Source organism: Chryseobacterium sp. IT-36CA2 (assembly GCF_949767875.1).
Taxonomy (GTDB): domain Bacteria; phylum Bacteroidota; class Bacteroidia; order Flavobacteriales; family Weeksellaceae; genus Chryseobacterium.
The window spans coordinates 1-57,671 of record NZ_CATKPG010000023.1 but is presented as its reverse complement, the minus strand read 5'-3'; the positions used below and the strand labels follow the sequence as shown (position 1 = coordinate 57,671).

The window sequence follows — 57,671 nt, the reverse complement described above, 5'->3', positions numbered from 1 at the left end:
TCTTTGGGCCTTGGAACGAAATTCTTGCAGTACGAAATGTATGAAGGAACGAAGAAAGTTCATAAATTGGAAGATAATAAATAATAAACTCTGAGATTAAAAATGTCCTGGAATTTTTTTGACATATTTGATGTTATTTTTGATTTACTAGATATGTTTGGTTCTGGATCAAAATCGTCACGGTCATCACAGTCAAAACCTGAAAGAAAAGCATTAAATCATAATGTAATATCTCAAAAGAAGAAGCCAGAAGATTTAAATACTTTAAAGAAAAAATAACTTCAGGAGTTATTAAAATCATAAAACAAAAAAGGTTGTACACTCGTTGGTACAACCTTTTTTGTTTTATCGTGTCAGTGAAGGAGCAAAACCATACTGTTTCTTAAAGGCATGTGAAAAATGTGACAAATCCTCAAAACCTACCTCCAGAAAGACGTCTGAAGGCTTTTTATTCTTTTCTGATAAATGATAATAGGCCAGTTCAAGACGTTTTTGGGTAAGCCATCGCTGTGGAGTCGTTTGGAAAATTCTTCTGAAATCACGGTTGAAAGTTGATAAGCTCCTTCCCGTCAGGTATCCGAACCTTTCTAATGGCATATTGAACATATAATTTTTTTCCATAAAATGAATCAGATCCACTTTTCCGGGTTCATCAAAATCTGAGAGTAAAGTATCGATATCGGGATCAATCTCCCTTAAAATACTGATTGCTTCTGTGATCTTTAAGTGGGCGATGTTTTCAGGAAATGGACCTTCAATCTCAAAATAAGGAATAAGAGAAGCAAGGCAGCTGTTCAGAAGCGGATGACTGCTGAAACGATGAATGCTGGACTCCCTATGTCCGTTTTTTCTTTCATAATCGACAGAACTGTAAAAATCTTTTAGCCTCTCCGTGGTAAGATGCATCACTACTGCTTTGTGTGGAAGCCCATCTTTAGGATAATTGATAATCGTGGCAAGATGATTTCTTGGGATCAGAAAAATATCTCCTGTTTTGAACAGATAGGTTTTATCTGCCTGAATAATTTTCGTTTCTCCTGATATGAACCATACCAGCATGTGATATTCAAAAACAGTTTCCGTTTTGAACAGCTTGTCGTCATAACTGGAAATTTTGATATCCGGTGTGAGGTATTGTATCTGGAAATCCATTGTCAAAAGTTTTCGTTACAAATGTATTTAAAAAAACAGTTATTGAGCATCAAAGCTGAATCCCAGCATTTCTTCACTTAATTTCCATAAGCGCTCAGCATTGTTTTTGTCAATAGAATAGGGCTGTACTCCGTGGATGGTTGCGGGCTCATCAAATCTATGCTCAATTTGTCCTCTGTCTATTTCCGCAATATCACAGTTTTCACAATACACACCACCTATTTCATTAAGTTGCGGACTTACAGCACACCAGACTGTTGTTGCAGCTCCTTGTGGAATGGTTTTTAATCGTGCCTCCACTTCAGGCTTGATATTTCCGTTTTCATCGTGGGTTCCGAGTTGTTTGTAAAGCTCAATAGGCTCTTCTCTGCCCAGATCCGTTCCATAGACAGACCCTGGATGAAGGGAATAAGCTCTGATATTGAATTCTTTTCCTCTTTCATCAAGTTCTACGGCAAACAGATTGCAGGCTGTTTTGGATTGACCGTAACCGGAAAGGGTATCGTAATCTCTTTTTTCAAAATTAGGATCTTCAAAATTAAAAGGTGCCATCTGATGCCCGTAGGAAGAAACACTGATAACCCTTGCTCCATTTGCTTTTTTAAGGGCTAGCCATAATTTCGACGTAAGATGAAATTGTCCAAGATAGTTTGTTGCTAGTTGAGATTCAAAGCCCCTGTTGTCTCTTCGAAGAGGAACCCACATGATTCCTGCATTATTAATCAGAAGATCCAGACTTTTACCAGATGAGATAAATCTTTCAGCAAAAGCATCAATAGAAGCCGGATCCATCAAATCCATTTTTTCAAGTTCAAAATTTTCAAGTCCTGCAAGGTTCTTTCCTGCTTTTTCAATATCTCTTGCGGGAATAATAACGTGGGCTCCGGCTGAAGTAAGGATCTTTGTGGTTTCAAGACCGATTCCTGCGTAACCGCCGGTTATGATCACCGTTTTTCCGGTAAGATCGACTCCTTGAATAACTTCCTGAGCTGTTGAAGAAGCATTAAAGCCTGATTGAATAGGTTGCTGCAATGAGCTGATAATAGGTTCCATTTTTTGTTGGTTTAAATTTCTATAGCAAAATTAGGAGGGATTTTCGGTCTTCATTTTGTTTAAAATGTCAAATAACTTGGCTCAGAATTTCATTGGTAATTTCCTTTGATTAAGATGAATATCATTTCACATCGTTAATTTCTCCGAATAAGCTGTTAAACTGTTTGTAGGTTGTCCTGCGAATAAGTAATTTTGAAAAATTTTCAATTTGAAGCCTACTATTTCCATTGTTGTTGCCATTTACAACCGAAAAGATGAACTTTTTGAGTTGCTGACCTCCCTTACCCAGCAGACGGATAAGGAGTTTGAGATCATTATCGTAGATGATGGCTCCTTGATTGATTTGAAACCGACCATCAAAAATTTTGATGAAATTCTGGATATCAAATATTTCAGAAAAGATAATTCAGGACCGGGATTGACGAGAAATTATGGAGCAGCAAGAGCAGCTAATGAATGGCTGGTATTTGTAGACAGTGATGTCATTGTTGAAAAAGATTATATCGAACATATTAAAAATGATATCCTGACCATTCCTTGTGATGCGTTTGGAGGGGCGGATAAAGCTCACAAAGGATTCAATCTGATGCAGAAGGCTATTTCCTATTCCATGACTTCTGTTTTTACAACCGGAGGAATCAGGGGAAGCAAGAAAGCGGTTTCTAAATTTCAACCCAGAAGTTTTAATATGGGTGTGAAAAAGGCTGTTTTTGAAAAAGTAAGTGGGTTTTCCGAAATGAGAATAGGTGAGGATCCGGATCTTTCCATGACCCTTTGGGAAAACGGATTTATCACTGCTTTTTTTGATGATATTGCCGTATATCATAAACGTAGAGTTGACTTTGGAAAATTCTCCAAGCAGGTCTATCAGTTTGGCTGTGCAAGACCAATTCTTAATCAGAGACACCCGAATTATGTAAAAATTTCTTTTGCATTTCCTACCTTATTTATGTTAGGATACATTATGGGCTTTCTTGAGTATTTTATGATGGGAAGAGGAATTATCCTTTCTTTCTATGGATTGTATACCTTTTTAGTGCTGTTTCATGCTTTATTACTGACTAAAAATATCAGCATTGCCGGTATGGCGGTTATTTCCACTTATATTCAGATGTTTTCTTACGGATATGGTTTCTTAAAATCCTGGATTTTGCTGAATATTTTCAGAATGAAACCTGAAGAAGCTTTTCCGCATCATTATTATAAGAAGTAACACGGGTAATTATCTGTAAAAGATATTTCAATAAAATAAAAAAAAGGCTGTTTCAAACGAAACAGCCTTTTACAATAAATTTAGATGATAGAAATGTTTTCATGGTGGTTGAGAACTCCTACTTTCAGCATACACTCCTTCATTTTTTGGTAAGTTCTTTTAATATCGTGGTCAAGACCAATGGAGAATCTGATCAGCCCGTCGGAAATACCTATAGAAGCTCTTTCTTCTTCAGGGATTTCAGATGAGGTAGATTTTCCTGAGCATGAGAATAAGGTTTTATAGAACCCTAAGCTCACGGCAAGATAACCCAGATTTTCTGTCTGCATCAGTTCCATCAGTTCGTTTGCTTTTTCTGTTGTTCCGGCATCCAGAGTCAGTAATCCTCCGTATCCGTATTCTTCATGAATCATGCTTTTCATTAATTCATGGTTTTTATGAGATGGCAATCCGGGATAAGATACCTTTAATCCGTCTTTTTCAAATCTTTCTGCTAGATACATTGCATTGTGACTATGCTGTTTGATTCGAATATGTAATGTTCTCAGGTTTTTTAGAATGCTTGACGATCTTAGGCTGTCCATCGTTGGCCCAAGAAGCATGCATGCTCCGGAATTGACATTTTTGGTATCATCAATAAATGCCTGGCTGGCACAATATACACCGCCTACTGTATCACTGCTTCCGTTGATGAATTTTGTTAAACTGTGAATCACAACATCGGCCCCAAATGATATTGGAGAGATAGAAAGAGGAGAGAAAGTGTTATCTACGATCAGTTTCAGATTGTGTTTTTTACAGATTTCAGAAAGTTTTCTAAGGTCAGCTACTTCAAGAAGCGGATTGCTTACACTTTCACAATAGATCACTTTCGTATTAGGAGTGATGGCCTTTTCTATAGATTCAAAATTGTTGATATCAACAAAGCTAGTTGCTACATTGAACTGAGGTAAAAAGTTTTTAAGGAAAGCATAAGTTCCTCCATAGATCGTTCTGCTTGAAATAATATGGTCTCCACTTTTACACACCTGCATCAAAACAGAAGTGATCGCTCCCATTCCGGATGCTGTAACGTTGGCAGATTCTGTATTTTCCAGCTTGGCAAGAGCCTGAGCCAGATAAAGATTCATCGGGGATGAATGTCTGGAATACAGGTAGCATCCTTCCGCATTTCCTTCGAAAGTATCAAACATAGTCTTTGCAGAAAGAAAGGTATAGGTAGAGCTGTCTGAGATAGAGGGATTCACTCCTCCGAATTCACCAAAATACTGAAGATCCTGGATCTCGTTGGCTGCGTTAAAGTTTTCCATAAATATTGTTTTTATTTTATTGTCCCAATTTGCATTAATTTGCTAATTATTACAATAGAAATTTGAATTTATAGAATATAAAACTGTAAAATATTGTTTATTTAGAAAAAATAATTAGTATCTTCGAAAATATTAAATTTTTACCAAAAAAATATCTAATGGAACTTGACGAAACTGATAAGAAACTCCTGTTTTTTTTGCAGGAAGACTGTAAACAAACAACCAAAGAGCTGTCCGGTAAGCTTGGATTATCTGTTACAGCTGTTTATGAGCGTGTGAAAAAGCTTGAAAATGCAGGCGTGATTTCAAAATATGTAGCCTTGCTGGACAGGAGTAAAGTTAAGAAAAATTTTATTGTTCTGTGTCATGTAAAACTAAGTCAGCACAAGAAGGAATTTGTACTGCAGTTTGAAAAAGAAGTGATGGATCTTCAGGAAGTTACGGAATGCTTTCATGTAAGCGGAGACTATGATTATATCCTTAAAATAGGGGTGAAAGATATTGAAGACTACCGCAGTTTTATGTTGACGAAGCTTACAACGCTTCAGCACATCGCAAGTACACACAGCTCATTTATGATTTCCGAAGTGAAAAATACAACAGCCATTGTTTTATAAATCTTGAAAAATTTATGATAAAAAGAGATTGGTTCAGATCGTTTTTTCGTTCGTGAAAAAAGTAACTATTTCTGGTTTCTGTATCAGCTGTTCTACATAAGACTTCAGTGTTTCAGAGGTCAGATCTGTTGTATTATTAATTTGCATGCTTCGAAGACTGCCGTCTTTTTGTGGAGCGATCAGAATAATATTACCATATTTTAGATGATAGAGCTTCATGTTTACAACCGCAAAATCTTCCTTTTCAAGAGTAGTAAAGGCGGAGAAGTCAATTCTGTTATTGGAAGTTTTTACAAATCCCTGTCCAATTACATCCGGGAAGTTTCGTGAAATAATATTCATTTTACTGGATGTATATTCTTTGTCATCAATAAAATCTGTAAGAACCAGAATTGTAAAAAATACTCTGTCTTTATTTTTAATTTTATGTGAATTTAAAGATCCCCAATTGTTTTCTACAAAACTTGTATATACGATTCTTTTGCCCTGAAGTTTGAGTCCGAAAAAATTTCCCAATGTTCCCACTCCTTTAAAGCCATTTTTCTGGATGCTATCATAAATAGGATAGGGAAAAATGCCATAGGTAAAAGGCCCTGAATCTTTATTTTCTACTTTGAGCTCTTCTCCCATTCTTTTAAAATCTAAATCTTCTTTTTGATTCTGGGCTCTCAGCTGTTTTTCTCTTATTATTTTTATTTCTTTACCAGATTGAGCAAAAGAAAGGCTTGCAATAAAGATTAAAATGAGAGTTAAATAGGGTTTCATGTTCTTAAAATTGTTATTAGTTTTTATAGATCTCCTTTAGTCATTTTATCAATGAAATAGTGAAGTCTTTTGATTTCGGTTCTACCTTTGTTTTTGTCATTCAGAAAGCAGGTGGTTACGATAACCATTTTTAAATCTGGAATGATACAGATAAGCTGTCCGCCATAACCTGTTGCTACAAAAGCCTGGTGTCCGTTGGTTTTTCTTCGCCACCAGTAATAGCCATATCCGTTGGCATTCGGCATTACATCCCATGAATCCAGCTTTACCTGTTCAGAAGTAGATTCCTGAATCCATTTTGAAGAGACGATCTGTTTGCCGCTAAATTTTCCGTTATTCAGAATCATAGTACTGAATTTCAATAAATCTTCAGGTTTCATAAAAAGCTCTGAACCTGCAAAATTTCTATCCATTGAATCCGTATCCCATCTGGGAATATTCATTTTTAAAGGTCTAAAAAGATTTTCTGTAGCAAATTGTTTCAGATTCGTTTTTACAATTTTTGCCAACGCAGCCCCAAAAAGATGGCTTTCACCGCTGTTATAATTAAAAACTGTTCCCGGATATTCTTCAAAAGGCAGATCCAGTACAAATTTTACGGGATCACCGGAAAAAGACATGGCTGTTGAAATTTTTGAATTTTCAACCCAGTCAAAACCACCTTGCATAGTCAACAGATTTTTTAATGTTAATGTATTTCTGATTGAATCATGATGTACTTTTCCTTCAATGTTGGAAATATTTTTAAATCTGCTTCTTGAAATGTTGTATTCCGGAAGAATTTTTAAAACCGGAGTATTGAGGTTGGGGAGTATGTTTTTATCTTTTGCAATCCCCGCCAGCACAGAGACAATACTTTTGGTAACCGATTTTATATTGAAAATGGTTTCTTTGTTGGCTCCATGGAAATATTGCTCATACATTACCTTATTGTTTTGCGAAATAATGAAAGATCCCAGAGATGGAATGCTGTCATTAATTTCTTTTGTAAATTTCTCTGTAAATTCCTTCGGTAATTCTTTGTTGAAGGCTGCCTGTGACTTCACTTTGGTGCAGAATAGGGTAAGACAAAGCATTGTCAAAGCCTGCAGGAGTTGCTTAGATCTCATTGTTTAAAAAAGAAGGGATAAATGATTAGCTGATGAAAAAGTAAAAGCTAAATCAATCGGGATAGATTAACATAGCTTATGTTTTCAATGCCTCTAAATTATGAAAAACAATGAACTTTTAAAATATATTTTATCGGATATTTTAAATTTTTTTAATGATTCTTAAATTCATTTTTTGCTTAAAATGATATCTTAGGAATTACACCAATACTCCATGTTTAGAAGCAATAGGATCTGGAAGATCAGTTTCTCCGCTCATCTGAAGAAGATCTATTTCAATCGTTCTGCAGATAGAAAGCATGGGAACGTCAAACATCAATCCTGCGAAAGGATTTTCAGAATAATCTCCTACCAGTTCCATAATGATGTAAATCCATCCAATGATGATACAGAAAGGAATAGAGGTCCAGATTCCCCAGTCTCCCAATTTTGCAAATTCGTTGACTAATCCCAACGGAAGCAGCATAATAAACAGGATATTAAAAACAAAAGCTGTACTCGCAAACTGTCTTGGAGAAGGGAACTTTTTAATTCTTTCTGCCTGTCCCTGGAAATTGTAGAATTCATTCAGAGCGTTCTGAAGCTGAGTCTGGTTGAATTCTGTAATGGCTCCCATGTTTTTAAGCTCATTGATATCTTTTGCCTGTTGAGCAGTCAGGTAGGTGGCAAAATTTTTATAATCATTCTTAAGATCATATTCTTCCTCCGAAAGATATTTGTGCAGGAAAATAGGGGCTCTTCCGTAATCCGGAAAACCTGCCTTAATCAGTCTGTTTCTTCTCAGGTTGATATTCCCGAATTTATTATTTTCCGTACTGATATGCTCCCATTCCGTAGGAACCAAAAGCTGTTCACGGAAAGTATAGAGCCATGCAATATGGCGGTAAACGATTCTTCTTTTACGGTCTTCAAGATCAAAAACGCCAATTTTTTCATTTTTGGTATCAAAAGCATACACCATTGATGCAAACGAACGGCTGGAATTCACAATTCCGCCCCAAATTTTTCTGGCTTCCCAAAGTCTGTCATAAGCCTGGTTGTTTTTGAAACCCACAAGGAAAGCCTCTGCTGTACCAATCAGTGCAACAGGAACCCATGGAATTGTCATCCAGTGCCAGTTGAAGAAATAAAAGAAAACAGCAATCAAGGTACACCAGATCGAGATTAGGATAAGATGTACACCAGCTAGATTAAGAACCTGTTTATAATTGACGTATTTGGTTGTGATCATAAAAATGGATGTGTTTTGCGTGTATAGACAAAATAAATACCAAACTGTGATTAATTTTGTTTTGTAATACCTGTCAGAGAATCTATAATTAAGCTTTCTTGGTTTATAATGTTCTAGAATTGAGATGGTAATCTTAAATAAAAGTAGTGAAAAAATTGCATAAAAAAACCTCTAAAATTTTTAGAGGTTTTAATTTTATATAAAATTAATATTTCAGCATTTCTTCAATCTTACTGCTGAGTTTTTCAGCATTGGGAAGCATTTCTTTTTCCAGAACCAGATTGATAGGGACAGCAGGTACATCCAGAGATCCCATTGTTTCTACAGGTGCGTCAAGATACTTGAAGCAGTTTTTGGAAATACGGTGTGCGAAAGCTTCTGCAAAAGAGTTGTTAAGCTGTTCTTCGGTTAGAACGATGCACTTTCCGTGTGCTTTTACTCTTTCGAAAACAAGTTCTTCATCCAGAGGAATCAATGTTCTTAAGTCAATTACCTCAACTTTTCCATTGAAATTCTTGGCTGCTTCTTTAGCCCAGTAAACACCCATTCCGTAAGTTACCACCAATAAAGTTCTGCCTTTTTCAGTTTCATTCTTATCAGCTTCGATGATTACTTTCCCTTTTCCAAACGGAAGAACATAGTCTTCAGCCGGTTCTATCGTTTTAGCATCTTCAGTTCCCGGAACTTTACTCCAGTACAATCCTTTGTGTTCCAGCATTATTACCGGGTTCGGGTCATAATAAGCTGCTTTTAATAACCCTTTAAAGTCGGCAGCATTACTTGGATATGCTATTTTGATCCCTTTGATATTGGCTAAAATACTTTCAACACTTCCACTATGGTAAGGGCCACCTCCTCCGTAAGCTCCGATAGGAACACGAATGATATTGCTTACAGGGAATTTTCCGCCACTTAAATAATTTGATTTTGAAATCTCTGTAATTAACTGGTTGATTCCCGGATAAATATAGTCAGCAAACTGAACTTCAACGATTGGTTTTAATCCAACAGCACTCATTCCGGCCGTAGATCCGATGATATAAGCTTCCTGAATGGCTGTATTGAATACTCTTTTGCTTCCGAATTTTTTTCCTAAAGTAACGGTTTCACGAAAAACCCCACCAATTCTTTCTCCAACATCCTGTCCGTAAAGAAGGGCTTCAGGGTGCTTCCACATCAATTCCTGTATCGCGTGGATGGCAGCATCTACCATTACAATTTTTTCTCCGTTAGCAGGTTCACGTGTTCCTGTTTCCTCTGTAATAGGAGTAGGAGCAAAGATGTGCTGCATTACGGTTTCTGGCTTCGGGTCTTCTGCGTTTTTAGCTTTTTCGAAAGCTTCCTCAGCTTCAAGGCGTGCCTTTTTAGTAATTTGCTTTAAAAGATCTTCATCAACACCTGCTTCCAGCAAATATTTTCTAAGGATTTCTCCCGGGTCTTTAGCTCTATGTTTGGTTAAATCTTCTTCGTCTCTATAGAATTCTCTTCTTACCCCGGAAGTATGATGGCCGATCAATACAGTCTTTGCGCAAACAACTAAAGGTTTTCTCTCTGTTCTTACAAAATCTACAGCCTTTTTCATAGCTTCGAAACTCTCCACGAAATCAGTTCCGTCTACTCTCATTCTGCTTAATCCTGTGAATCCAGCTACAAAATCATAAGCATCACAGGTTCTTGCTTCATCCTTGGTTACGGAAATTCCCCATTCATTATCCTGAACCAGGAAAATAATAGGAAGCTGGTGTAATGCTGCAAACTGTAATGCCTCACTTACTTCACCTTCTGTAACAGAATTATCTCCAAGGCTGCACACGACAACAGGATTATTCTCAAAATTCTGAAGATTGAAATCCTGGATATATTTGATTCCCTGTGCTACCCCAGTAGTAGGGATAGTCTGCATTCCAGTTGCGGAACTTTGGTGAACAATTTTAGGTTTGTTTTCATCCCTGCTTGAAGGATGGGAATAATAAGATCTTCCTCCTGAAAAAGGATCATCAGCTTTAGCCAGTAACTGAAGCATTAATTGATAAGGCTCAAAACCAATTCCCAGAAGAATACTTTCGTCTCTGTAATAAGGAGAAACCCAGTCTTCTTTCTTTAGCTGGTAGGCTGTTGCAAGCTGAATAGCTTCGTGGCCTCTTGATGTGCTATGAACATATTTACAGACATTTCTGTTTTCTTCGTAAATATCGGCCATGGCTTTGGCCAGCATCATATGATTATACGCTTTGAGTAATATATCCTGAGAAACTTTTTCGTGAAGTGCATTTTCCATAGGAAGCAAATATACACAAAAAAACAAAATACTAACAACTGTTAGTATTTTGTATAAAATCTTTGTAGATATAGGTTATTCCTTGATCACTTTTTTAGAAATAACATCTTTGTCTGTTTTTACTTCAATGATGTAAATTCCTTTTGTGTAAGCGGATAAATCGATCTGTTCTTTGTCATTATTGATGATACCGCTTTGTAATTTTTTACCGGTAAGATCATATACATTGAAGGTAGATTTTTTAGGAGCTTTCAGAATGTTTGTAATGTCCTTTGTAATAGTAGGAGAAATAGCAAGATTATTAAGAGGGTTGGAAATATCTTTAGTTCCTAATAGCTCAGTAAATCCTGTTACGATAACAGAGTAGTTTTGAGGAGAAGTAACACTCGGGGAAGCGTTATTTTTTAAAGTTCCCTTATGAGAAATTTCAATTCTATAAACAGCTCCCGGTGTCGGGTTGTCAATAACTACTTGCTCTACATTATCTACTGTGTTGTCACCTTTTGTTGCAGGTAACATAGGGTTATTTGCATCCAGTTTCCACGGAAGATAAACAGTATTGTTTGTGGTATTAATGATCTTTACATCTAAATCATTAATTAATCTTGATACTCTGTAATTGTATAAATTATCCCATTGATTAGTAATATTTGTATATTCCGGATCAATCCAGGATATAGTTACTTTTAACGGCTCAGATCCGGATGCTTTAACTGTTTTAGTACTAATAGTACCGTTATTTAATGTTTCATTATTAAATATAACTGTATTGTTGGATTTTCCTACAAGAAGTTCAGCTCCTTTTTTTGCATTGATATATCCCCAGCCATACCATGGATCTGGACCTATCTGCCCAGCTTCAAGAGCTGAGTGTACCATTAAAGTTTTTGAAGCAGAAGCAACAAGCTCTGTATTGTTGAATAAAGATTTATAAATCTGCATCCAAAGTCCAATAATTCCGGCTACCTGAGGAGCTGCCATTGAGGTTCCGCTATTAATTTGCCAGGTAATACTTCCTGTTGTATTTTCTGCAGTAGATGCCATCCAGACATCGGTGCCTGGAGCGGAAATATCTGGTTTAATACCTCCATCATCTCTTGGTCCTGCGCTGCTATAACTAGATTTTATAACATCTGTAGCTGCATTATACCTTTGATTATTTGTTGTAATGGGGTCTGTTGCTCCAACTACAATAATGTTTTTAGCTAATGAACCATAACCTATACAGTCGTAACCTTGTGAACAATTAGCAGGTGGTTCTGTACCTACTGTATAAGTAGAATATCCTGATCCGTTATAATAATAAGCAGTTGTAGTAGTACCTGAATATCCTGGTCCGAATCCGAAATAATTTCCCGCGGATTTTACTATAGTATAAGTTGGGTTGTTATACACGATAGCATCGTAAGATTGGTCATTTGTATAATAAGTTCCCATTAGATCATAGTTAGTTCCAGAAATATAATTTCCTCCCCAATACCATCCGTTGGCAGGATACCCGTTTGCAGTAGTTTTATAATCCCAGGCAGCGTTTATACCATAAGAATGATTTGAGATTTTAGGTTGAGCTAGTAAGATTTTATCAAATAAAGTGCTGGTTGTTGAATTACCCGGTAGTGTCGTTGTTGCAAATCTATAAGAATTCATTGTTGAGTTTAATGCGATTCCCATTGCATTTCCTGTGATTGGTACTCCATTGCTTGTGGCTGACAAAGGGGAAGATTTTGCACCAATAATACTTGCTACACCTGTGGAGTGGGCACTATAAGCATTAGTAGCTGCTTCTTTATTGGAAATTCTACCCGCAGCATTGTTAAAAGCGGTATGAGTTTCATAAATTCTGCCTCCATCAAAAATTGTATATACGATTCCTTCACCTTTAAATGATCCAGCTAACCCATTGACACCTCCGGCAGTTGTTAAGGCATCTACATTATTATTTAAAATTTGAGTTTGATCTTCTGACTGATAAAAGTTAGGAACATCCCCACTAAATCCTGCCAGATTTTCTCTCATTTCCTGAATTATTTTTTGAGTTTCAGGACTTCTATCACTGCCAAATCTTTTAGAAACATAAGAGTTAAACTTTTCGTTATTCTCTTTGTTTTGTCTTTCGAATTCTCTCTTTAAACCATCGTTATTTTGTGCACTTGTTAATGTAATAATTAATGTGCTAATTAAAAGTAATTGTTTTTTCATTTTGAGTAATAAATTGTAAAAATTATAGATGATCGAATTTATAGTAAAAAACTGATATTTAGTCCGTTTTGATAAATAATTCTAATTTTTTTAATGATATTTTAATATTTTATTTCATGTTCGTTTTAAATGTTTAAATTTTTAATAAAATTTACTGATTTTGTTCTGGTGAATAGAGTGGATTTTTGTGTTTAGTGTAAACTAATTGGAAAAAATGAAGTAACTTTACATTCTCTTTTATAAAAAAGTTAGAACATTATATGTATTTAATTTTTGACACAGAAACAACCGGTTTACCAAAAAATTTCAACGCTCCGCTTTCAGACTCGGATAACTGGCCAAGAATGGTTCAGATTGCATGGCAAGTGCATGATGATGACGGAAACTTGATTGAAAACCAGGATTATATAATAAAACCTGAAGGGTATGATATTCCCTTCAACGCAGCACGTATTCATGGAATTACCACAAAGATTGCTAATGAAGAAGGGCAGGATCTACAGGAGATTCTTGAAGAATTTTCTAAAGTTCTTGAAAGGATAAGAGTAGTTTCCGGACATAATGTAGAATTCGACTATAATATTGTAGGAGCAGAATTTTACAGAAAAAACCTGAAAGATAACCTTCAGGAAAAACCCAAAGCAGATACCATGATTTTGGGAACCGACTTCTGTCAACTTGGCGGAGGACGTGGGGGAAGATTTAAACCTCCGAAACTTGAAGAACTTTATGAAAAGCTATATGGGAACAAATTTGATGAAGCCCATAATGCTGCTGCCGACGTAAATGCTACAGCCAGAGCTTTCTTTGAAATGGTGAGAATTGGAGTAGTACCCGCTGATACCTTAAAGATTTCAGAAGATCAGCTTGCTTATTTCAGAAGTTTGTATCCGGATCCAATAAAGCCTTTCAATATTGTTATCAGAAGGCAGGTTGCTGATTTTCATAATAAAAAGAAGCAGCAGGATTTTGGAAGTATTGATGAAATTGATTTAGGTAAATATTTCAATTTTGATAACCATAGTGTCTTCTCTACACTTACTGCTACTTCTAGCATCAATGATTTGATTAAAAAAGCTTCTGATGAAAACTTCCCGGCTGTCGGTATGGTGGATCTCGGGAACATGATGGGAGCTTTTAAGTTCGTTTCAGCAGTGGAAGGAGCTAATGGTGACAGAGCAAAGAAACATAAAGAATACTTAGCTAGAAAGCAGGAAGCAGAAGAAAATGGAACAGAATTTAATGAAGCTGAACCAGTTTCCGAACCGCTTATTCCGGTTGTGGGCTGCGAATTTTATATTTCAGATCGTTATGAGCAAAAGCAATTTACCAAAGATGATCCGGACAGAAGGACGCAGGTGGTACTTTTAGCGAAAGATTTTAATGGATATAAAAACCTGGCCAAACTTTCCAGTATCGGTTTCCTGAAAGGATTCTATTTTGGAGTTCCGAGGATAAGCCGTGAACTGATTGCTGAATATAAAGAAGGAGTTATAGCTTTGACTTCAGGAATTATGGGGGACATTCCCGATGCAATCCTAAATACCGGTGAACAGAAAGGGGAAGAGTTATTCAAATGGTGGAAAGATACATTTGAAGATGATTTTTATGTACAGATTCAGAATCATAAACTGCCGGAAGAAGAGCATTTGAATGAAGTTCTCTTGTATCTGGCAGATAAATATAATGTTAAAATTTTAGCTCAGAACGAAACCTTTTACACCAATAAGGATGATTCTAATATTCAGGATATTGTAAGCTGTATCAAGGATGGTGAAAAGCTGACAACTCCTGTTGGAAAAGGATTTGGTAAAAGAAGAGGATTGGCGACAGGTGAATATTATATCAAAAATTCAGATGAAATAAAAGAAACCTTTTTAGCATACCCTGATGCTTTTGATGCTTATGAAGAATTCACGGCTAAGTTTAAACCTTATACCTTAAAAAGAGATGTTCTCCTTCCGAAGTTTGATATTCCGGAAGAATTTATCCATGCAGAAGATGAGGTAGACGGAGGAAAAAGAGGAGAGATGGCTTATCTTACCTATCTTACCTATGAAGGAGCAAAAAGAAGATATGTTGATTCAGGGCTAATGAATGAAATTTCTGCTGAAATCAAAGAACGTCTGGACTTCGAGCTTGAAGTAATTGCCAATACCGGTTATCCCGGGTACTTCCTTATTGTACAGGATTTCTGTAATGAAGCCCGTAATATGGGGGTTTGGGTAGGTCCCGGAAGGGGGTCTGCTGCCGGATCTGCGGTTGCTTACTGTATCGGAATTACCAATGTAGACCCAATTAAGTATGATCTCCTTTTTGAGAGATTCCTGAATCCTGAAAGGGTTTCGATGCCCGATATTGATATCGACTTTGATGATGAAGGTCGAGATAAAATTATCAAATGGGTAGTTGAAAAATACGGAAAAACTCAGGTAGCACAGATTATCACGTACTCGGTTTTGGGTGGAAAATCTGCGATTAAAGATGCCGGAAGGGTTTTAGATGTTCCAATTCCTGATACCAATAATATTGCTAAACTGATTCCTCCCAGTCCGGGGATGAACATTGCAAAAGCTCTAGCAAAATATGATAAATTAAAACCGGAAGAACAAATGCTTGTTGATGAGATGAGATATGTTCTTGACAGTCCTGATGATGCCCGACACGGAGTTTTGGCAAGTGCTAAAAAGATGGAAGGCTGTATCAGAAATACCGGAATTCACGCCTGTGGTGTAATCATTACGCCGGAAGATGTGAGTAACCTGGTTCCGGTGACCATTGCAGCGAAAGATGCTGATATCTTGGTATCGCAATTTGATAACTCCGTTGCAGAAAGTGCAGGTCTTTTGAAAATGGACTTCCTGGGGTTGAGAACTTTGACCATCATTAAAGATGCGTTGAAGCTGGTAAAAGCAAGATATGGACTGGATATTGATCCGGATCTTATTCCGCTTGATGATGCTAAAACGTATCAGCTATTTAAAGAAGGAAGAACGGTGGGGATTTTCCAGTATGAAAGTCCCGGGATGCAAAAATATATGAGGGAGCTTAAGCCGACGGTTTTTGCCGATCTTATTGCTATGAACGCATTATACCGTCCGGGTCCTATTAAATATATTCCAAATTTCATCAACAGAAAACACGGAATTGAAGAGATTGTTTACGACTTACCGGAAACAGAAGAATATTTAAAAGAAACCTACGGGATTACCGTTTATCAGGAGCAGGTAATGCTTTTGTCTCAGAAATTGGCCAATTTTACGAAAGGTGAAGCCGATACTTTGAGAAAAGCAATGGGTAAAAAGCAGATTGACGTTCTGAATAAAATGTACCCTAAATTCATTGAAGGAGGTAGAAAAAATAACCTCAATGAAGAAAGGTTAGAGAAAATATGGAATGACTGGAAGGCCTTTGCTGAATATGCCTTCAACAAGTCTCACTCAACATGTTATGCATTCATTGCTTATCAGACCGCATATCTAAAGGCGAATTATCCTGCAGAATATATGGCGAGTGTAATGAGTAATAACATTAACAATACGGATTCAATTACCATGTTCATGGAGGATTGTAAAAGTATGGGAGTGGATGTATTAGGACCAGACGTGAATGAATCCCAATACAAATTCTCGGTAAACGAAAAAGGCCAGATCCGTTTCGGTTTGGGAGCAATCAAAGGAATTGGTGAAGGACCAAGTGAGGGGATTACAAGAGAAAGAGTAAACGGAAGATTCAAAAATATTTACGATTTCTTTGAAAGAATTCTGCCTTCGCAAATGAATAAAAGAGTAGCGGAAAGTTTGGTTTTGGCTGGAGGTTTTGATGAATTGGATTCTTTCCACAGAGGTCAGTATTTTGATATCGATATGGCTGGAAGAACAAATCTGGAAAGATTAATCAGGTACGGGCAAAGCTTTCAGGAGAGTAAAAACGAGATGGAACATTCTCTGTTTGCTGATTTTGCGGAAGAAGTTCAGATTGAGCAGCCGAAATTGGCTCCTTGCCCGGAATGGCCAAACATGCATAAACTTAATAAAGAAAAAGAAACGATAGGGTTTTACCTTTCTGCACATCCTCTGGATGAATTTAAATATCAATATCAGTTTATGCAGGGGCAGCTTTCCAAAAAGGCCGTCTTGGAGAAGGATGAGGAAAAAATAGTTACTGATGAAACACCTATTCTGGAAAAAGATTCCGTAGATGAGGTTGCAGATCTTGTAGAAATTGTTTCAGATGATGTGGTGGCTGGTGAAGAGGAAGAGGTTATAGAAGAAGTTACAAAAAAAGCTGAACCGAAAGGTGTTTTTCATTTTTTGAATCTCGATGAAGTTGATGCCTATAAAGAACAGGCTTTTGCAAATAAACAGGAAGAATTATTTGAAGAGAAGAAGAAAGACTGGAAAACGTTGCAAAAAGAAAGAGAAAATGGCGGCGGTGGGAAAGAGTATACGGTTGCAGGCTTGATTACGGAATATGTGGTGAAAGATGGTTTCAGAAGTGGGGAGAAAGTAGCTTTTGTTACTTTGGAAGATTATTCGGGATCCTATTCATTCAGGTTGGGAGATAGGGATTATATGAGATTGAAGGAGAAGTTGGAGGTTCAGAGATTTGTTATTTTCAAAATAAAATTTGCTCAGGTCAAGGATGGAAGAGTTTTCGTTAATGTAAATGATGTGATAGAGCTTCAGGAAGCATTTGAAAGGTTTGCGAAAAGTATATCTTTGGTAATGGATGTGATGGATGTAAGACCGGAAGATCTAGACTTTTTCAGAACGATCCTTGATAGAAATAAAGGAAGTCAAAAGCTGAAATTCTTTATTAAAAATCTGGAGGATGGTTCTGATATTGAAGTGCAATCGATGAAACATTCGGTAGATTTGAATGGAGATTTGATTAAGGAAATTCAACTTCTTAATAAATATGAGTTTTATTTAAACTAAGAAAAAGATAGGATAATGTAAAGAGTGGCTTTTAGTCGCTCTTTTTTTGTTTATATATTGTTGATATAGATGAAAAAATTTATATAATTTTTTATGTTAAATAGATAAATTTTCTGAAGTCTATTTTAATTGTGTAGTATTTAATTTGTTGATTTGTAAGTAGTTGTTGTTTTTAAATGGATTGCGAATTAAATGTTAAAACTAAATAAACGTTTGATTATATTATGTTTTAATGTGTTTTTATTGTTTTTATTCAATATTTTATGATGTTTTTTAATGTTATTGTTAAAATATCAATTAATATTTATACATTTACCGCCCTAACTTTTTATTATTACTATTTATGAAGAGATTATTACTATTAAGTCTATTTTTAATAGCTTCCATTATGAATGCCCAGGTAACCCTCGGCAGTGGGACGTCCCAGGGAGGGTATGTCCCGGTTGATGTCAATTACGGATATAATTACACACAGCAGATTTTTACGAAAAGTGAAATTAATGCCACTGCTGCAGGTAATATTACCGGTATGAAGTTTTATCTTCCAAACAATGCTGATATTTCAAAATCACTGGATTGGGTAGTGTATGTAGCGCATACTACTAAAACTTCTTTTTCTAGTACAACGGATTGGATTCCGGTATCTGGTATGACTCAGGTTTTTGCCGGAACTGTAAGTGCTTCCGGAGGTGAGGTTATTGTAAATTTTACTACTCCTTTTGCTTATAACAATACAGATAACCTTGTATTTGCTATAGATGAGAATACAGCTGATTATACAGCAAGTGCAAATAGATTCTATACTTATACAGGTCCTTCCAATTCCCTGTTGTATTATAGAAGTGATACTACGAATCCTGATCCTGCATCACCTCCAACAGGAACAAGAACAACAACAAAATCAGTTACCGGTCTGTTAGGGCTTACTCCGGCAGCAGCTCCGGCATGTCCGGCTGTTTCTGCACCTGCGGCCGCAGCAACAAATGTTTCTGTAATGCCTACGATTACTTGGGCAGCTTCCAGCTATGCTTCATCATATAAGATTAGTATAGGAACAACGCCTGGAGGAACTAATATTATGAATATGCAGGATGTAGGGATTACAAATTCTTATACTTTAACAAGTTCTTTGAGTTTCAATACTCAATATTACTACACAGTATATGCAGTAAATGCTGCGGGGACTTCTACAGGATGTACAGAAAGATCTTTTACTACAATGGCTACATTGGGATGTCCGTCTGTAAGTGCTCCTTCGTCTGCTCAGACCGGGTTGCCTGTATTAACTACTTTCTCTTGGTCTGCAGTAAGCGGAGCATTAGGATATAGATTAAATATCGGAACATCTGCTGGTACTTCAAATGTTTTGAGCAATTTTGATCTGGGAAATGTTACTACTTATACACTTACTCCTGCACAGCAGTTGAGCCCTAATACGCAGTATTATTATACAATTACATCTTATAACGGTAGTGTAGTGTCAACAGGTTGTACTGAAAGAAACTTCACAACAACTGTGGCGCCTCCTGCAAATGATAATTGTTCAGGTGCTGTGGATTTAACAGTAAATCCTTCTTTAACTTGTACTACTACAACTCCTGGTAATACTTTGGGGGCTACCGAATCTATGGCTGCGGGTACTTGTTTCGGAGGTCCGAATGATGATGTTTGGTATAAATTTACTGCAACAGCAGCAACTCATGTAGTGGCAATATCTAATATGGTTTCTACGGGAACTACAACAGGAATTACTGATATGTACTTTCAGGTATTGTCCGGAAGTTGTGGTACTTTAACAAGTATATTGTGTTCTGATCCTGAAACAAATATTGTTACAGGTCTTACACCGGGACAGACTTATTATGTAAGAGTATATACTTACTCTACTACTGTTACGGCTAACGCAAGCTTCAATATTTGTGTAAGTACACCGCCGCCGCCGCCAGCAAATGATGACTGTGCTAATGCAGTGGCAATTACGATCAACCCAGATACGAATTGTGGAAGTATAACATCTGGAACAACATTAGGAGGAACCAGTTCAGGAGTTGCTCTTGGATCTTGTTCAGGAACGGCTGATGATGATGTTTGGTATAAATTTACAGCTACAGCAACAGGTCATACTTTCCAGTTGAAGAATATAGTTTCTGTTGGGACTGCTTCTACAACGTCTTTGTATGCTCAGGTATTCAGTGGTGCTTGTGGTGCTTTGGTGAGTGCTACATGTATCAGCTCAAATACAAACTTTACAAACTTAACAGGTCTTACAGTGGGGCAGACTTATTATGTAAGAGTGTATACATATGATGCTAACTCAGGAGGAAGTTTCTATGCTAACTCTTTTGATGTCTGTATGGGAACACTTCCTGCTGCTCCCGCCAATGATGAGTGTTCAGCTGCTGTTTCTTTATCGGTAAGTCCTACATTGACATGTGCTTCACCTGTATCCGGAACAACTTTAAGTGCAACTAACTCAGGATTGGCAGTTACTCCATGTACTGGAACGGCTGATGATGATGTTTGGTATAAATTTACAGCTACAGGTACTGATCATGTGGTAATGCTTTCAAACGTTACGGCAGTTGGTACTTCTACATCTACAAGCGTTTATACTCAGGTGTTTAGTGGTGCTTGTGGTACTTTGACAAGTATTAAATGTGGTACTGCGGTAAATACGCCGCTTACAGGTCTTACGGCAGGTCAGACTTATTATGTAAGAGTTTATAACTCAAATACGAATGGTACAACACTGTATGCTAATAGTTTCAATATTTGTATTGGTACACCTCCGCCACCGCCAGTAAATGACGATTGTGCAGGCGCTGTATCTCTTTCTGTAAGCAGTACAGATGCTTTTGTAAACCCTGTGAATGCTTCTACGGTAAGTGCTACTCAGAGTTCGGGGGTTACGGCTCCTACCTGTAGTGCAACGGGTATCAATGATGACGTTTGGTATTCATTTACTGCCACTGCAGCAACACACCTTGTACATGTTTTATACACTGATAATGCAACAAGTACTCAGGTTTATTCTGGAACGTGTGGAGCACTAACAGCTATGACTTGTTTTGATGGTGCTTATGGAAATTCCAACATATTGTTACAGAATCTTATAGTAGGTCAGACATATTTTGTGAGAGTATACTCTTCTACAAGTACAGCAACTACAACATCTAATTTCCAGATTGCTGTGACTACTCCTTCACCTGTGGCTAATGATACCTGTGATACAGCTATTGCTATAGCTTGTAACGGAACAGCTCAGGGAGTGAATGCACTGGCTGCTGATGAAACACTTCCTTCTTCAACATGTGGTGGTACGACTACTACTGCATCTTATAAAGGAGTTTGGTATACAGTAAAAGCTACTGAAAATGGACCTATTACTATTGATGCTTGTGGTACACAGTATGATGCGTATCTAAGAGTATATACAGGTACTTGTGGTTCACTTACTTGCTTCAGTAATACTTCTGGTGTGGGATATGCTGATGCCGGATGTACGGTAGCTCTTTATAATGCTCCAACATTAACCTTTACAGGAGTTGCGGGTACTACTTATTATATCTTGCTTACAGGATACGCTGCAACCAGAGTTGGTAACTATAGTATTTCAGTAACGCAGGGTTGTTCAGGCCTTGCAACAGCTGAAGTTGAAAAGAAAAATAATGAGATTAAAGCTTATCCTAATCCGTTTGTAGATGTTCTGAATATCTCAGATGCTGCTAAAGTAAAATCTGTTTCTGTAGTTGATACTGCGGGAAGAATAGTGAAAACTATTGATAATCCTTCTTCAGCTCTTCACTTAGGGGATATGAAACAAGGAATGTATTTAGTGGTACTGAATATGAAAGATGGATCTAAACAAACCATTAAAGCTATCAAAAGATAAAAAAATCTTTTAAAAGTATGAAAGAGAGACTACTCAAACTGAGTAGTCTCTTTTTTTTAATAAAAATTATCTATTATTAAAGGAAAAGATTGATATGTTGTCATATGTTGATAAAAATATTTTTTTTATTGTTGATTTTCACTAGATTTGAGTTACTAATAATATATTGCATGAAAAATATTTTACTTGTTGGTTTCTTAATGACTGGCTTTTTATCCTCCGCACAAACTTATTGTACGCCTGCATTTGCTAGTGGGTGTAGTGGAGGGGATGTGATTGATACTTTTAAAATTCCGGGTGCCGGATTTGATCATCAGAATACAGGCTGTTCTGTTGATGCGTATGGAGATTTTACTGCTATGACAATCAACCTGAATGCAGGGTTAAACTATGATTTTACTGTTAAACATGGCTACAGTGATCAGAATGTACGCATTTGGATCGATTTTAATAATGACGGAACCTTTGATGATACTGCACCGGAACTTGTAGCTTCTGCAAGCAGTGATTTCATTGGGGGTGCCAATATTACTGCAGGGCAGATAACCATTCCTTCCACTGTTACTCCGGGTACCTATAGAATGAGAGTAGGAGACAGGTTCTCCAGTGAGCCTATTCCTTGTAATATTGATGGGTATGGAGAAGCTCATGATTATACAGTAGTAATTGGAGCCGTTCCAACCTGTTTTGCTCCAACTGCTTTAACGGTGTCTGGAATTACTACCAATACAGCTCAGATTTCATGGACAGCTCCGGCTTCTGCTCCAGCTAGCGGTTATGAGTATTATTATTCAACTTCCAGTACATTTCCTACAGCTGCTACAGTAGTTTCTGGAACAAGTACTACGCTGAATGCCAACCTGCCTTCTACACTTACACCGGCTACCGTTTATTATGTTTGGGTACGTTCTGCATGTAGTGCATCTGACAAGAGTGCATGGTCTCCGGCAGCAACATTTATGACATCTTGCGTTTCAGTAGGGGTGCCATATGCATTGGATTTTGAATCTGTAACTACTCCAGATCTTCCGGGTTGTACTTCGGTAGTTAATGACGGATCAGGAAATATGTGGCAGACAGGTGATCTTGATGCCCAAGGATTTACGGGTAATGTTCTTCAATATTCATACGATTATGCCAATAATGCCAATACCTGGTTCTTTACTAATGGAATTAACCTTACCGCAGGTGTTGCCTACAGAATTAAATATAAATATGCAAATGCAGAAGGATTTGTATATGAAGAAAAATTAAAAGTAGCATATGGAACGTCAGCAACTGGTGCAGGAATGACTAATACTTTAGCAGACCATCCAAGTGTTGTTACAAGTACGGCAACAAGTGCTTTTGTGAACTTTACACCATCTACTACAGGAGTATATTATTTTGGATTCCAGGCATACTCTGATGCTAATATGAATCAATTATACGTTGATGATATTAATATAGATGTAGCCCCTTCTTGTAGTGAGCCTACAGCTGTCGTTGCTTCCAATGTTACAGCAAGTGGAGCTACAGTTTCATGGACAGCTGCAACGCCAGTACCGGCAAACGGATATGATATTTATTACAGTACAACCAATACAGCTCCTACAGCAACAAGTACTCCTAATTTTACAGGAGTTACGGCAACTACCTATAATATTCCTAGTTTAGCACCTGCTACTGCTTATTACGTTTGGGTAAGGTCAGCGTGTAGTGCTTCCAGTACAAGTGCGTGGAGTACTAATACTACGTTTACCACTCTTTGTACAAGTGCTGGTTTACCTTATACTGTTGACTTTGAAAATGTTTCTACACCGGATCTTCCTGGTTGTACAGCAGCCGTGAATGCAGGATCTGGAAATAATTGGGAAACAGCGGATCCGCCTTCAGATAGCCAAGGATTTACTACTAATGTATTGAGATATCATTATAATTCTTCTAGCGCTGCCGATGCATGGTTCTTTACTCAAGGGTTGAACCTGACAGCAGGAGTACAGTATACAATCAGCTATAAGTATGGAAATAACTCATCTACTTATGCAGAAAAATTAAAAGTAGCGTACGGAACCTCACCAGTTGCATCAGCTATGACTAGTTCAGTGGCAGATTATCCAGCAATCAACGATGAAATGGCACATACAGAAACGATCACCTTTACAGTTCCTACAACAGGAGTGTATTACTTTGGATTTAATGCCTATTCAGATGCGGATCAATACAATCTGTATGTTGATGATATTAGTGTTAACAATGCGAACCTTGCCGTATCTGAAGTTTCTGCAACGAAGAGCGGTATCAAAGTATATCCTAATCCATTCACTGATGTATTGAATATTTCTGATGTTAAAAACGTTAAAAATGTATCTGTAACAGATGCTTCAGGAAGGCTAGTGAAGACTATTGCAAACCCTGAATCTGTGATCCATTTAAGAGATTTAATGCAGGGTGTTTATTTAGTGACTTTAGAGATGAAAGATGGTTCTAAACAGACTATCAAAGCCATTAAGAAATAATTTATCATTTAAATAAAAAGAAAAGGCGGGTCATTGATGATCCGTCTTTTTTATTAAAATAGATTTTTACCTTGAAATTTAAGAGATCAAAAAAAGATGAACGATATATGTCGCTCATCTTTTTTATTTTATTATCATTACTTATCATTTATTGGGCACTGGTTGTATTTCTCCTTTGTTCATGAGGTCAAAAACGGTAGGGAAGAACATAGCTAATATAAAATAAACAATGATCATCAGTACGATGAGTGCAAAAAGAATGATCACTAAATTATTTGGTCTGTTTTTCTTTTGTGGTTCCATGATTTTGAGGTATTTGGTGAATAAATTTTACTTATACTCAATATCAAGCTAATTTCTTGCCACATTTCTTGCAGTACCTGGCATCGTCATCAATATCATCATTCCCACAGCGCTCACATATTAATTCCATGTTTTGTCTCTTATTTCTCATTTCTGCAGTTACAATACCTGTAGGAACCGCAATAATTGAATAACCGGCAAGCATCAGAACAACTGCAAAAAACTTTCCTAAAGGTGTAATAGGAGAGACATCACCGTATCCTACAGTGGTTACAGTAACTACCGCCCAATAGATAGATTGTGGGATAGTCTCAAACCCAGGACGCCCACCTTCCACCATAAACATAAGTGATCCTACAATAACCGAGAAAATAATCAGGAACAGAAGGAAAATATAAATTTTTCTTGAACTGTTCTTTAAAGCCCTTACAATAAGATAACCGTCATTCATAAAATCCAGCAAATTGAAAATTCTGAAGATTCTCAACATTCTCAGCATTCTGAAAATCAGGAAATATTTAGTGATAGGGAAGAAAAAGCTCAGGAAAAAAGGAACCAAAGCAAGAAAGTCTATAACCCCGAAAAAGCTAAAAATATAACTTTTTTTATTTTTTACCACGGCGATACGCATAGAATATTCCAGGGTAAAGAAAATGGAAATGATCCATTCCAGGATTAAAAATGTATAATGAAATCTTTTGTCAAGCTGAGGTACACTTTCCATCATAATGATAGCAGTACTTGCAAGAATTAACGATAATAATATAATATCGAACAGTTTTCCGAGTCTGGTATCAGAACGGTAAATGATTCGGTAAAGAAATCTTTTCCAAAGGGTGTCTTCAGGAATAAGATTGTGTTCTCTTTCCATTTGTATAGGATTATTTCAAGCTGAAATTAGCGTTTTTTATAAAGTAAAAGGTAAATATATGACTGTTAAAAGAATTGTACAACTATTAAAATATTCTTTAGATTTTTAACAAAATTAATATCTTCGCTGTAACCGTAAAATATAAATAAATGAAGCTAAAAACTGTAATTGGAAAGATTGAAGAGGAAATAAGTATCAGACAGGCAGAAGATTTTGATAATGTAGGGTTGTTGTGTGGTGTTTATGACCGTGATGTATCCGGGATTCTGGTGTGCCATGATGCGTTGGAAAATGTCGTAGATGAAGCAATTGAGAGAAATTGTAATCTGATTGTATGTTTTCATCCTATTATATTTTCCGGATTAAAATCTTTAACAGGGAAAAACTATGTAGAAAGGGCGGTTTTAAAGGCTATTGAAAATAAAGTAGCTATTTATGCTATTCACACAGCATTTGATAATGATTTCTTTGGAGTAAATCATGGAATATGCAGTCAGTTAGGATTAAAAAATATGAAAATTCTTCAGCCGAAAGAAAATAATTTAAAACAACTTACAGTTTTTGTACCCAAAGAATACTCAGAAAAAGTAAAAGAAGCCATGTTTTCAGCAGGAGCAGGAAATATAGGATTTTATGATGAATGTAGTTTTACGGTGAACGGAAACGGAACATTCAGACCTGTAGAAGGCTCAAATCCATTTTCAGGACAGCAGGGAACTCGTGAAAATGCGGATGAAGATATGATCTCTGTAATTTTTGAAGGCTTTAAACAGGGGCAGATTGTAGGAGCTATGAAAGCCGCTCATCCTTATGAAGAAGTGGCTCATCAGGTTTATAATCTAGATAATAAAAACCATCACGCCGGATTAGGAATGTACGGTGATCTGGAAGAGGAGATGGATGAAAAAGATTTCCTTGGTTTTGTAAAGGAAAAATTTGGCCTTGAAGTGATAAAACATTCTTCCTTTAATAATAAAAAAATCAAAAGAGTGGGGGTTCTTGGTGGTTCCGGAGCCAGTGGGATACGATCTGCAGCAGCCAAGAAGTGTGATGCTTATCTTACCGGAGACCTTAAATATCACGACTATTTTTTAGCAGAGTCTAAAATGCTGATCTGTGATATAGGACACTATGAGTCTGAACAATTTGTTGCTCAACAATTATTTGAAATTTTATCACAAAAATTTAGTACATTTGCAATTTCAAAATCTATTGAAAAAACAAACCCAGTAAATTATTTCATTTAAATATGGCAAAAACCAACGATATTTCAGTTGAAGAAAAATTAAGAGCTTTATACGATTTACAGATCATTGATTCAAGATTGGATGAAATCCGAAATACTAGAGGAGAATTGCCAATTGAAGTTGAAGATCTTGAAATCGAGATTGAAGGTCTTGAAAAAAGAGCTGAAAAATTTCATGCTGATATCAAAGATCAGGACGATCAGATTAAAACGAAGCATGAAGTAATTAACCATGCTAAAACTTTAATTGAGAAATACAAATCTCAGCAGGATAATGTAAGAAACAATAAAGAGTTTGAAGCATTAGGAAAAGAAATGGAATTCCAGGATCTGGAAATTCAGCTTGCTGAAAAAAGAATTAAAGAATTCGGAGTTAAAATCGCTCACAAAAATGAAACTTTAAGCGAACTTACTTCAAAGATCGACGATTTGAAAAATCACCTAAAATTCAAGAAAGAAGAATTGGATGGTTTGATCTCTGAAACTCAGAAAGAAGAAGAATACCTGATTGAGCAGTCTAAAGAATATGCAGGTAAAATTGACGAGAGATTACTGGCTTCTTACAACAGAATCAGAACAAACTCTATCAATGGTCTTGCAGTAGTAGGGTTAGAAAGAGGAGCTCCAAAAGGATCATTCTTCACTATTCCTCCTCAAAAGCAAATGGAAATTGCTCAGAGAAAGAAAATTATTATTGACGAACACTCTGGAAAAATCCTTGTAGATGATGAGTTGGTAATGGAAGAAAACGACAGAATGAAATCTGTAATTAAATTCTAATTATTGGTTTTACAACATACAAAAGCTGTTTCAGAAATGAAACAGCTTTTTTGTGTGCAATCAATAAAGGGCTTTAGCCCGTTTAATCAAAATAAGATATTCCATAGGCTTTACCTAAACCTATAAAAAAACCGCTTCATTTTGAAGCGGTTTATATATTTAATCCTGATGATCATACATCTTATTGTACAAAGCAATAAACTTCTCTTTTACCGCTTTTCTTTTCAGTTTTAATGTTGGAGTAAGCAATCCGCTTTCAATGCTCCATACTTCAGGAGTAAGCTCAATTTTTTTGATTTTCTCCCAGTTTCCGAGATGCTCATTAATACCATCAATTTCTTTTTCAATTCTTTGCTTCAGTTCAGTGCTTTTTGCAATCTCTTCCGGTGTAGAACCGATGTTAAGATTGTTTCTTAAAGCCCAGTTTTTAGCAAATTCAAAGTCTGGCTGTACCAAAGCGCATGGCATCTTCTCACCATCACCTACTACCATAATCTGCTCAATGAATTTGGAAGCTTTTGCTAAGTTTTCAATAGTCTGAGGAGCAATATATTTTCCGCCGGATGTCTTGAACATTTCTTTCTTACGGTCAGTGATCTGTAAAAAGCCGTCACTGTCGATATGTCCAATATCTCCGGTTTTGAAGAAACCATCTTCAGTAAAAGCTTCTTTCGTCATTTCTTCATTCTGAAAATACCCTTTGAATACGGATGGTCCTTTTACTGTAATTTCACCGTCTTCCTGAATTTTAACCTTTAAATTATCCAATGGAATTCCCACGGTTCCCACTTTCATTTTATCAAAGCTGTTTACAGAAATTACAGGGGATGTTTCTGTTAAACCATACCCTTCCAAAATAGGGATACCAGCATTTTGAAACATCAGGTTAAGTCTTGTAGACAAGGCCGCAGATCCTGAAACCAAAGTCACGATTTCACCACCTAAACCTTCTCTCCATTTAGAAAATACCAATTTATCGGCAATCATTTCCTGAAGTCCGGATGGCTTGGAGATTACTTTCTTTTTACTGATTAAGTTCAAAGCCCAGAAGAAGATTTTTGATTTTAATCCTCCGGCTGAAGATCCTGTATTATAGATTTTATCATATACTTTTTCTACCAATCTAGGTACAACAGTCATGTAATGCGGCTTCACTTCTTTTACGTTTTCACCCATTTTCTCAATGCTTTCGGCGAAATAAAGAGAAAAACCATTATACTGATACAGATAGAACAGCATTCTTTCGAAGATATGGCAGATAGGAAGGAAGCTTAATGCTCTTGTCTCCTTATAATCTAAACTCCTTTTCTTTGGAATCCTTGGGATGGCTCCTAACACATTAGAAACGATGTTGTTGTGGGTAAGCATTACTCCTTTAGGTCTTCCGGTGGTTCCGGAAGTATAAATAATAGTGGCAAGATCTTCAGTATTGATCGCGTTGGAAAGGTCATCCACTTCAATTTGTGTAGATTCATCTTTACCAAGATCCAGAATTTCTCTCCAGTTGGCAGCACCGCTGATATTATCAAAAGTAAAAATTCCCTGTAAAGTTGGGATATTATGCTTTACTTTCATTACTTTACTCAATAGTTCCTTGTCAGAAACAAAACAGTACTGAATCTCAGCATTATTGAAGATAAACTCATAATCTTCAGGAGAAATACTTGGATAAACCGGTACAGAAACAACCCCGATCTGAGAAATCCCAAAATCCATAATAGCCCATTCTGTACGGGAATTGGTCGTAATCAAAGCGATCTTATCACCCGGTTTTATGCCCAGCTTCAATAATCCTCTGGATATCTTATTTCCCTCATTAATAAACTCCTGGGTAGAAGTTTTTTTCCACTCACCCTGATACTTGGTTACAAACATATCCGTTTTAGGATATTTTTCTAAAGCATAGTGCGGAATATCGAATAATCTCTTGATCGTCATGATTTTTTACGTAATTTATAAAGAAACTTAAATATAAGCATTTTTTTTAATTGAAAACATCTGCATGCAATAATTAGAAATAAGTTAAATGCTTACCATAATATAAAGAATCAAAAAGGAGGCCGGAAGCCCTGAAAAAGGGATTTTATATTTTAAATTGATCTTTCGTGAATGGTTATTTTTTCTAATAACTCTAATATTGTTTTTATATATTATCACTCCTAATCCCAAAACGCGCACCCATTCTTATTAAACCTCCCTCAACTTCCTTTTTCTGTACGTTTTTTCTGCTTTCAATTTAATTTTTTCAGATTTGGTTAAAAAGTGTAAATTTACGGCTATCTAATTATTTTTTTTATGGACTTTAATTTATCGGAAGAACAGCTGATGATTCAGCAGGCAGCAAGAGATTTTGCACAAAACGAACTATTACCAGGAGTGATTGAAAGAGACCGTGACCAGAAATTCCCTGCAGAACAGGTGAAGAAAATGGGAGAAATGGGACTTTTAGGAATGATGGTAGATCCAAAATACGGAGGTGCAGGTATGGACAGCGTTTCTTACGTGCTGGCGATGGAGGAGATTGCAAAAATAGATGCTTCTGCAGCTGTTGTAATGTCTGTAAACAACTCATTGGTTTGTGCCGGTCTTGAAAAATTTGCTTCTGAAGAGCAAAAAGTAAAATATCTTACTCCACTGGCAAGCGGACAGGTAATCGGAGCATTTGCATTATCTGAGCCGGAAGCTGGTTCTGATGCTACTTCTCAGAAAACAACTGCTGAAGATAAAGGTGATTACTATCTTTTAAATGGGATCAAAAACTGGATCACCAATGGTGGTACGGCTACTTATTATATCGTAATTGCACAGACAGATCCTGAGAAAAAACATAAAGGAATCAATGCTTTCATCGTAGAAAGAGGATGGGAAGGTTTTGAAATCGGTCTGAAAGAAGACAAATTAGGAATCAGAGGAAGTGATACACACTCTTTGATCTTTAATAATGTAAAGGTTCCAAAAGAAAACAGAATTGGTGAAGACGGATTCGGGTTCAATTTTGCAATGGCGGTATTGAACGGAGGAAGAATCGGTATCGCTTCTCAGGCTTTAGGAATTGCTTCAGGTGCTTACGAATTGGCACTGAAATATGCTAAAACAAGAAAAGCTTTCAAAACTGAAATTATCAACCACCAGGCAATCGCATTCAAATTGGCTGATATGGCTACTCAGATTACTGCAGCAAGAATGCTTTGCTTCAAAGCAGCATGTGAAAAAGATGCAGGAAAAGATATCTCTGAGAGTGGAGCTATGGCAAAACTATACTCTTCTCAGGTGGCAATGGATACTACTATTGAAGCAGTACAGATCCACGGTGGATACGGATACGTAAAAGAATACCACGTAGAAAGATTAATGAGAGATGCAAAAATCACTCAGATCTACGAAGGAACTTCTGAAATTCAGAAAATCGTGATCTCAAGAAGTATCGCAAAATAACATTTTATAAAACACACTACCTATGAAAAAATCTTTGTGGATCATCCTCGGTGTTGTACTGCTGTTACTAGGCGTATTTGTCTGGTACAAGTATTATTTCGTTTTTGGAGAAGGTGTAAAATCCGGATACCTGAACTATGCTATGAAAAAAGGCTATGTCTTCAAAACTTATGAAGGCAAATTAATTCAGGAAGGCTTCGGAAGCGGAAAAACAGGAACTATTACAAGCTATGAGTTTGAATTTTCTGTAGATGACCCTGAAGTTTTCAAACAATTGGAAACCAACAGCGGGAAAACCTTCGATCTGCATTATAAAGAGTACAATGGTGCTCTTCCGTGGAGAGGAAATACAAAGTTTATCGTAGATAAAGTAGTGAATATGAAATAAAACAAATAAGGCTCTCATCTGAGGGCCTTATTTTACACCAAATCACAAAATATTAATATATGAAATAAAAATTTCCAAACTTATTTTGAACCTTGTCTTACAACGAAGATTCCTTACATTTTGCTTATACTTAAAGTTAAGAGGAATTTTCCAAATAAGCAAACACTTTTTTTAATCTTGGATAAAATTAAATATTAGTATTGAAGTTCAACTCTAAACCTCATTAAAAAAATATTAAAAATCCACCCTTGAGGATGGATTTGAATTTAATGAGAATCGTTATGAGGAATGTTTGTATTCTTCTTTTTATAAAAATAGTATCCAATACCGGCAATTAAGAACAACGGCCATAGCGGCAGAATAAAAAGGAAAATAGAGGTGATCACATCCCAGCCTGATTCAATGGCTGCCAGAGATTTTCCACCGAAACTTGTAGGTTCTGTTTCTGTTTTCGCTTGATCACTGATATTTACATTGATCGTACAAATGGTATTATCTGCATAGTTTCGCCCTGAAACCTGAATATCTTTCGTATCAATATCTCCTACGTTATCATTAATTGCATCCATTAAACCATCAAAATGCTGGATGGGAACCTTAATATCAAGGCTGTATACTTTTTGATCATCTCCACGAGGACTGGCAGATTCTACATAGGACAGATTTTCACTTTTGATATAGCCGTTATTTCTGTTAGCTTCTTCCCGGATGATTTCCTTCACGGTTTCTGCGTTTTCTGCTCTTATGACAAGATATCCTGATTTTACCATTTTATCTTTAGCCATATTCAGTTCATAGCTGTCATTTTTAGGCTTGTCTTTATAAATGATTTTGGTTTCTTTAATGACTTTTGGGGCCGGAGCTTTTACAGCAACCTTTTCAGATTTCTTCTCCGTTGAATCCCTGTTCTCGATCTTTGATTCCAGTTTTGTATTGGCGATTTTATCAGATAAAGAATCTACCATTTTGGAGGTGTTCTCTATTTTTTGTTGAATATCACCTTTAGTGTTTTCAAAGTCTTTTATTTTGATATTGGCAGAATCCATGATCTGGTTTGCTGCTTTACTGGCATTTTCGACAGTTTCTGTAGCAACAGTCGCTACGCTGTCTGCTGAATGGATAGCTTCATTTATTTTATCATGTGTAGCTTCTGCTTTTTTACACATAATGAAAGTGCTTGATACCACAATAAGTAATATGAACTTTTTCATAACATTAATTTTTTTGATGAAGTAAAATTAGAAGGGAAGTTCTTGTAAAGATTGTAAATGAAATGTATTGTGCTGGTAAAATAATAACTATATTATTTTCAGTGTTTTGTATTTGTTTTACAAAAGATTTACAAAGTATTTTTATTCATTGTTTATCATCAATTAGAAAAAATTCAAAGTATTTTCATTCTAAAGTTTGCTTGGCTTAATGATTTGCCTGTTATTTAAAATTTCAATTAATTTTTTGTTGAATATCCTTACTCCATTTTGATTCAAATGGTTTGTATCATAAAAATATAGTGAATCAGTAAGATTCATTATTTTATTAAAATTATAATACTCCGAATAACTTTTCATTTTTTCATCGAAGTATTTGTTATTAGAATAGCTTGAGTAGAAATCGTGAGTAACGGGGGCATATACCAATATCACTTTAATATTTCTTTTTTTAATTTTTAGTAAACATTTCTCAAAAGCTTCAATTTGTTTTTGAGGAATAGTAATTTTTTGAGTACCAGATTTTAATGGCTTATTGTAATAGGCTATTTCAGATTCTACAAAACCTCCATGAATATAAGTATCCTGAGCCTTTTTGATAGGTTCGATATATGATTTATTCAAATGAAACAAATCTTTGTACAGCGCATAAAACAGAGTGTTATATGTTTTTATATTGTTGACTTTTAATCCCATTTCAAGAGAATGTAAATCATTTGTGTCATTAGCAATGATGTCTAAGGAAGATTCCACTCCATCAGAACAAAGTGTGAGCGGATTGACTTCAAAAATTATTGATTTAGGATGTATTTTGTCTAGATACCTTTCCAGAAGAGTTAATGTTTGAATTGGAGTCTGAGCACTGGAGCCTAAATTAAAAGAAGTAAATCCTTTTTCTTTAAATATTCTATTGTCAAAACCTCTGTAAGCATGTGAAGAACCCAAAAACAGAATATCAATACTATCAATTTGCTTAATTTCTTTTAGCCGTGTATACATATGGCCATATGAACCAATTCTATAATTTATATTTGGTTTTAAAAATGCGGGAGCAAATTGTCCCCATAAGCTTACTGCAAAAAGATAAAAAAAGAAATTACATACAATAAATATTGTCAGACTATATAAAAAGTTTTTCATGTTATTTTTCTAAAATTGAAAATAAATAAAAGGTGTTTCCTCTGTTTGCATAAACATTCCAATTGCAAAAATTATAAGAACGTATACCAACCAACGAAGAGGTTTTCCAAGCTTTAAGTCAAGTTTTTCTAATGCATAATTTCCTTCTCTGCCAAGCCATTCAATTGTTATAAAAATTATTAATAAAAAAACAGTTGCATAAGGTATAGATGGGACAGAGAAAAAAGATTTGTTGAATATGCCACTTATGTATTCGAAAGCATGGCTGAGGGAATTTGCGCGAAAGAATATCCAGCAGAAAGTAGTCAATATAAAGGTAGAAACCAATTGAAATATTTCTTTAAAATTGGGGAAATACCTCCCTTTTGCTACGATTTCTATATTATTTCTATTGGTTTTCATAATAATCGAAGGCATTATAAACAAAGCATTAATGCCTCCCCAGAAGATGAATGTCCAATTAGCACCATGCCAAAATCCACTTACTAAAAAAATAATAAAAGTATTTCGGATTCTCATCCAATTTCCTCCTTTGCTTCCTCCAAGTGGAATGTACAGATAGTCTTTGAACCAGGATGATAGTGAGATATGCCATCTACGCCAAAACTCTGCCATATCTCTGGAAAAATATGGAAAATTGAAATTCTTCAATAATTCTATTCCTAATAACCTCGCAGAACCTAATGCAATATCTGAATACCCTGAAAAGTCTCCATATATTTGAAAAGTAAAAAAAATGGCTCCCAATACAAGATTGCTTCCACTTTGATGTGCACTATTATTAAAAATTTCATTAGCAAAAGCTGCACAATTATCTGCAATAACGATTTTTTTGAAAAGCCCCCATAATATTTGTCTTAGCCCATCAACTGCTTTTGTATAATTGAATTTTCGTGGTGTTTCTAACTGAGGGAGCAAATGGGTCGCACGTTCAATTGGACCTGCAACCAATAAAGGGAAAAAGCTGACAAACAAGGTATAATTTACCCAATTATAAGATGGCTTAATTTTATCATAATAAATATCTAATACATAAGATAATCCGTGAAATGTATAAAAAGAAATCCCAACCGGAAGTATTATTTGTAAGGTAGAATAATGTATTTGAAACCCAGAGTTTTTTAATAATTCACCAAAAGAATCTATGAAAAAATTATAGTATTTAAAAAAACCAAGAAATCCTAAATTGATTCCAATGCTCAAAAATAGCCAGATTTTTTTCTTTAATTTAGTTTTAGCTTCATAAATGATAATTCCCGAGAAATAATCAAGTCCTGTGGAAAATGCCAATAAAAAGACAAAACGCCAATCCCAACAACCATAAAAATAATAGCTGGCTGCCAGTAACATTATATTTTGCCATTTTAACGACTTATCATTAAGCCACCAGTAAAGCATAAAAATGATTGGAAAAAAGATGAGATAGTTTAAAGAATTAAAAAGCATTTTTTATTTGATATATTAAAATTTTTAGTTTTAATGGTTCTTACGTTTGTAATTAATTAAGATTGTTTAAATCAAAATAAAGAAGGAAAGGTTAAATGGTTTACATTTATACATAAGTATTCAATCTTTCAAGACTCCGGTTCTATTATTAGTGAGGTTTGAAGTATTGTGTAAGGTATTGGCTTCTTTATTTTAACCTTCTCCTCAAAAGAATTAGAATTAAATCAATTAAAAATGCCTTGGTTCTCTTTGTGTAAAATTGTGTTTTTTATTTAATGGAACAAAAAAACAAGATATTACACGTGTTTAACATGTGCAGCATCTATGTATTACATAGGTATTACATTATACATGTAAGGTGTTTGTAATCAGATATGATGAGTGTTTGTTATATGAAATAAGTTTTCTATAGAATAATGAAATGTGTTTTCAAAATGATAAAAAATGCTTTCCCTTAGAAAAAACACTGATGATTCCATAAAAAAATCCGCAGAAAATTTCTGCGGATCTATATAGTAAGCAATTTCGCTTTTTCGCGATTTTGTTTTTTACTTCTTAGTTTTCTCTGAATTCACTGATGAAGTGTAATTTCACATTCGGGAATTTTTCCTGCGTCATATGAATTGTGAAAGATGAATCTGCAAGGAATACCAGCTGATTGTATTTATCTCTCGCAAGGAATCTCTGCTTCAATCTTGCAAATTCTTTGAACTCCTCAGACTTTTCATCTGCTTCTACCCAACATGCTTTATGCATGGATAGAGGTTCATAAGTACATTTTGCACCATATTCATGTTCAAGACGATATTGGATAACTTCGTACTGAAGGGCTCCAACTGTTCCAATGATCTTTCTGTTATTCATTTCAAGGGTAAATAACTGAGCAACTCCTTCATCCATCAACTGATCAATACCTTTTGCCAATTGCTTAGCTTTTAAAGGATCATTGTTATTGATATAACGGAAATGTTCTGGAGAGAAGCTTGGAATACCTTTGAAGCTTAATTTTTCTCCACCAGTCAATGTATCTCCGATTCTGAAACTTCCTGTATCATGTAAACCAACGATATCTCCAGGGAAACTTTCTTCCACTACCTCTTTTTTATCTGCAAAGAATGCGTTAGGAGAGGAGAATTTCATTTTTTTACCTTCTCTTACCAATAAATAGTTCTCGTTTCTCTTGAATGTTCCTGAAACAATCTTTACGAAAGCAAGTCTGTCTCTATGCTTTGGATCCATATTCGCATGGATTTTGAAAACGAATCCTGTGAAAGTTTCTTCTTCAGGTTTTACCACACGGGTCTCACTTTCTTTAGGTTGTGGCATTGGAGCAATATCGATAAAAGCATTCAATAATTCGCGCACTCCAAAGTTATTCAAAGCAGAACCGAAGAATACAGGCTGAAGATCACCATTCATATAATCTTCACGATTAAACTCAGGATAGACGGATTGAATCAGATCAAGCTCTTCTCTTAAAGTTTTTGCCGCTTTTTCACCAATCACATCATCAATAGAAGTGTCGTTAATATCATCAAACTTAATAGAATCTCCAACTTTCTGTTTTTTCTCTTCTAAGAATAGCTGAATGTTGTCTTCCCAGATATTATAAATTCCCTGGAAGTCACTTCCCATACCAATTGGCAGAGAAAGCGGGCAAACTGTTAATCCCAGTTTCTGTTCTACTTCATCCAATAGATCGAAGGCATCTTTACCCTCACGGTCAAGCTTATTGATGAAAACCAACATCGGAATGTTTCTCATTCTACAAACCTGAACCAGTTTTTCTGTTTGTTCCTCAACCCCTTTTGCAACGTCAATAACTACAATTACAGAGTCTACAGCCGTTAAGGTTCTGTATGTATCCTCAGCAAAGTCTTTGTGACCGGGAGTATCGAGAATGTTGATTTTGTGGTCTCTATATTCAAAAGCCAATACGGATGTCGCTACAGAGATCCCTCTCTGTCTTTCGATTTCCATAAAGTCGGAGGTAGCTCCTTTTTTTATTTTGTTGGATTTTACCGCACCTGCTTCCTGAATAGCACCCCCGAAAAGAAGTAACTTTTCTGTAAGGGTTGTTTTTCCGGCATCCGGGTGGGAAATGATCCCGAAGGTCTTTCTTTTTTGTATTTCTTTGATTAAGTCTGACATATCGTATTTTGAAGTTGCAAAAATCGGGAATTTTTATGAGGTTTTCAAATTTAAATTAAAACAATACTTATTAGGTTGTGGAGTGAGGAGTTAGGAGAGGTTGGGGAATGAGTGACTTTATATCAATAATGCTAAAGCTGTTTATTTTTAGATTAAGCCATTTGTAATAGAAATTTTATGGTATTCATAGTAATGCACCGGAAATAAGAAATACCTTTTTTAGTTGCCTATAGCAGTCAAAAAAATTATCTTTGTTTCTAATAAACTTTTACAGAGATAAGGATGGAAAATAGCAAATATCCGAAGTTTACGTTTACATGGTTTGGCGGTGTTGTTTTGGTGGTTGGATTATTCGTGGGAACAATGGCCGTTTCTTTATTCAGCACTTTTTGGAAAGTTGTTTTCAAGGAAAATCTTGAGCTTAAAGATTGGTTTATTATGGTTGTGAATTCCATAGGATTCCTTACAGCTATTGCCTTCTTCGATTTTTTCATTGTAAGACGTACCACTCAAAAGAAGCTGAACTTCAATTTATCATCAGTTAATTTCTCCACCTATCTTCTCATTTTTCCCATGATGGTAGGGATGATGTTTATTGCTGAATTTATTGCTGCTCAGATTCCTACGACAGGTCCTTTTTTCGGTAAATTTTATGATTATTTTACTCAATTAATGAGTCAGCTGACTGATAATCCTGTTGTAATGATTATCATGACAGTGATTATGGCTCCGATTTTTGAGGAAATTATATTCAGAGGAATTATCCAGAAAGGATTGATTAATAAAGGAGTAGAACCTTGGAAAGCGATTTTGTACGCTTCTATCATTTTTGGAGTCGTTCACGGAAATCCATGGCAGTTTATAAGTGCAGTGATGCTGGGCTGTGTGCTTGGATTGGTATATCATAAAACGAAGTCTTTGCTGATGCCGATATTGCTGCATGCATTTAATAATTTAACCCTGTCTCTATTGGTTCTGTACGGTAAAGATGAAAGTTTTGCAAAAGTGATGAATGTTTCAGAATGGCTGGTTCTGGCCGTAGGAATTGTACTTTTCTCTTTATTCTACTATCTGTTTATGAAAAAGTATAAAGTACATTATGCTGAAATGTAATTAGCCTGAGCTAAAAAAGTAAAATTGAAAATGAATATAGAAATGGAATTATTAGTAGCTACACACAACGAACATAAAAAAGAAGAAATTCAACAGATCCTGGGAAGTGATTGTGTTGTAAAAAGTCTTACCGATTATAATATTCACGAAGAAATTGTGGAAGATGGAGACTCTTTTCATGCTAACGCCCTGATCAAAGCAAAATATTGTTTTGAAAAAACAGGAGTTCCAAGTTTGGGTGACGACAGTGGTCTTGTAGTGGAATCTTTAGACGGAAGACCGGGGATTTTCTCTGCCCGTTATGCCGGAGATCATGATTTTGCAAAAAATATCGAAAAGGTATTGGAAGAAATGCAGGGTGTTGAAAACAGAAAAGCTTATTTTGTGACTGTTCTGTGTTACTACGATGAAAACGGAGCGCAATATTTTGAAGGCAGAGTTCACGGAAATTTATTGACAGAAAATAAAGGATTCAAAGGATTTGGATATGATCCTATTTTTGTTCCTGTAGGATATGACAGAACCTTTGCAGAAATGGAACCTGCAGACAAAAATAAAATCAGTCACCGTAAACAGGCATTAGACCTATTTATGGATTTTTTAAAAGTGACTGATTAGGTTTAAATATGAAAGGTGAAACAACCATTTAGATTTTCTGTTGTACATTTGTTTTAATAAATTATTGATTTGAGTACTTATTTAACAATATTAGGCTTTAATTCTGCTATCCCAACCATCAACACATCACCCACAGCACAGCTGCTGGAAATGGAAGAAAGACTCTTTCTGATTGACTGTGGAGAAGGTACGCAGGTACAGCTGAGAAAAGCAAAAGCAAGATTTTCAAAAATCAATCATATTTTTATTTCCCATCTTCATGGGGATCACTGCTTCGGGCTTCCGGGGCTTATTGCTTCTTTCCGTCTTTTAGGAAGAGATATGCCTTTGCATGTTTATGGTCCTAAAGGGATTAAGAAGATGCTGGAAACCATTTTTCAGATCACAGAAACCCATCGTGGTTTTGAAGTGATTTATCATGAGCTGGATAAAGATTATTCTGAAAAAATATATGAGGATAACAGAATAGAAGTATATACTATTCCGTTGGATCACAGGATTTACTGCAATGGTTATCTTTTTAAAGAAAAACCGAAAGACAGGCATCTTAATATGAAAGAAATTGCCAAGTACAGCGAGATTGAAACCTGTGATTATCACAATATAAAAGCAGGAAAAGACTTTGTGCTGAGTGATGGTTATGTGCTTAAAAATGAAATTCTGACGCTTGAGCCAGTTCCGTCTGTATCTTACGCATTCTGTAGTGATACCCGTTATCTTGAAAGCGTCATTCCGATTATTAAAAATGTAACCGTTCTTTATCATGAAGCAACATTTTTACATGATCTGAAAGAAATGGCTGATTATACAGGTCATACCACAGCATTGGAGGCAGCAACTATTGCTCAGAAAGCTCAGGTTGAAAAATTGATTTTAGGACATTTTTCCAACAGATATGGAGATCTGACCGTATTTACAGATGAAGCCAGAGAAATTTTCCCCAATACATTTTTACCAAAAGCATTGGAAAGTGTAAAGATCTAGAATGAATATGCTGAAATTTGAAGAACTCAGAGATTTTCTCAACGAAAAAGCAGATCAGTACAATGCTCCCGATTTTATTGAAAATGATCCGATACAGATTCCGCATCGTTTTTCTTTAAAACAGGACATCGAAATTGCAGGATTTCTGGCAGCTACGATCTCTTGGGGAAACAGGAAATCGATCATAAATTCCGCAGATAAAATGCTGGATATTATGGGAAATTCTCCCTATGATTTTGTGATGAATTATTCAGAGAAGGATCTGGAAAGCATTCAGGATAAAAGTATTCACAGAACGTTTAATGGACAGGATTTTTCCTATTTCATCAGACAGTTCAACAGAATTTATAAAGAAAATGAAAGCCTGGAAAGTCTATTTAAAGTAAAAAAAGGAGAACATAATTTTCTCCACGCGATAGAACGATTCAGAAGCGGATTTCTGGAAACAGAAAAACACAGAAGCCATAAACACATCAGTTCGCCTTACAAAAATTCTTCTGCCAAAAGGATTATTATGTTTTTAAGATGGATGGTACGTCAAGATAAAAGAGGGGTAGATTTTGGAATCTGGGAGAATATAGATCAGAAAAATCTGTCTATTCCTTTGGATGTGCATACCGGAAATATCTCCAGAAAGCTTGGATTGATTTCCAGGACACAGAATGACTGGAAAACAGTAGAAGAACTGGATATTGCCATCAGAAGATTTGATGAAAAAGACCCCGCAAAGTACGATTTTGCATTGTTTGGATTAGGAGTAACCAAAGAACTGTTGTAAAAATAAAAAGGATGAAAAAATATAACGAAAAAACAGAAGTTCTTGAAAAAATAGCGGATGGTATTACATCATGGATAGGATCTATTCAGTCTTTGATTGTGCATACCCTGTTATTCCTTACTTCGTTTTTGCTTCCGATGCTGAATATTGTGGATTTTGATAAGATGCTTCTGATTCTGACGACAGTACTTTCTCTGGAAGCTATTTATCTGGCTATTTTTATTCAGATGTCTGTTAATAAAAGTCACGAGAAAATCGAAGATATCCAGGAAGATATTGAAGATATCCAGGAAGATATCGAAGAAATCAGTGAGGATATTGAAGAAATTAGTGAAGATATCGAAGAGATCAATGAAGATATAGAAGACATCCAGGAAGATATTGAGGAGATTAGCGAAGACATTGAAGAAATCAATGAAGACGAGGATGAGGAAGATCACAATGAAAGAGCAAAAAATGTAATACTGAAGAGTAATGTAAACTCTAACAAAAATGAAATTAAGGCCTTAAAAGATATTATATCTCAGCTTCAGGGTGAGATTGATCAGTTGAAAAAAGAGGATAAATAGCCAAAACATTGGCGATGTAAATATAAACCGGATCAATATTTTGATCTGGTTTTTTTATGAATGAATTTCTGTTTTAATAATTATGGAAAATGTAATGATAAGAAAAATTCATTGTGAATGTAGATGTTGAATGAGAAAATAGTGATGGGCGAGAGTGTTTTAGTACAATTATTTTTGCTACATTTGAACAAATGAAAACAAAATGTTAATCTATAGACTAAAAAACTATTTTTTCCTTTTTTCTTTTTTATTGATTTCTGTTTCTGCATTTTCTCAAACGAGGCCAGTCAGAAAATCAGAGAAGATAAAGCCTTCTGCCGCCGCTCTTAGGGCTGGCGCATTTATAGATGTGAATGTACCTCCCTATACACCATCAAACTACACTCCCGAGCAATTGGTGAAGAATATTTTGATCAATGGTGGTACCAACTGTACAACAGCCAACGTTACCAATGTTACCGTATCTCCAAATCACGATGTGACAAACAGCAACAGATTTTGGGGATATTTTCATAAAGGAACTACAAACTTTCCTTTTACTGATGGTATCGTTCTGACTACAGGATATGCCTCAGAAGCAGGTAATAGCTATGTAGCTGCTGTTGGGCAGTCAACAGGAACGGGAAGTGATGCAGATCTTGTAACAGCTACCGGAGCTACGGTGAGTTTAACAGATGCTGTAGCACTTGAATTTGATTTTGTCCCGAATTCCAACCAGGTAAAATTTAATTATATATTCGTTTCAGATGAATATACTTCCAATTATCCTTGTACCGGATATTCTGATGCATTTGCACTTTTGCTGAAGAAAGTGGGTGATCCTACGTATACTAACCTTGCCATATTGCCAGGAGGTGCAGGACCTGTAAGTGCCACCAATATTGTTCCTGCAGGAAACGGATTCAGCTGTGGACCTATTAATGCAGGGTATTTCGGGGCACTGGCCAATCCGCACCTGGTTATTAATTATTTTGGTAGAACAACACCGTTAACTGCAATTGCAGATGTAATTCCGGGACAAACCTATCATTTTAAAATGGTATTGGCAGATGCGAAAGACTCTTCCCATGATTCTGCAGTATTCCTGGAAGGTGGATCTTTTGACGTAGGAATCAAGATTGTAGATGAAACAGGAGTCGTTTTACCAGGCAGCATCAACATGTGTGACAATACACCAAAACAGTTGAAAGCTCAGGTAGCAGCAATTCCGGGTATGACTTACCAATGGTATAAAGATGGAGTAGCTATTCCGGGAGCAACCAATGCTGTTTATATTGCTAACCAGCCAGGAGTATATACTGTTAAAGTAATGGTTCCCGGGAATCAATGTCCTAGTGAGGCAACTATCACCATTATCGGTGGAACAAGTCCAACCGTACAGAATGCTGAACTTAAGCTTTGTACAACACCTACTGTTACTACCTTTAATTTAGAAACAGCAAAACCTCTGATCAGTACAACACAGGGAGCGGTATTCCGTTTCTATGCCAATCAGGCTGATGCACAGGCTCAGAATAATAGCTATATTACCAATCTGACTAATTATACGGGAACAGACGGGCAGATATTATATGTGCTGGTTTCCAATGGTGCGTTTTGTAGTAAAATAGCAACTTTAACATTAAGAAAAGAAGAAACACCAACAGCTTTAGTAACAGCTCCAAGATTAAAAATTTGTGCCGGAGAATCTGTATTGCTGACTGCTACTGGTGGAGTAACATACCAATGGGCTGATTCTGCAGGTACTACCGGAGGAATAAGAACGGTAAGCCCTACCCAAACCACTACCTATACAGTATATGCTATCGGAGCCCAGGGATGTAAATCTTTACAGCCTGCACGTATTACAATTGAAGTGGTACCAGCTATTGTTTCCAACTTAAAAGGTGGGCATATCTGTCAGGGTGATAAAATTATCTTAGATGCAGGTTCAGGACCCAATTATACTTACCAGTGGAGTAGTGGTGAAACAAGCCAGAGCATCACGGTAGGAACTCCGGGAGAATACTCAGTAATAATCAGCAATGGAGTATGTTCTAAAGAATTCAAAACACAGGTTATTAAAGCGGTAATCCCTGAAGTGATAAAAGTGGATTACAATGATAAAGGTACAATGATTATTACTGCAAGTAATCCAAGTAACGGTATCCTGGAATATTCAGTAGATAATGGCGTTACATGGCAGTCTTCCAATGTATTTAACAATGTGCCTAAAAATAAAGTTATTGCCATCAGGGTAAGAGTGAAATTTACAAGTTGTGTAGGCTTCCTTGAGTTCTTTACATTCGTGATGAAAAACGTTATTACGCCAAACGGAGATAATATTAATGATATTATTGATTTCAGCGGAGTGGTTAATTATAAAGACTTCAGTGGGCAAGTTTTCGACCGATACGGAAGAGAAGTGTTCAAAGCAACGAAGATAACACCATATTGGGATGGATATTTCCAAGGTAAAAAATTACCTACCTCCACGTATTGGTATCAGGTAACTTTCGAAGACCCTGCGAGTAAGGAAATTACAGTAAAAACCGGATGGATATTGCTTAAAAATATAGAATAATTTAAACCATATTAAACGATAATAGAAAGACTGGCTATTTTGTCAGTCTTTTTTTATTGTTTTAAAATAAACAAAGTTGATATTCTAACATAAATAAACTTGCGTTAGTAATAATGTAAATTGTGTTAACTTGAATTTCAATCAAAAAAAATAGTATTTTTGTTTAAAATAATATAAAATGTTAAATAGGAGGAGAGGAAATTTATTTTTAGCGTTATTTTTAGCTTTCTTAGGGAACTTTGTTTTGGGTCAAAATAAAGGAAGGGTAGAAATTGCTGCAAAACCTAAAGCTGCTTCTTTGAGAGCTGGTGTCTTTATAGATGTGAATGCACCAAGTTACCCGGAATCCGGCTATCCTATAACCCAACTGGTCAAAGATGTTCTTATATCAGGAGGTACCTGTACCAATTCAAGTGTAAGCAATGTAACTGTATCTCCCAATTTACCTGCTACCAATCAGAACCGGAGCTGGGGATATTTCAATAAATCAAACACCAATTTCCCATTTAGTAAAGGGATTATACTTTCAACCGGATATGCCAACAAAGCAGGAAATACTTTCCAGGGTGCTTTAAGTGATGATCTGGGAACAGGAGGAGATGTAGATTTGGCAAATGCATTGGGAATTGCTAATTCCAACCTGAATAATGCAACATCCATAGAGTTTGACTTTGTGGCAGCTTCCACCGAAATTACTTTCAGATATTTGTTTGCTTCAAAAGAATATCAGCAAAATTTCCCATGTACCATTACAGATGGTTTTGCTTTGCTGCTAAAAAAAGCAACTGATCCTACTTATACCAACCTTGCAGTACTTCCGGCGGGAGCTGGACCTGTAAGTGTTACCAATATTCACCCGCAGTATCAAAATTGCGGACCTAAAAATGAAGCCTATTATGGAGGAACCAATACCGCTCAGATAGAAACCAATTTTAATGGACGTACTATTCCTCTTACCGCAAAAGCAACTGTAATTCCTGGAGAAATCTACCACTTTAAAATTGTCCTTGCTGATTATCAGGATCCCAACTTTGATTCTGCTGTATTTTTAGAAGCTGGGTCATTCGATATTGGAGTGAAAATTCTCGATCCGGCAGGAGTGCAGCTTCCTGCATCTGTAAATATGTGTGATAATACTCCACAGACTTTTACGGCTTCAGTTCAGGGAGCTAATATAACCTATCAATGGTATTTGGGAGCCAATCCTATTCCGGGAGCTACCAATGCAAGTTATACAGCAACAGCGCCAGGGGTATATACCGTTAAAGTTTTTATTCAGGGAAATTCCTGCCCGGGAGAAGCAACTATTACAGTGGTTGGCGGAACATCTCCTACGGTACAGAATGCTACATTAACAGCTTGTTATGCTGCCGGAAATGCTACATTTAATTTAACATCAGCACAGGCTTCAATAAGTACCACTCCGGGAGCTGTGTTTTCATATTATACTCTATTGGCAGATGCTAATGCCGGAAATACAAATACAATTCCTAATCCAACAGCTTATCAAAGTGCAGGCGGAACAGTGTATGTAAGAGTAGCCAACGGTTTTTGTGCTAAAGTAGCTGAACTGCAGTTGGTAAAAGCTCCACAAATGATACCTACTATTGCTCCTCCGATAGTGCTAACTTGTGCCAATTCTCAGACTACACTGGATGCATCAGCTTCAGTTTATCCTACAGGTGCTACATTCAACTGGACCACTACAGGAGGAAATATTGTTTCAGGAGGTACTACCTTAAACCCTGTAATTAATGCGGCAGGAACTTATACATTAACGATAACAAAAGTTTACCAGCCCGGAAATCTTAGCTGTACAGCGGTAGGTACTGTAACTGTAACAGGAAACAGTGCACCGCCGGTTACCGGACTTGTAGCAAGTAAAATAAAAATCTGTAAAGGAGACTCTACAACACTTACGGCTTCAGGTGGGACTACCTATAACTGGGGTAATGGTCTTACCGGAAATGGAAATACACAGGTTGTTTCACCTACCGTTACAACTACTTATACAGTAACAGCAGTAGGAGCCAATGGCTGTGCTTCTCAAAACCCGGCAACCATAACAATTGAAGTATCAGAACCTTTTACAGCACAAAACGCAACATTGCATAAGTGTTATCAGCCAGGATTAGCTTTTAATCTTACAGAAGCGCAACCTCAGATTACAACTGCTGCAGGGGTTACCTTTACGTACTATATCAATCAGGCGGATGCCAATGCTGCCAACGGAAACTTTATCGCGAATCCTACAGCATATACACCACCTGCAAACCAGACAATTTATGTGTTGGTAAGCAATGGAGGGTGTAGTTATGTAGTCTCTCTTCAATTAATAAAAACAGCTGAAACTACTCTTACGATTGCTGCACCGCAAACAATTACCTGTACAACTCCTCAGATAACGATTAATGCTTCTGCATCTGTTGTGCCTGCAGGATCTACCATTACCTGGACAACAACAGGAGGAACGATTGTATCAGGAGGTAATACCCTTACGCCTGTAGTGAGTGCAGGAGGTACTTATACATTAACTGTTACGAATGTTTCACAACCTGGAAATTTAAGCTGTACTTTCACTTCAACAGTGACAGTTCAGGAAGATAAAGTAAAACCAGTGGCTGCTGTTGTTTCATCACAGCCTCGTATTTGTATAGGAGAATCTGTAACATTAACGGCTTCCGGAGGAGTAACCTATAACTGGGGGAATGGTCTTACCGGAAACGGAAATACTCAGGTTGTTTCGCCTACTGTGACTACAACCTATACGGTATTTGCAGTGGGAGCTAACGGTTGTATTTCTGCAACTGCAGCTAGCGTAACAGTTCAGGTAGGTCCACCTATTGCAGGACTTACCGCATCAAAATTAAAAATCTGTGAAGGAGAATCTGTGACATTGACTGCTTCGGGTGGAATTACTTATAATTGGATAGGTCTTACCGGAAATGGAAATACTCAGGTTGTTACACCTACAGCAACAACAGAATATTCAGTATATGCATTGGGAGGAAACGGATGTAGTTCCGTGGATCCTGCAAAAGTAACCATTCAAGTAGTTCCTGCAATTGTCTCTACTTTAAAAGATGTATTTGTATGTGCTGGAGATAAAGGAACTCTTGATGCAGGTTCAGGACTGAATTATACATATCTATGGAGTACGGGGGCAACCACTCAAACGATAACTACTAATATCCCGGGAACGTATTCTGTAACGATCAGTAATGGTACTTGTTCCAAAACGTTTTCTGCTCAGCTAATCAATCCTGATCTGCCGCAGTTTACCAATGTAGTTTATGACAATCATATTCTTACCCTTACGGCAAGCAATCCTACAGGAGGAGTTTTGGAATACTCATTAGACGGAGGATTAACCTGGCATTCATCTAATGTATTTACAGGTATTTTAAATAATACAATGTATACTTTGATGGTAAGAGTTGTAGGTGCTAAATGTGGTACTTCTCTGGATTATTTTACAATCGTTATCAGCAATGCCATTACCCCTAACATGGATGGTGTAAATGATACCATAGATTTCACAGGAATCAGCGGGTATAAAGATTTTGCAGCTTCTATCTTCGACAGATACGGAGCTGAAGTATTCAAGGCAAGTAAAGGGAATGTTATATGGACAGGATCTTTAAAAGGGATCAATCTTCCTACAGCTACTTATTGGTATAGAGTACAGTGGGAAAACCCAGCAAGTAAGAAATTGGAACAGCGCTCAGGCTGGATTCTTTTAAAGAATAGAAATTAGAAATTCTTGAAATAAAAAATAAACAACAAAATCTTTCAGCAATGAAAGATTTTGTTGTTTTTAAGAATATAAGTTATCGCGTTTTGTGAATTATTTAAAATTGATGATAAATATGCTAAAACAATTGATAATACAATGCTACCACATTGTGTAGGGTTTGAACGGATAGGGATTGATTAACGAAAATTGACCGTAAAAGGTACATATTTTGTTTTTTTGTTGTAAAAAATGCAAATATGTATATGAGATATTTAAAAAAAAATTAAATTTGTTGAAACAAAAATATTATGAGAAGATATCTACCGCTTTGTTTATTTTTTTTAGTCACCTCGACTTTTTTATTTTCACAAAATCTTACTCCAAGGAAACCGGTAAAGAAAACCAGTTCCACCCTGTCCAGAAGAGCAGGAGCTTTTATTGACGTGAATGCACCGTCATACCCAGAGTCCAGTTATACTATTGAGAAAATGGTAAAAGATGTATTGATTTCATCCGGAACCAATACCTGTCTGACTCCCAATGTATCGAATGTGAAGATTACTCCTAATCATGCTGCAAGTGATGCCAACAGAGCCTGGGGATATTTTCATAAAGCCACAACCAATTTCCCTTTTAAAGATGGGCTTATTCTTTCTACAGGATATGCAAGAAGAGCTGGTAATGCTTTTGAAGACGGTCTTAACGATACCAATGGTGGAGGATCAGATGCTGATCTTGCACAGGTAATTGGAGTAGTGGAAAGCAGACTGAATGATGCTGTTCTATTGGAATTTGACTTTGTACCTACGACCAGTCAAATTAAATTCAACTATCTTATCGCATCAGAAGAATATACTGGTTCATTCCCTTGTACCTTTGCAGATGCATTTGCAATCTTACTTAGACCTACTTCAGGAGGACCTTATGTGAATATGGCCGTACTTCCGGGAGGTGCAGGACCAGTAAGTATTACAAATATCCACCCAGCAATCGGATCTAGTTGTGGTGCAGTAAATGAACAATATTTTGCAGGTTACAACACAGGTAACGTTGAAACCAATTTTAATGGAAGAACAATTCCATTGACTGCTATAGCAACAGTAGTAGCAGGACAGCAATACCACTTTAAAATGGTAATTGCCGATTACAGTGACCACAGTTATGACTCTGCCGTATTTTTGGAAGGGGGATCTTTCAATATTGGTGTAGATCTTTTGGATCCTGCCGGAACAAAGTTACCTTCTGATATTAACGTTTGTGATAATGTACCTCAGGTAATTACTGCTTCAGTAAATGATCCAAACCTAGTCTATCAATGGTATTTTAACGGTGCTCCGGTACCTAATGCCACTACCAATACTATTACGGCCGTACAACCGGGTACTTATACGATTGAAGTAAGTGTTCCGGGAAATCCATGTCCTGGTAAAGCTACTATCCAGATTCACGGAGGAACAACTCCTCAGGCTCAGGATGCAACATTATTGCTTTGTACTACACCGGATATTACTACTTTTGATTTAAGTACCATTATGCCTACCATCAGCCCGACACCGGGAGCAATTTTTAAATTCTACGAAAATCAGGCAGATGCAGTTGCACAGAATGGTAATTATATTCAAACTCCATTAAACTATAACGGTAATGATGGCCAGATCCTTTATGTTCTTGTTTCCAATGGTGGTTTCTGTAGTAAAATAGTTGAACTTACATTGCAGAAAGAGGTAACCCCAACGGCTACAGTAAAATCTTCCAGAATAAAAATATGTCCGGGAGAATCTGTAACCCTCACCGCTGACGGAGGAGCTACTTATCAATGGAGCAACTTTATGGGAACGGGTAATACACAGACCGTTACCTTATATCAGACAACAACCTTTACCGTATATGCGCTTGGACCAAAAGGATGTAAATCTCTTAATCCGGCAACCATAAGAATTGAAGTTACACCGGAAATCACTTCACCATTACAAGATGTTGAAATGTGTATTGGTGATAAAGTGACTCTTGATGCAGGAGCTGGACAAGGTTATAAATACCTTTGGAGTACAGGAGCAACAACACAGAAAATTGTTGTAGACCAATGGGGTATTTATTCCGTAGAAATTGATAACGGTATCTGTAAGAAAGTTTTCGAGGCAAAAGTACTGGGTGCAGCTACTCCTTTCGTTACTGCTATAAGTTATGAAAGTATCAAGAAGACAGTAACAATTACGGCTGAAAACCCGCCTATGAACAATACACCAAGTACTTTAGAGTATTCTATTGATAATGGAATCACATGGCAGGCTTCAAACGTATTTGCTAATCTTTTAGATAATACAAACTATACTGTTTTAGTAAGAAGAGTAGGAACACATTGTGTCGGATCCCTTGAATTCTTTACATTACAGATTAATAACATTATTACTCCGAATGAAGACGGAATCAATGATGTACTGGATCTTAAAGCTCTTGGAGACTTTAAAAACTTTACAGGTTCTGTGTATGACAGATATGGAGTAGAGATGTTCAGATTCTCGAAAGAAAATCCTATCTGGGACGGAACAGTAGGAGGTAAGAGACTTCCAACAGCTACATACTGGTATAAGTTCAATTTTGAGTATCCAAAATCAAAAGCTCAAATGAACTGGTCAGGATGGATCATGCTGAAAAACAGAAACTAGAATTGATAATGTAATATAAAAGAAAGCCTTTCAAATTTTATTTTGAAAGGCTTTCTGCTTTTAATAAATAGTATTTTAAGCCAATAAAAAAGCTCCTAAGTTAGGAGCTTTTGTTTATTTCTATGGATGCTTATTGATTTTCTTTCCAAAGATTGGCAAAATGTATAAAATCTGTTACACTTAATTCTTCCGCTCTTTTGTCTAAAAATTCATGTCCTTTCAATGCTTCAGGAATGTTTAAGGATTTCAATGCATTAGAAAGTTTTTTTCTTCTTTGATTGAATCCTGTTTTTACAATCTGCTTAAAGAGAACTTCATTACCTGCAAGACCTTCTTTCGGGTTTCTTGTAAGCCTGATCACTCCGGATTTAACTTTTGGAGGAGGATTGAAGACGTTCTCGTGTACTGTAAACATATAGGACACATCATAATAGGCCTGTATCAGTACAGAAAGAATACCGTAATCTTTAGTTCTCGGAACGGCTGCTGTTCTTTCTGCTACTTCTTTCTGAAACATTCCTACCATTTCCGGGATCAGTTCATAATGATCTACAATCTTAAAAAGGATTTGTGATGAGATGTTATACGGGAAATTTCCAATAATGGCAATCTGATCATTTTTGAGAAAACTGAAGTCCTGCTTCAGGAAATCACCTACAAAAGTATCTTCAGTAACCTTTGTATAATTGTTTTTCAGGTATTCAATAGATTCTGTATCTATTTCTGCAAGGTAAATGTTCTGCTCCTTTTCAAGAAGATATTTGGTAAGAACTCCCATTCCGGGACCTACTTCCATGATATTGTTATAGTTCTCAAAACTAAGACCTTCTACGATTTTTCTTGCGATGTTTTCATCTGTCAGGAAGTGCTGTCCAAGATGTTTTTTTGCTTTTACACTCAAGGTTTTTTATGATTTTATTAACAGTGATTTTCTTTATTTCGTCCCAAATTTCGGAAGATTTTTTCTATTTTAGCCAAAAATTTTAATATTAATGGCTAAATCTGTAGATGAATTTAATAAGAAAAGGCTTCGGTCCAGCAATATTACAGTAGTGATAAGTATTGCCTTAGTGTTATTTTTGTTAGGATTAATGGGGCTTATTCTGATTAATGCCCAGAAGTATTCTGACTATATCAAAGAACAGTTGGTGGTGAACGCCTACTTTGATGAAAACTATGATGCTAAAGATTCTGTAAAAATTGCAAAACTGGAGGAAGAAACTTTTAAAAAAGTACAGTTATTAGCTCCTGTAAAAAAAGCAACCTATATTTCAAGGGATATGGCAGCTAAAGAAGCCAAAAAAACGATGGGAATAGACAGTGATGCATTGTTCGAAGAAAATATCTTCCCATCTTCAATTGAAGTTGCTTTAAAACCAGAATTCGTAGATCCGGCAAAAATTGATCAAGCAATTAAAGAGATAAAATCTGTTCCAGGGATTATAGATGTTAAAAATGACAGTACCTTGATGGTGGATGTTTATAATAACCTGAGCAGAATCTTAAAGTGGATCTTAGGATTTTCAATACTATTCCTGGTATTGGCGGTTGTATTGATTAATAACTCTATTCGTCTGAAAATATTCTCGAAGAGATTTATTATTAAAACAATGCAGCTTGTAGGAGCGAAAAGAAGATTTATCCTTAAACCTTTCATTGTAGAAGCTATTATTTTAGGAGCTATTGGTTCCGTAATTGGTCTTCTTGCATTAGGAGGAGTTTGGTATTACTTCACAAGTCAGATTGGTTCTGCTTTCGTGCAGGATAATAATCAGTACTTCTGGTTGATTATCTTAGTATTGGGAGTGGGTATCTTTATTTCTGTCTTAAGTACCATTTTCGCTACATGGAGATTCTTAAAATCAAACGTTGACGATTTATATTACTCTTAACAATGAGCAAAAAAACAAATAAAATTTCCGCTTCAGACTTTGGGCATGAAGCAGAAGTACCTCAGGAAAACGCTTTCTATTTTGGACAGCAGAATTTCAAATGGATGCTGATAGGATTGGCATTCATTGTAGTAGGATTTCTACTGATGATGGGTCCGGATGCCAATACGGTAGATGGTAAATTTGATCCAAACTCATGGAATGACGGTATCTTTTCTATCAGAAGAATCAGAATAGCACCTCTGTTTGTTGTTATAGGATTTGTAATAGAAGTGTACGCGATCTTAAAAAGAAAATAAATAAAATAATTTTATTTAAGGATTAAAAAATTTAAGAATTGAAAGATTCAAGCCAATAAGCCAATCTTTTTTAATTCTTAAATTTTTTAATCTTTTTAATTTTTTAAAAGAATATGGATTTAATCAAAGCAATTATTATTGCCATTGTAGAGGGGTTAACAGAATATCTTCCAATTTCTTCTACCGCACACATGGGATTTACTGCAAATCTTATGGGATTAGAGGAAACAGAATTTTTAAAAATGTTTCAGGTTTCTATTCAATTTGGAGCTATTTTATCTGTTGTTGTAGCATACTGGAAAAAGTTTTTTGACTTAAACAATATTCAGTTCTATTTTAAACTGGCTTTTGCTGTAGTTCCGGCATTGGTTCTAGGGTATTTATTTGACGATAAAATTGAAGCTGTACTTGGAAATCAGATTGCTATTTCTTCCGTATTGGTTTTAGGGGGTGTTGTTTTACTGTTTGCTGACAAATGGTTTAAGAACCCTAAAATTGACGATGAAAAGGGAATTACCATAAGAAAAGCTGTTACTATTGGTTTCTGGCAGTGTCTTGCAATGATGCCGGGGACGAGCCGTAGTGCCGCTTCTATTATTGGAGGGATGGCGCAGGGACTTACCAGAAAAGCTGCTGCAGAATTCTCTTTTTTCCTTGCAGTACCAACAATGCTTGCTGTAACGGTATACTCAGTTTTTGTGAAAACCTGGGGAAAAGAAACACCAAATCCACAAAAAGGATATGAAATGATTATGGCTTCACAGGATCATATTATGATCTTTGTGGTTGGGAATATTGTTGCATTTATTGTTGCACTTATTGCTATCAAGGCATTCATTGGAGTGCTTAATAAATATGGATTCAAACCTTGGGGCTGGTACCGTATTTTTGTTGGAGTTGCCTTGTTGATTTATTTTTATTTCTTTAAATAAGAAAGTACATTACACCCATTCATGACTGCTGAAGAACTGAAATCAGGATACATTTTTTTATTGGATAAGCCTTTGGACTGGACTTCCTTCCAGGCTGTCAATAAAATGAAATATAAACTTAAAAGGGAATTTGATCTTCCTAAAAAATTTAAAATAGGACATGCCGGGACCTTAGATCCCAGAGCTACAGGCCTTCTTATTGTCTGCTGTGGAAAATTCACAAAGAAAATTCCTGAGATTCAGGATGCTCCCAAAGAATATTGGACAGAGATCAAAATTGGAGTACAGACAGAATCCTATGATACAGAAAAACCTGAAATCCTTCAACAGGATATCTCTCATATTACTGAGGAACAGGTAAGAGATGTGCTGGAAAAATTTGTTGGAGAAATTGAACAAAAACCACCGGTTTACTCAGCCATTAAAATTGATGGTGAAAGGGCCTACAACCTTGCAAGAGCAGGAGAGGAAGTAGAAATGAAGGCAAGAAAAACAACCATTCATTATATTAAAGATATTAAAATTGATTTTCCTTTGATAAGCTTTATGGTAGGTTGTTCAAAAGGGACTTATATAAGAAGCCTGGCTCATGATATCGGACAGGAATTGGGAGTGGGAGCTTATCTGACCCAGTTAAGACGTACAAAAATTGGAGACTATGCTATTGAAGATGCTACAGATCAGTTCTTGAATAATGAGTACAGATTTGAAGGTCTATAAAATAAAATTATCCCGATTTTCAGCAATAAAAATTATCCCGGTTACGGAAAAGACTAATGGAAAAAACGCGTATCAATAAATATTTATCAGAAGTAGGATACTGTTCAAGAAGGGCGGCAGATAAGCTTTTGGAAGAAGGTAGAATCAAAATAAATGGGAAAGTTCCTGAGCTGGGAACGAAAGTTTCAGATGAAGATCTGGTAGAAGTAGACGGAAAACCAATCAGAGAACCGCAGGAAAAACCATTATATATTGCTTTTAATAAGCCGGTAGGAATCGTATGTACTACAGACACCAAACGCGAAAAAAATAATATTGTAGACTATATCAATCACCCGAAAAGAATTTTTCCTATCGGAAGACTGGATAAACCCAGTGAAGGCCTTATTCTCTTAACGAATGACGGAGATATTGTCAATAAAATTCTGAGAGCCCGAAACAATCACGAGAAAGAATATATTGTTCGTGTAGATAAACCTATCACTCCTAGATTTTTGGAAAAAATGAGAAACGGTGTTCCCATTCTGGATACTGTAACCAAAAAATGTGAAGTGGAGAAAATTGATGAAATGAATTTCAGAATTGTTCTTACTCAAGGGCTGAACAGACAAATCCGAAGAATGTGCGAATATCTTGGTTATGAAGTAAAAAAACTGAAAAGAATCCGTATCATGAACATTAAACTTGATCTCCCAGTCGGAAAATGGAGAGATCTTACTGAAGATGAAATGAATACCTTGAATACTTTGCTTTCAGATTCCAGTAAAACAATAGACTAGTTTAGTCAACAAATAATAATTGGAAGTTGAGGATTTTAAAATAATCCTCAACTTTTAATCCTCAATTATTTAATATATAATCTCATTCTTTCTTCATATTCAGGTTTCAATTTTAAAAGTTTCCATATTTTTTTATCATCGGGATTGCTAATTCTGTAGAAAATAATTTTGTCCGCGGAATATTTGAAATAGGGGTGATTCTTAAGCCAGTCTTCAGGAGCGTCTACCAAAGAATATTTTGGAACATCTGAAGTATTCAATGGTGCTATTGAAATTAGTTTTTGAACAAGATTCTGATCAATATTGTAAGTACTTAAAATTTGCTGTTTGTTCATAAAACCTCCCAGTTTCTTTCTGAAACCAATGATTGAACCCGCACTTCTTTCATCCAGACCGAATTCTATAAGCTGTTTGAAAGTAATTGTATTAAGATCTGTTTTCGAAAAATCAGTTTTTTCCTGCTGTTTTTCTTGAAGCTTAATATAAGGTTTCATTTCCTGGAATTTCTCTGATGAGATCACAAAGCATTTTTGAAGATCTTCTATACTTTTAAAACTTCCCCGCAAATTTCTATCCCGGTAATTGACGATGGTGTTACTCTGTTTTTCAGAAAAACCAAGGGCTTTCCATCCATCTAAATCCAATAGATTAGGATCAAAAGTATGATATTGAACCTTAGTTTTAGCCGTACTATTTTTTGCGAAATTTCTGAAATTTTCAGGAGTCTTTTCTGGTAACAATAAGTAAGACTGAAGTCTACTGTAATTTTCCGGTGAAATAATAAAACACTCTTTAAATTTTTCCTTACTGATAAAGCTTCCTCCTAAATAGTTTTTATACTTTAAAATGGCTTCCGCCTGTTTTTCACTGAAGCCTATTTTGAGCCAGTCGTTGACTGAAAATCGATCTGGATTGAATTTTCCTGCAACAGTAAGTTCTTTTTTACCAATTTTATTAAAATCTTTTGATTTATCTCCTCCAGTCATCTCAGGAAGTAATATAAACGATTTCAATTCACTGAATTTTTCATCAGAAATAGCATAACATTTTTTTAACTGCTCTTTGGATGTAAATTTTCCACCCAATATATCCTTGTAATTGAGAATAGTAGCAGTCTGTTTCTCTGAAAAGCCTAGTTTCTGCCATTGTTTTTTATCCAGTGTATTAGGATCAAAATCTGAGACATTAGTAAATGTAGAAGTGCTTGAAATGAATTTTACATCAGGGAAAGGTTCTTTTTCCCGACTGGTATATTTTTGATAGGCAAATAAAATAGTCAGCAATGTGATCATAAATGCCAATTTCCGGTAATAGTTTTTTCTCATCATGTTGTAAACATATTAATAAAAGAAAAGCATTACAATAGTAGATAATGAAATGATTAAAGATTATTTTAAAATTATCAGTTATGGTTTAAAAGTTAATATAAAATTCTCTTTCGTGTGATGTAATTTCTTGATTGAGAATGAATATTGTGATTTTGCTTTCTTTACTTTTTATTTTTAATACGACAGGTTTTGTCGTGATACATAGATAATTTTGCATTAGAATAAAATGAATTTAATATAAAATAAGGAAGATTTGATTATTAATAGTATGATTTAAAGCATACCACATTAATTTAATTTTTAAGTCTTAAATAGTGTTAAATTTGCGGAGCTTCAATAAGCTAATTATTAACTCAGAAAACGACATTAACATGAGAAAATTTTATCTCGGTGCATTTACTATGTGCGCAGTTTTGGGCTTATCTGCACAGGAATTGATCTGGCAGAAAGATATCAAATCCTTTACACAGGATTTTCTAAGCCAGGTCACGACAACTATCGACCAGCAATATTTGATCACAGGAAGTTCTATACAGTCAGGAAGCGGGAAGCGGGAGGCTGGAAGTAAGCAGAATAATGGTTATGATTTTCATCTGGTAAAATTAAATCAGCAAGGTGAAGAAGTATGGGGAAAATATTTCTCCGGTCAGAATCATGATTATTTATCAGCGACAGTAACCACTCAGGATGGTGGATTTCTATTAGCCGGGACCTCTTATTCAGGAAAGGGATTGGATAAAAAAGAGGATTCCAAAGGTGGATCAGATATCTGGCTGATCAGAATCAATGAATTTGGAGATGAGTTATGGCAGAAAACATTAGGAAGTTCTTCCGATGAAGAAGCAAGAGCTGTGATTCAAACTACAGATTTAGGATTCTTTGTTGCGGGCAACGTTCAAAGTTCTTTAAAAGGTTACGGTTCTAAAGATGTCTTGATCACAAAACTGGATAAAGACGGAAAAGAATTATCACAATTAATTTTAGGTGGAAAAGGTTTAGATGAAGTGGAAAAGATGATTCCAACAAAAGATGGCGGAGCATTACTGGGAATTTATTCCAGAAGTACATCTGTTAAAACAACTCATCAGCAATCAACGATCAATACAAATACTCCGTCTGACAGAACTGCAACTTATAACCTACTATCTGCAACTTCGAAACAAACTGAAAACTTCGGTGAAGGTGACTACTGGATCGTTAAGCTCGATAAAAACGGAAAAGTAGAATGGGAGAAGAACTTTGGAGGAAAAGGAGATGATCATATCAGAACCCTGGCATTAACTTCAAACGGATTCATCATTGGAGGAGAATCAAGATCAGAAAGATCAGGAAATAAAACGGTAGCTATTGAAGAAGGAACAGATCTTTGGCTGATTTCTTTAAATGAAAGAGGCGATGAACAGTGGCAGAAGTCCTACAATTTCAAAAACAGAGATATTCTGATGGGAATGAGCGTTCTGCATTCAGCA

The 57,671-nt window shown here is 36.0% G+C and carries 40 protein-coding genes; 23 read left to right on the top strand and 17 right to left on the bottom strand.

Features of this window, described 5'->3' with window-relative positions; genetic code table 11:
• Window positions 1-345: 345 nt before the first annotated feature.
• On the bottom strand, window positions 346-1,152 hold the full coding sequence (locus tag ACM6F9_RS17170) for a helix-turn-helix domain-containing protein (protein ID WP_414846841.1): 807 nt from the start codon (window positions 1,150-1,152) through the stop codon (window positions 346-348).
• A gap of 39 nt (window positions 1,153-1,191) precedes the next feature.
• A complete protein-coding gene (locus ACM6F9_RS17165) occupies window positions 1,192-2,205 on the bottom strand; it encodes an SDR family NAD(P)-dependent oxidoreductase (protein WP_414846840.1) in 1,014 nt (337 codons plus the stop codon).
• 208 nt (window positions 2,206-2,413) lie between these two features.
• Here ACM6F9_RS17165 and ACM6F9_RS17160 point away from each other — a divergent pair, with 208 nt between their 5' ends.
• Complete coding sequence (locus ACM6F9_RS17160) at window positions 2,414-3,418, top strand: glycosyltransferase (RefSeq protein WP_414846839.1); 1,005 nt, start codon at window positions 2,414-2,416, stop codon at window positions 3,416-3,418.
• Window positions 3,419-3,498: 80 nt separating this feature from the next.
• On the opposite strand, the gene ACM6F9_RS17155 is transcribed toward ACM6F9_RS17160, so the two are convergent.
• Window positions 3,499-4,728, bottom strand: a complete 1,230-nt coding sequence (locus tag ACM6F9_RS17155; RefSeq protein WP_414846838.1) for an aminotransferase class I/II-fold pyridoxal phosphate-dependent enzyme — start codon at window positions 4,726-4,728, stop codon at window positions 3,499-3,501.
• A gap of 158 nt (window positions 4,729-4,886) precedes the next feature.
• Here ACM6F9_RS17155 and ACM6F9_RS17150 point away from each other — a divergent pair, with 158 nt between their 5' ends.
• Window positions 4,887-5,345, top strand: a complete 459-nt coding sequence (locus ACM6F9_RS17150; protein WP_414846837.1) for an Lrp/AsnC family transcriptional regulator — start codon at window positions 4,887-4,889, stop codon at window positions 5,343-5,345.
• 33 nt (window positions 5,346-5,378) lie between these two features.
• Here ACM6F9_RS17150 and ACM6F9_RS17145 read toward each other — a convergent pair whose 3' ends face one another.
• The 5 genes from ACM6F9_RS17145 to ACM6F9_RS17125 all read right to left on the bottom strand — a co-directional run bounded on the left by ACM6F9_RS17145 (window position 5,379) and on the right by ACM6F9_RS17125 (window position 12,927).
• A complete protein-coding gene (locus tag ACM6F9_RS17145; RefSeq protein ID WP_414846836.1) occupies window positions 5,379-6,110 on the bottom strand; it encodes a hypothetical protein in 732 nt (243 codons plus the stop codon).
• Window positions 6,111-6,133: 23 nt separating this feature from the next.
• Complete coding sequence (locus ACM6F9_RS17140; RefSeq protein WP_414846835.1) at window positions 6,134-7,219, bottom strand: serine hydrolase domain-containing protein; 1,086 nt, start codon at window positions 7,217-7,219, stop codon at window positions 6,134-6,136.
• 199 nt (window positions 7,220-7,418) lie between these two features.
• Window positions 7,419-8,450, bottom strand: coding sequence for a bestrophin family protein (locus ACM6F9_RS17135; protein WP_414846834.1), 1,032 nt, complete (start codon window positions 8,448-8,450; stop codon window positions 7,419-7,421).
• A 205-nt stretch (window positions 8,451-8,655) separates the two neighbouring features.
• Complete coding sequence (locus tag ACM6F9_RS17130) at window positions 8,656-10,728, bottom strand: thiamine pyrophosphate-dependent enzyme (RefSeq protein ID WP_414846833.1); 2,073 nt, start codon at window positions 10,726-10,728, stop codon at window positions 8,656-8,658.
• 75 nt (window positions 10,729-10,803) lie between these two features.
• Entirely contained in the window at window positions 10,804-12,927 is a 2,124-nt protein-coding gene (locus ACM6F9_RS17125) for a S8 family peptidase (protein ID WP_414846832.1), read from the bottom strand.
• Between the two features lie 260 nt (window positions 12,928-13,187).
• Here ACM6F9_RS17125 and dnaE point away from each other — a divergent pair, with 260 nt between their 5' ends.
• The 3 genes from dnaE (at window position 13,188) to ACM6F9_RS17110 (ending at window position 24,257) form a co-directional block, all read left to right on the top strand.
• Window positions 13,188-17,867, top strand: coding sequence for a DNA polymerase III subunit alpha (gene dnaE / locus ACM6F9_RS17120; protein ID WP_414846831.1), 4,680 nt, complete (start codon window positions 13,188-13,190; stop codon window positions 17,865-17,867).
• A gap of 343 nt (window positions 17,868-18,210) precedes the next feature.
• Window positions 18,211-21,759 (top strand): T9SS type A sorting domain-containing protein, encoded by a 3,549-nt coding sequence (locus ACM6F9_RS17115; RefSeq protein WP_414846830.1) that lies wholly within the window; start codon window positions 18,211-18,213, stop codon window positions 21,757-21,759.
• Window positions 21,760-21,929: 170 nt separating this feature from the next.
• Window positions 21,930-24,257: a GEVED domain-containing protein gene (locus ACM6F9_RS17110; RefSeq protein ID WP_414846829.1), complete on the top strand. Its 2,328-nt coding sequence runs from the start codon at window positions 21,930-21,932 to the stop codon at window positions 24,255-24,257.
• A gap of 144 nt (window positions 24,258-24,401) precedes the next feature.
• Here the strand turns inward: ACM6F9_RS17110 and ACM6F9_RS17105 are convergent, their stop codons facing one another.
• Together ACM6F9_RS17105 and ACM6F9_RS17100 are read right to left on the bottom strand one after the other, a co-directional pair.
• Window positions 24,402-24,560, bottom strand: coding sequence for a hypothetical protein (locus ACM6F9_RS17105; RefSeq protein WP_164976666.1), 159 nt, complete (start codon window positions 24,558-24,560; stop codon window positions 24,402-24,404).
• A gap of 43 nt (window positions 24,561-24,603) precedes the next feature.
• A complete protein-coding gene (locus ACM6F9_RS17100) occupies window positions 24,604-25,431 on the bottom strand; it encodes an ion transporter (protein ID WP_414846828.1) in 828 nt (275 codons plus the stop codon).
• Window positions 25,432-25,580: 149 nt separating this feature from the next.
• Here ACM6F9_RS17100 and ACM6F9_RS17095 point away from each other — a divergent pair, with 149 nt between their 5' ends.
• Window positions 25,581-26,678 carry a Nif3-like dinuclear metal center hexameric protein gene (locus ACM6F9_RS17095; protein ID WP_414846827.1) on the top strand — a complete coding sequence of 366 codons (1,098 nt, stop codon included), beginning with the start codon at window positions 25,581-25,583 and terminating at the stop codon, window positions 26,676-26,678.
• A gap of 2 nt (window positions 26,679-26,680) precedes the next feature.
• A complete protein-coding gene (locus tag ACM6F9_RS17090) occupies window positions 26,681-27,457 on the top strand; it encodes a zinc ribbon domain-containing protein (protein ID WP_414846826.1) in 777 nt (258 codons plus the stop codon).
• Window positions 27,458-27,616: 159 nt separating this feature from the next.
• Here ACM6F9_RS17090 and ACM6F9_RS17085 read toward each other — a convergent pair whose 3' ends face one another.
• Complete coding sequence (locus tag ACM6F9_RS17085) at window positions 27,617-29,395, bottom strand: AMP-dependent synthetase/ligase (protein WP_414846825.1); 1,779 nt, start codon at window positions 29,393-29,395, stop codon at window positions 27,617-27,619.
• 357 nt (window positions 29,396-29,752) lie between these two features.
• Here ACM6F9_RS17085 and ACM6F9_RS17080 point away from each other — a divergent pair, with 357 nt between their 5' ends.
• Both ACM6F9_RS17080 and ACM6F9_RS17075 read left to right on the top strand, forming a co-directional pair.
• Window positions 29,753-30,892, top strand: a complete 1,140-nt coding sequence (locus ACM6F9_RS17080) for an acyl-CoA dehydrogenase (RefSeq protein ID WP_105702523.1) — start codon at window positions 29,753-29,755, stop codon at window positions 30,890-30,892.
• Window positions 30,893-30,914: 22 nt separating this feature from the next.
• Entirely contained in the window at window positions 30,915-31,280 is a 366-nt protein-coding gene (locus tag ACM6F9_RS17075) for a hypothetical protein (protein WP_105702524.1), read from the top strand.
• A gap of 266 nt (window positions 31,281-31,546) precedes the next feature.
• Here the strand turns inward: ACM6F9_RS17075 and ACM6F9_RS17070 are convergent, their stop codons facing one another.
• The 4 genes from ACM6F9_RS17070 to ACM6F9_RS17055 all read right to left on the bottom strand — a co-directional run bounded on the left by ACM6F9_RS17070 (window position 31,547) and on the right by ACM6F9_RS17055 (window position 37,225).
• Window positions 31,547-32,491, bottom strand: coding sequence for a hypothetical protein (locus ACM6F9_RS17070; RefSeq protein WP_414846824.1), 945 nt, complete (start codon window positions 32,489-32,491; stop codon window positions 31,547-31,549).
• A 189-nt stretch (window positions 32,492-32,680) separates the two neighbouring features.
• A complete protein-coding gene (locus ACM6F9_RS17065; RefSeq protein WP_414846823.1) occupies window positions 32,681-33,628 on the bottom strand; it encodes a D-alanyl-lipoteichoic acid biosynthesis protein DltD in 948 nt (315 codons plus the stop codon).
• A gap of 9 nt (window positions 33,629-33,637) precedes the next feature.
• Entirely contained in the window at window positions 33,638-35,074 is a 1,437-nt protein-coding gene (locus ACM6F9_RS17060) for an MBOAT family O-acyltransferase (RefSeq protein ID WP_414846822.1), read from the bottom strand.
• A gap of 555 nt (window positions 35,075-35,629) precedes the next feature.
• A complete protein-coding gene (locus tag ACM6F9_RS17055) occupies window positions 35,630-37,225 on the bottom strand; it encodes a peptide chain release factor 3 (RefSeq protein WP_414846821.1) in 1,596 nt (531 codons plus the stop codon).
• Window positions 37,226-37,507: 282 nt separating this feature from the next.
• Between ACM6F9_RS17055 and ACM6F9_RS17050 the strand changes: the two genes are divergently transcribed.
• From ACM6F9_RS17050 to ACM6F9_RS17015, 8 genes are all read left to right on the top strand, one after another.
• Window positions 37,508-38,338 (top strand): lysostaphin resistance A-like protein, encoded by an 831-nt coding sequence (locus ACM6F9_RS17050; protein ID WP_414846820.1) that lies wholly within the window; start codon window positions 37,508-37,510, stop codon window positions 38,336-38,338.
• 42 nt (window positions 38,339-38,380) lie between these two features.
• On the top strand, window positions 38,381-38,956 hold the full coding sequence (gene rdgB, locus ACM6F9_RS17045) for an RdgB/HAM1 family non-canonical purine NTP pyrophosphatase (RefSeq protein ID WP_414846819.1): 576 nt from the start codon (window positions 38,381-38,383) through the stop codon (window positions 38,954-38,956).
• A gap of 69 nt (window positions 38,957-39,025) precedes the next feature.
• A complete protein-coding gene (locus tag ACM6F9_RS17040; RefSeq protein WP_414846818.1) occupies window positions 39,026-39,940 on the top strand; it encodes a ribonuclease Z in 915 nt (304 codons plus the stop codon).
• A gap of 7 nt (window positions 39,941-39,947) precedes the next feature.
• Window positions 39,948-40,718, top strand: coding sequence for a TIGR02757 family protein (locus ACM6F9_RS17035; protein WP_414847161.1), 771 nt, complete (start codon window positions 39,948-39,950; stop codon window positions 40,716-40,718).
• Between the two features lie 11 nt (window positions 40,719-40,729).
• Window positions 40,730-41,287: a DUF1003 domain-containing protein gene (locus tag ACM6F9_RS17030; RefSeq protein WP_414846817.1), complete on the top strand. Its 558-nt coding sequence runs from the start codon at window positions 40,730-40,732 to the stop codon at window positions 41,285-41,287.
• A 202-nt stretch (window positions 41,288-41,489) separates the two neighbouring features.
• Window positions 41,490-43,850 (top strand): choice-of-anchor L domain-containing protein, encoded by a 2,361-nt coding sequence (locus ACM6F9_RS17025; protein WP_414846816.1) that lies wholly within the window; start codon window positions 41,490-41,492, stop codon window positions 43,848-43,850.
• A gap of 178 nt (window positions 43,851-44,028) precedes the next feature.
• Window positions 44,029-47,607 carry a choice-of-anchor L domain-containing protein gene (locus tag ACM6F9_RS17020; protein WP_414846815.1) on the top strand — a complete coding sequence of 1,193 codons (3,579 nt, stop codon included), beginning with the start codon at window positions 44,029-44,031 and terminating at the stop codon, window positions 47,605-47,607.
• A 287-nt stretch (window positions 47,608-47,894) separates the two neighbouring features.
• Entirely contained in the window at window positions 47,895-50,252 is a 2,358-nt protein-coding gene (locus ACM6F9_RS17015; RefSeq protein WP_414846814.1) for a choice-of-anchor L domain-containing protein, read from the top strand.
• Window positions 50,253-50,382: 130 nt separating this feature from the next.
• On the opposite strand, the gene rsmA is transcribed toward ACM6F9_RS17015, so the two are convergent.
• Complete coding sequence (gene rsmA, locus ACM6F9_RS17010) at window positions 50,383-51,153, bottom strand: 16S rRNA (adenine(1518)-N(6)/adenine(1519)-N(6))-dimethyltransferase RsmA (RefSeq protein WP_414846813.1); 771 nt, start codon at window positions 51,151-51,153, stop codon at window positions 50,383-50,385.
• A 91-nt stretch (window positions 51,154-51,244) separates the two neighbouring features.
• Here rsmA and ACM6F9_RS17005 point away from each other — a divergent pair, with 91 nt between their 5' ends.
• From ACM6F9_RS17005 to rluF, 5 genes are all read left to right on the top strand, one after another.
• Window positions 51,245-52,144, top strand: coding sequence for a cell division protein FtsX (locus ACM6F9_RS17005; protein WP_414846812.1), 900 nt, complete (start codon window positions 51,245-51,247; stop codon window positions 52,142-52,144).
• A gap of 2 nt (window positions 52,145-52,146) precedes the next feature.
• Entirely contained in the window at window positions 52,147-52,443 is a 297-nt protein-coding gene (locus ACM6F9_RS17000) for a DUF3098 domain-containing protein (protein WP_185126234.1), read from the top strand.
• A gap of 113 nt (window positions 52,444-52,556) precedes the next feature.
• Window positions 52,557-53,375, top strand: coding sequence for an undecaprenyl-diphosphate phosphatase (locus ACM6F9_RS16995; protein ID WP_121487196.1), 819 nt, complete (start codon window positions 52,557-52,559; stop codon window positions 53,373-53,375).
• Window positions 53,376-53,396: 21 nt separating this feature from the next.
• Entirely contained in the window at window positions 53,397-54,095 is a 699-nt protein-coding gene (gene truB, locus ACM6F9_RS16990) for a tRNA pseudouridine(55) synthase TruB (RefSeq protein WP_414846811.1), read from the top strand.
• A 56-nt stretch (window positions 54,096-54,151) separates the two neighbouring features.
• Complete coding sequence (rluF, locus tag ACM6F9_RS16985) at window positions 54,152-54,874, top strand: 23S rRNA pseudouridine(2604) synthase RluF (protein WP_414846810.1); 723 nt, start codon at window positions 54,152-54,154, stop codon at window positions 54,872-54,874.
• A gap of 65 nt (window positions 54,875-54,939) precedes the next feature.
• On the opposite strand, the gene ACM6F9_RS16980 is transcribed toward rluF, so the two are convergent.
• Window positions 54,940-56,202, bottom strand: a complete 1,263-nt coding sequence (locus ACM6F9_RS16980; protein ID WP_414846809.1) for a hypothetical protein — start codon at window positions 56,200-56,202, stop codon at window positions 54,940-54,942.
• A 371-nt stretch (window positions 56,203-56,573) separates the two neighbouring features.
• On the opposite strand from ACM6F9_RS16980, the gene ACM6F9_RS16975 reads away from it, so the two are divergent.
• On the top strand, window positions 56,574-57,671 hold a 1,098-nt coding region (locus ACM6F9_RS16975; RefSeq protein ID WP_414846808.1), incomplete at its 3' end, for a T9SS C-terminal target domain-containing protein.

Coding starts and splice junctions, on each gene's coding strand:
- ACM6F9_RS17170 (WP_414846841.1), bottom strand. CDS start 1,152: ATGGATTTCCAGATACAATACCTCACACCGGATATCAAAATTTCCAGT.
- ACM6F9_RS17165 (WP_414846840.1), bottom strand. CDS start 2,205: ATGGAACCTATTATCAGCTCATTGCAGCAACCTATTCAATCAGGCTTT.
- ACM6F9_RS17155 (WP_414846838.1), bottom strand. CDS start 4,728: ATGGAAAACTTTAACGCAGCCAACGAGATCCAGGATCTTCAGTATTTT.
- ACM6F9_RS17150 (WP_414846837.1), top strand. CDS start 4,887: ATGGAACTTGACGAAACTGATAAGAAACTCCTGTTTTTTTTGCAGGAA.
- ACM6F9_RS17145 (WP_414846836.1), bottom strand. CDS start 6,110: ATGAAACCCTATTTAACTCTCATTTTAATCTTTATTGCAAGCCTTTCT.
- ACM6F9_RS17140 (WP_414846835.1), bottom strand. CDS start 7,219: ATGAGATCTAAGCAACTCCTGCAGGCTTTGACAATGCTTTGTCTTACC.
- ACM6F9_RS17135 (WP_414846834.1), bottom strand. CDS start 8,450: ATGATCACAACCAAATACGTCAATTATAAACAGGTTCTTAATCTAGCT.
- ACM6F9_RS17130 (WP_414846833.1), bottom strand. CDS start 10,728: ATGGAAAATGCACTTCACGAAAAAGTTTCTCAGGATATATTACTCAAA.
- ACM6F9_RS17125 (WP_414846832.1), bottom strand. CDS start 12,927: ATGAAAAAACAATTACTTTTAATTAGCACATTAATTATTACATTAACA.
- dnaE (WP_414846831.1), top strand. CDS start 13,188: ATGTATTTAATTTTTGACACAGAAACAACCGGTTTACCAAAAAATTTC.
- ACM6F9_RS17115 (WP_414846830.1), top strand. CDS start 18,211: ATGAAGAGATTATTACTATTAAGTCTATTTTTAATAGCTTCCATTATG.
- ACM6F9_RS17110 (WP_414846829.1), top strand. CDS start 21,930: ATGAAAAATATTTTACTTGTTGGTTTCTTAATGACTGGCTTTTTATCC.
- ACM6F9_RS17105 (WP_164976666.1), bottom strand. CDS start 24,560: ATGGAACCACAAAAGAAAAACAGACCAAATAATTTAGTGATCATTCTT.
- ACM6F9_RS17100 (WP_414846828.1), bottom strand. CDS start 25,431: ATGGAAAGAGAACACAATCTTATTCCTGAAGACACCCTTTGGAAAAGA.
- ACM6F9_RS17095 (WP_414846827.1), top strand. CDS start 25,581: ATGAAGCTAAAAACTGTAATTGGAAAGATTGAAGAGGAAATAAGTATC.
- ACM6F9_RS17090 (WP_414846826.1), top strand. CDS start 26,681: ATGGCAAAAACCAACGATATTTCAGTTGAAGAAAAATTAAGAGCTTTA.
- ACM6F9_RS17085 (WP_414846825.1), bottom strand. CDS start 29,395: ATGACGATCAAGAGATTATTCGATATTCCGCACTATGCTTTAGAAAAA.
- ACM6F9_RS17080 (WP_105702523.1), top strand. CDS start 29,753: ATGGACTTTAATTTATCGGAAGAACAGCTGATGATTCAGCAGGCAGCA.
- ACM6F9_RS17075 (WP_105702524.1), top strand. CDS start 30,915: ATGAAAAAATCTTTGTGGATCATCCTCGGTGTTGTACTGCTGTTACTA.
- ACM6F9_RS17070 (WP_414846824.1), bottom strand. CDS start 32,491: ATGAAAAAGTTCATATTACTTATTGTGGTATCAAGCACTTTCATTATG.
- ACM6F9_RS17065 (WP_414846823.1), bottom strand. CDS start 33,628: ATGAAAAACTTTTTATATAGTCTGACAATATTTATTGTATGTAATTTC.
- ACM6F9_RS17060 (WP_414846822.1), bottom strand. CDS start 35,074: ATGCTTTTTAATTCTTTAAACTATCTCATCTTTTTTCCAATCATTTTT.
- ACM6F9_RS17055 (WP_414846821.1), bottom strand. CDS start 37,225: ATGTCAGACTTAATCAAAGAAATACAAAAAAGAAAGACCTTCGGGATC.
- ACM6F9_RS17050 (WP_414846820.1), top strand. CDS start 37,508: ATGGAAAATAGCAAATATCCGAAGTTTACGTTTACATGGTTTGGCGGT.
- rdgB (WP_414846819.1), top strand. CDS start 38,381: ATGGAATTATTAGTAGCTACACACAACGAACATAAAAAAGAAGAAATT.
- ACM6F9_RS17035 (WP_414847161.1), top strand. CDS start 39,948: ATGCTGAAATTTGAAGAACTCAGAGATTTTCTCAACGAAAAAGCAGAT.
- ACM6F9_RS17030 (WP_414846817.1), top strand. CDS start 40,730: ATGAAAAAATATAACGAAAAAACAGAAGTTCTTGAAAAAATAGCGGAT.
- ACM6F9_RS17025 (WP_414846816.1), top strand. CDS start 41,490: ATGTTAATCTATAGACTAAAAAACTATTTTTTCCTTTTTTCTTTTTTA.
- ACM6F9_RS17020 (WP_414846815.1), top strand. CDS start 44,029: ATGTTAAATAGGAGGAGAGGAAATTTATTTTTAGCGTTATTTTTAGCT.
- ACM6F9_RS17015 (WP_414846814.1), top strand. CDS start 47,895: ATGAGAAGATATCTACCGCTTTGTTTATTTTTTTTAGTCACCTCGACT.
- ACM6F9_RS17005 (WP_414846812.1), top strand. CDS start 51,245: ATGGCTAAATCTGTAGATGAATTTAATAAGAAAAGGCTTCGGTCCAGC.
- ACM6F9_RS17000 (WP_185126234.1), top strand. CDS start 52,147: ATGAGCAAAAAAACAAATAAAATTTCCGCTTCAGACTTTGGGCATGAA.
- ACM6F9_RS16995 (WP_121487196.1), top strand. CDS start 52,557: ATGGATTTAATCAAAGCAATTATTATTGCCATTGTAGAGGGGTTAACA.
- truB (WP_414846811.1), top strand. CDS start 53,397: ATGACTGCTGAAGAACTGAAATCAGGATACATTTTTTTATTGGATAAG.
- rluF (WP_414846810.1), top strand. CDS start 54,152: ATGGAAAAAACGCGTATCAATAAATATTTATCAGAAGTAGGATACTGT.
- ACM6F9_RS16980 (WP_414846809.1), bottom strand. CDS start 56,202: ATGATGAGAAAAAACTATTACCGGAAATTGGCATTTATGATCACATTG.